The organism is Arthrobacter sp. AK01 (genome assembly GCF_021109375.1).
Lineage (GTDB): Bacteria > Actinomycetota > Actinomycetes > Actinomycetales > Micrococcaceae > Arthrobacter.
Genome location: NZ_JAJOHP010000020.1, coordinates 1 through 56,894 on the forward strand (window position 1 = coordinate 1; position 56,894 = coordinate 56,894).

At 62.5% G+C, this 56,894-nt stretch carries 55 protein-coding genes (1 of these 55 running past the window's edge); 22 read left to right on the top strand and 33 right to left on the bottom strand.

Going from position 1 to position 56,894, the window contains the following annotated elements; translation table 11 throughout:
• Positions 1–157: 157 nt before the first annotated feature.
• The 8 genes from LN996_RS08965 to LN996_RS09000 form a co-directional block, all read right to left on the bottom strand.
• Positions 158–628, bottom strand: coding sequence for a hypothetical protein (locus LN996_RS08965; protein WP_231340049.1), 471 nt, complete (start codon positions 626–628; stop codon positions 158–160).
• Positions 629–669: 41 nt separating this feature from the next.
• A complete protein-coding gene (locus LN996_RS08970; protein ID WP_231340050.1) occupies positions 670–1,284 on the bottom strand; it encodes a hypothetical protein in 615 nt (204 codons plus the stop codon).
• Positions 1,285–1,338: 54 nt separating this feature from the next.
• Positions 1,339–1,725 carry a hypothetical protein gene (locus LN996_RS08975; protein ID WP_231340051.1) on the bottom strand — a complete coding sequence of 129 codons (387 nt, stop codon included), beginning with the start codon at positions 1,723–1,725 and terminating at the stop codon, positions 1,339–1,341.
• A 435-nt stretch (positions 1,726–2,160) separates the two neighbouring features.
• The gene (locus tag LN996_RS08980; protein ID WP_231340052.1) at positions 2,161–3,627 is read right to left on the bottom strand and encodes an FAD-dependent oxidoreductase; all 1,467 of its coding nucleotides are present in this window, start codon (positions 3,625–3,627) and stop codon (positions 2,161–2,163) included.
• 20 nt (positions 3,628–3,647) lie between these two features.
• Positions 3,648–4,925 (bottom strand): uroporphyrinogen-III C-methyltransferase, encoded by a 1,278-nt coding sequence (gene cobA, locus LN996_RS08985; RefSeq protein WP_231340053.1) that lies wholly within the window; start codon positions 4,923–4,925, stop codon positions 3,648–3,650.
• A gap of 89 nt (positions 4,926–5,014) precedes the next feature.
• The gene (locus LN996_RS08990) at positions 5,015–5,833 is read right to left on the bottom strand and encodes a DNA alkylation repair protein (RefSeq protein ID WP_231340054.1); all 819 of its coding nucleotides are present in this window, start codon (positions 5,831–5,833) and stop codon (positions 5,015–5,017) included.
• A 15-nt stretch (positions 5,834–5,848) separates the two neighbouring features.
• The gene (locus LN996_RS08995; protein WP_231340055.1) at positions 5,849–6,760 is read right to left on the bottom strand and encodes a glutaminase; all 912 of its coding nucleotides are present in this window, start codon (positions 6,758–6,760) and stop codon (positions 5,849–5,851) included.
• A 4-nt stretch (positions 6,761–6,764) separates the two neighbouring features.
• Positions 6,765–8,381 carry a CdaR family transcriptional regulator gene (locus LN996_RS09000; RefSeq protein ID WP_231340056.1) on the bottom strand — a complete coding sequence of 539 codons (1,617 nt, stop codon included), beginning with the start codon at positions 8,379–8,381 and terminating at the stop codon, positions 6,765–6,767.
• Positions 8,382–8,720: 339 nt separating this feature from the next.
• Here LN996_RS09000 and LN996_RS09005 point away from each other — a divergent pair, with 339 nt between their 5' ends.
• On the top strand, positions 8,721–10,199 hold the full coding sequence (locus tag LN996_RS09005; protein ID WP_374110819.1) for an amino acid permease: 1,479 nt from the start codon (positions 8,721–8,723) through the stop codon (positions 10,197–10,199).
• 28 nt (positions 10,200–10,227) lie between these two features.
• The gene (locus LN996_RS09010) at positions 10,228–12,945 is read left to right on the top strand and encodes an aminotransferase class I/II-fold pyridoxal phosphate-dependent enzyme (protein ID WP_231340057.1); all 2,718 of its coding nucleotides are present in this window, start codon (positions 10,228–10,230) and stop codon (positions 12,943–12,945) included.
• On the opposite strand, the gene LN996_RS09015 is transcribed toward LN996_RS09010, so the two are convergent.
• Entirely contained in the window at positions 12,942–13,979 is a 1,038-nt protein-coding gene (locus tag LN996_RS09015; RefSeq protein WP_231340058.1) for an LLM class flavin-dependent oxidoreductase, read from the bottom strand. The two genes, LN996_RS09010 and LN996_RS09015, sit on opposite strands and share 4 nt — an antisense overlap.
• 143 nt (positions 13,980–14,122) lie before the next feature.
• Here LN996_RS09015 and LN996_RS09020 point away from each other — a divergent pair, with 143 nt between their 5' ends.
• The 5 genes from LN996_RS09020 to LN996_RS09040 all read left to right on the top strand — a co-directional run bounded on the left by LN996_RS09020 (position 14,123) and on the right by LN996_RS09040 (position 18,511).
• A complete protein-coding gene (locus LN996_RS09020; protein ID WP_231340059.1) occupies positions 14,123–16,042 on the top strand; it encodes a hypothetical protein in 1,920 nt (639 codons plus the stop codon).
• 17 nt (positions 16,043–16,059) lie between these two features.
• Positions 16,060–16,590: a hypothetical protein gene (locus tag LN996_RS09025; protein WP_155854051.1), complete on the top strand. Its 531-nt coding sequence runs from the start codon at positions 16,060–16,062 to the stop codon at positions 16,588–16,590.
• A 107-nt stretch (positions 16,591–16,697) separates the two neighbouring features.
• On the top strand, positions 16,698–17,234 hold the full coding sequence (locus LN996_RS09030; RefSeq protein ID WP_231340060.1) for a hypothetical protein: 537 nt from the start codon (positions 16,698–16,700) through the stop codon (positions 17,232–17,234).
• 6 nt (positions 17,235–17,240) lie between these two features.
• Entirely contained in the window at positions 17,241–17,870 is a 630-nt protein-coding gene (locus tag LN996_RS09035; RefSeq protein ID WP_231340061.1) for a hypothetical protein, read from the top strand.
• A gap of 86 nt (positions 17,871–17,956) precedes the next feature.
• Entirely contained in the window at positions 17,957–18,511 is a 555-nt protein-coding gene (locus LN996_RS09040) for a hypothetical protein (protein ID WP_231340062.1), read from the top strand.
• Positions 18,512–18,568: 57 nt separating this feature from the next.
• Here the strand turns inward: LN996_RS09040 and LN996_RS09045 are convergent, their stop codons facing one another.
• Positions 18,569–19,126, bottom strand: coding sequence for a dihydrofolate reductase family protein (locus LN996_RS09045; RefSeq protein WP_231340063.1), 558 nt, complete (start codon positions 19,124–19,126; stop codon positions 18,569–18,571).
• Between the two features lie 689 nt (positions 19,127–19,815).
• On the opposite strand from LN996_RS09045, the gene LN996_RS09050 reads away from it, so the two are divergent.
• The gene (locus tag LN996_RS09050; RefSeq protein ID WP_231340064.1) at positions 19,816–20,433 is read left to right on the top strand and encodes a DUF305 domain-containing protein; all 618 of its coding nucleotides are present in this window, start codon (positions 19,816–19,818) and stop codon (positions 20,431–20,433) included.
• A gap of 110 nt (positions 20,434–20,543) precedes the next feature.
• Here LN996_RS09050 and LN996_RS09055 read toward each other — a convergent pair whose 3' ends face one another.
• The 10 genes from LN996_RS09055 to LN996_RS09100 form a co-directional block, all read right to left on the bottom strand.
• Positions 20,544–21,077 (bottom strand): hypothetical protein, encoded by a 534-nt coding sequence (locus LN996_RS09055; RefSeq protein WP_231340065.1) that lies wholly within the window; start codon positions 21,075–21,077, stop codon positions 20,544–20,546.
• Between the two features lie 182 nt (positions 21,078–21,259).
• On the bottom strand, positions 21,260–22,204 hold the full coding sequence (locus LN996_RS09060; protein WP_089595921.1) for an ABC transporter permease: 945 nt from the start codon (positions 22,202–22,204) through the stop codon (positions 21,260–21,262).
• Complete coding sequence (locus LN996_RS09065) at positions 22,194–22,925, bottom strand: ABC transporter ATP-binding protein (RefSeq protein WP_231340066.1); 732 nt, start codon at positions 22,923–22,925, stop codon at positions 22,194–22,196. Before LN996_RS09065 ends, LN996_RS09060 begins: the two co-directional genes overlap by 11 nt.
• A 96-nt stretch (positions 22,926–23,021) precedes the next feature.
• A complete protein-coding gene (locus tag LN996_RS09070) occupies positions 23,022–24,173 on the bottom strand; it encodes an ABC transporter substrate-binding protein (protein WP_231340067.1) in 1,152 nt (383 codons plus the stop codon).
• Between the two features lie 155 nt (positions 24,174–24,328).
• On the bottom strand, positions 24,329–25,282 hold the full coding sequence (mmuM, locus tag LN996_RS09075; RefSeq protein ID WP_231340068.1) for a homocysteine S-methyltransferase: 954 nt from the start codon (positions 25,280–25,282) through the stop codon (positions 24,329–24,331).
• Positions 25,283–25,383: 101 nt separating this feature from the next.
• Positions 25,384–26,796 (bottom strand): sulfate adenylyltransferase subunit 1, encoded by a 1,413-nt coding sequence (locus tag LN996_RS09080; protein WP_231340069.1) that lies wholly within the window; start codon positions 26,794–26,796, stop codon positions 25,384–25,386.
• On the bottom strand, positions 26,797–27,756 hold the full coding sequence (gene cysD / locus LN996_RS09085; RefSeq protein ID WP_231340070.1) for a sulfate adenylyltransferase subunit CysD: 960 nt from the start codon (positions 27,754–27,756) through the stop codon (positions 26,797–26,799). It abuts the gene before it with no gap.
• Positions 27,753–28,505: a phosphoadenylyl-sulfate reductase gene (locus LN996_RS09090; RefSeq protein WP_231340071.1), complete on the bottom strand. Its 753-nt coding sequence runs from the start codon at positions 28,503–28,505 to the stop codon at positions 27,753–27,755. The genes cysD and LN996_RS09090 overlap by 4 nt, the downstream gene beginning before the upstream one ends.
• Positions 28,502–30,244, bottom strand: coding sequence for a nitrite/sulfite reductase (locus LN996_RS09095; protein WP_231340072.1), 1,743 nt, complete (start codon positions 30,242–30,244; stop codon positions 28,502–28,504). Before LN996_RS09095 ends, LN996_RS09090 begins: the two co-directional genes overlap by 4 nt.
• A gap of 154 nt (positions 30,245–30,398) precedes the next feature.
• Positions 30,399–31,166 carry a sirohydrochlorin chelatase gene (locus LN996_RS09100; RefSeq protein ID WP_231340073.1) on the bottom strand — a complete coding sequence of 256 codons (768 nt, stop codon included), beginning with the start codon at positions 31,164–31,166 and terminating at the stop codon, positions 30,399–30,401.
• Here LN996_RS09100 and LN996_RS09105 point away from each other — a divergent pair, their 5' ends adjacent.
• Both LN996_RS09105 and LN996_RS09110 read left to right on the top strand, forming a co-directional pair.
• Positions 31,167–31,838, top strand: a complete 672-nt coding sequence (locus LN996_RS09105; RefSeq protein WP_159700895.1) for a trimeric intracellular cation channel family protein — start codon at positions 31,167–31,169, stop codon at positions 31,836–31,838.
• 13 nt (positions 31,839–31,851) lie between these two features.
• A complete protein-coding gene (locus tag LN996_RS09110) occupies positions 31,852–32,274 on the top strand; it encodes a hypothetical protein (protein WP_159700898.1) in 423 nt (140 codons plus the stop codon).
• Between the two features lie 181 nt (positions 32,275–32,455).
• Here LN996_RS09110 and LN996_RS09115 read toward each other — a convergent pair whose 3' ends face one another.
• The 4 genes from LN996_RS09115 to LN996_RS09130 all read right to left on the bottom strand — a co-directional run bounded on the left by LN996_RS09115 (position 32,456) and on the right by LN996_RS09130 (position 37,162).
• Positions 32,456–33,328, bottom strand: a complete 873-nt coding sequence (locus LN996_RS09115; protein WP_231340074.1) for a type IV toxin-antitoxin system AbiEi family antitoxin domain-containing protein — start codon at positions 33,326–33,328, stop codon at positions 32,456–32,458.
• A 586-nt stretch (positions 33,329–33,914) separates the two neighbouring features.
• Positions 33,915–35,018 carry a polyprenyl synthetase family protein gene (locus LN996_RS09120; RefSeq protein WP_231340075.1) on the bottom strand — a complete coding sequence of 368 codons (1,104 nt, stop codon included), beginning with the start codon at positions 35,016–35,018 and terminating at the stop codon, positions 33,915–33,917.
• A 9-nt stretch (positions 35,019–35,027) separates the two neighbouring features.
• Positions 35,028–36,371 carry a geranylgeranyl reductase family protein gene (locus LN996_RS09125; protein ID WP_231340076.1) on the bottom strand — a complete coding sequence of 448 codons (1,344 nt, stop codon included), beginning with the start codon at positions 36,369–36,371 and terminating at the stop codon, positions 35,028–35,030.
• A gap of 29 nt (positions 36,372–36,400) precedes the next feature.
• Positions 36,401–37,162, bottom strand: a complete 762-nt coding sequence (locus LN996_RS09130) for a demethylmenaquinone methyltransferase (protein ID WP_090817170.1) — start codon at positions 37,160–37,162, stop codon at positions 36,401–36,403.
• Positions 37,163–37,253: 91 nt separating this feature from the next.
• Here LN996_RS09130 and LN996_RS09135 point away from each other — a divergent pair, with 91 nt between their 5' ends.
• The 4 genes from LN996_RS09135 (at position 37,254) to LN996_RS09150 (ending at position 41,256) form a co-directional block, all read left to right on the top strand.
• Positions 37,254–38,609 carry an isochorismate synthase MenF gene (locus tag LN996_RS09135; RefSeq protein WP_231340077.1) on the top strand — a complete coding sequence of 452 codons (1,356 nt, stop codon included), beginning with the start codon at positions 37,254–37,256 and terminating at the stop codon, positions 38,607–38,609.
• Between the two features lie 158 nt (positions 38,610–38,767).
• Positions 38,768–39,565: an ABC transporter substrate-binding protein gene (locus LN996_RS09140; RefSeq protein ID WP_231340078.1), complete on the top strand. Its 798-nt coding sequence runs from the start codon at positions 38,768–38,770 to the stop codon at positions 39,563–39,565.
• A gap of 93 nt (positions 39,566–39,658) precedes the next feature.
• Positions 39,659–40,450: an amino acid ABC transporter permease gene (locus LN996_RS09145; protein ID WP_231340079.1), complete on the top strand. Its 792-nt coding sequence runs from the start codon at positions 39,659–39,661 to the stop codon at positions 40,448–40,450.
• An 11-nt stretch (positions 40,451–40,461) separates the two neighbouring features.
• Positions 40,462–41,256 (top strand): amino acid ABC transporter ATP-binding protein, encoded by a 795-nt coding sequence (locus LN996_RS09150; RefSeq protein ID WP_231340080.1) that lies wholly within the window; start codon positions 40,462–40,464, stop codon positions 41,254–41,256.
• A 94-nt stretch (positions 41,257–41,350) separates the two neighbouring features.
• Here the strand turns inward: LN996_RS09150 and menD are convergent, their stop codons facing one another.
• Positions 41,351–43,060 (bottom strand): 2-succinyl-5-enolpyruvyl-6-hydroxy-3-cyclohexene-1-carboxylic-acid synthase, encoded by a 1,710-nt coding sequence (menD, locus tag LN996_RS09155; RefSeq protein WP_231340081.1) that lies wholly within the window; start codon positions 43,058–43,060, stop codon positions 41,351–41,353.
• A gap of 43 nt (positions 43,061–43,103) precedes the next feature.
• Complete coding sequence (locus LN996_RS09160; RefSeq protein ID WP_231340082.1) at positions 43,104–43,361, bottom strand: metal-sensitive transcriptional regulator; 258 nt, start codon at positions 43,359–43,361, stop codon at positions 43,104–43,106.
• A 122-nt stretch (positions 43,362–43,483) separates the two neighbouring features.
• Here LN996_RS09160 and LN996_RS09165 point away from each other — a divergent pair, with 122 nt between their 5' ends.
• The 5 genes from LN996_RS09165 to LN996_RS09185 all read left to right on the top strand — a co-directional run bounded on the left by LN996_RS09165 (position 43,484) and on the right by LN996_RS09185 (position 47,095).
• A complete protein-coding gene (locus LN996_RS09165) occupies positions 43,484–44,095 on the top strand; it encodes a rhodanese-like domain-containing protein (RefSeq protein WP_231340083.1) in 612 nt (203 codons plus the stop codon).
• Complete coding sequence (locus LN996_RS09170; protein WP_231340084.1) at positions 44,092–44,850, top strand: sulfite exporter TauE/SafE family protein; 759 nt, start codon at positions 44,092–44,094, stop codon at positions 44,848–44,850. The genes LN996_RS09165 and LN996_RS09170 overlap by 4 nt, the downstream gene beginning before the upstream one ends.
• Before the next feature lie 21 nt (positions 44,851–44,871).
• Positions 44,872–45,213, top strand: coding sequence for a rhodanese-like domain-containing protein (locus tag LN996_RS09175; protein WP_231340085.1), 342 nt, complete (start codon positions 44,872–44,874; stop codon positions 45,211–45,213).
• A 31-nt stretch (positions 45,214–45,244) separates the two neighbouring features.
• Positions 45,245–45,541 (top strand): rhodanese-like domain-containing protein, encoded by a 297-nt coding sequence (locus LN996_RS09180; protein WP_231340086.1) that lies wholly within the window; start codon positions 45,245–45,247, stop codon positions 45,539–45,541.
• Between the two features lie 153 nt (positions 45,542–45,694).
• Complete coding sequence (locus LN996_RS09185; protein ID WP_231340087.1) at positions 45,695–47,095, top strand: rhodanese-like domain-containing protein; 1,401 nt, start codon at positions 45,695–45,697, stop codon at positions 47,093–47,095.
• Positions 47,096–47,165: 70 nt separating this feature from the next.
• Here the strand turns inward: LN996_RS09185 and LN996_RS09190 are convergent, their stop codons facing one another.
• The 3 genes from LN996_RS09190 to LN996_RS09200 all read right to left on the bottom strand — a co-directional run bounded on the left by LN996_RS09190 (position 47,166) and on the right by LN996_RS09200 (position 51,005).
• On the bottom strand, positions 47,166–49,256 hold the full coding sequence (locus tag LN996_RS09190) for a PhoX family phosphatase (RefSeq protein ID WP_231340088.1): 2,091 nt from the start codon (positions 49,254–49,256) through the stop codon (positions 47,166–47,168).
• Between the two features lie 78 nt (positions 49,257–49,334).
• Positions 49,335–50,351, bottom strand: a complete 1,017-nt coding sequence (locus LN996_RS09195) for an o-succinylbenzoate synthase (protein ID WP_231340089.1) — start codon at positions 50,349–50,351, stop codon at positions 49,335–49,337.
• 60 nt (positions 50,352–50,411) lie between these two features.
• Positions 50,412–51,005 (bottom strand): hypothetical protein, encoded by a 594-nt coding sequence (locus LN996_RS09200; RefSeq protein WP_231340090.1) that lies wholly within the window; start codon positions 51,003–51,005, stop codon positions 50,412–50,414.
• 102 nt (positions 51,006–51,107) lie between these two features.
• Here LN996_RS09200 and LN996_RS09205 point away from each other — a divergent pair, with 102 nt between their 5' ends.
• From LN996_RS09205 to LN996_RS09215, 3 genes are all read left to right on the top strand, one after another.
• A complete protein-coding gene (locus LN996_RS09205; RefSeq protein WP_231340091.1) occupies positions 51,108–51,749 on the top strand; it encodes a DUF2510 domain-containing protein in 642 nt (213 codons plus the stop codon).
• Positions 51,746–52,255 (top strand): DUF2510 domain-containing protein, encoded by a 510-nt coding sequence (locus LN996_RS09210; protein ID WP_231340092.1) that lies wholly within the window; start codon positions 51,746–51,748, stop codon positions 52,253–52,255. The genes LN996_RS09205 and LN996_RS09210 overlap by 4 nt, the downstream gene beginning before the upstream one ends.
• 61 nt (positions 52,256–52,316) lie before the next feature.
• Positions 52,317–53,369 (top strand): LacI family DNA-binding transcriptional regulator, encoded by a 1,053-nt coding sequence (locus LN996_RS09215; protein ID WP_231340093.1) that lies wholly within the window; start codon positions 52,317–52,319, stop codon positions 53,367–53,369.
• Positions 53,370–53,418: 49 nt separating this feature from the next.
• On the opposite strand, the gene LN996_RS09220 is transcribed toward LN996_RS09215, so the two are convergent.
• The 4 genes in view from LN996_RS09220 to LN996_RS09235 are tightly spaced (at most 31 nt apart) and all read right to left on the bottom strand, a layout consistent with a single transcriptional unit that may run on beyond the window.
• On the bottom strand, positions 53,419–54,825 hold the full coding sequence (locus LN996_RS09220; RefSeq protein WP_231340094.1) for a glycoside hydrolase family 32 protein: 1,407 nt from the start codon (positions 54,823–54,825) through the stop codon (positions 53,419–53,421).
• Positions 54,826–54,856: 31 nt separating this feature from the next.
• Positions 54,857–55,729 carry a carbohydrate ABC transporter permease gene (locus tag LN996_RS09225; protein WP_231340095.1) on the bottom strand — a complete coding sequence of 291 codons (873 nt, stop codon included), beginning with the start codon at positions 55,727–55,729 and terminating at the stop codon, positions 54,857–54,859.
• Positions 55,730–55,737: 8 nt separating this feature from the next.
• Positions 55,738–56,703, bottom strand: a complete 966-nt coding sequence (locus tag LN996_RS09230; RefSeq protein WP_231340096.1) for a carbohydrate ABC transporter permease — start codon at positions 56,701–56,703, stop codon at positions 55,738–55,740.
• Positions 56,700–56,894 carry the 3' portion of an extracellular solute-binding protein gene (locus tag LN996_RS09235; RefSeq protein WP_231340097.1) on the bottom strand. It continues 1,224 nt past the right edge of the window, so 195 of the gene's 1,419 nt are visible here — the last part of the coding sequence; its start codon lies off the right edge, out of view; the stop codon is at positions 56,700–56,702. Before LN996_RS09235 ends, LN996_RS09230 begins: the two co-directional genes overlap by 4 nt.

Here is a 56,894-nt window from a genome sequence, read left to right on the forward strand (position 1 = left end):
CCCCCGGCCCCCCCCGGGGGGGGGTTCCGCGCCCCCCACCGCCCGGGGTGCGGGCCCCGGGGGGGCCCGCACCGGCCCCCGGGGCCCCTATGGGGGGGCACCCCCCCCCCTCAACCCCCAACTTAACCCTCCTCTTGAGTCAGCCCACCCCTTTGTCTCAGGTTATGGAATCATGATTCTCTTCATCGCTCGGGTCTCCTGAGGCCAGAAACCGGTTCCTCGAAATTGCGATGCTCCAAAAAATGAGAATACCGAGAACTGTTGCAGATGCAAGTGAAAACGCCCCCTCTACCAGCCACTGCAAGAAAATTGAATTAGTGCGCTGGCCCAGCTCCGTTTCTGGTTGACCAATAATGATGGCGATAATCATCGTCATGCCCAATGTGATGGTTGCTCCCCAAAGTGGGGCCACCGAGCCATTCGATTTCTGAGGCGAGAAACGGTTGCGGAAAACCCCCATTGTGACTGCACTGAGAATCACTGTTGCGAGATGGTATTCCCACGCGACCCTCGGAACGATGGCTTGAATAGGGTTGCCTGGAAAATCTGTAATAATCCCGTCATGGGCGTTTCGAGTTTGGATCAAAAGGAAACCAAGGGCAAGTATCCAAGCAACTGTAACCATCATCGACCCGAGCGTTCGAACAACACTGGTGCTGGGCACGTTGCCTAGTCCAACCGGTTAAGAACGAACGCACGCTTCGATGTGCTTCGCGGCAGTTCGACCGTGTGAGGCAAGTCTTCGAGGCCTTCAACCAGGAGCAGTCCGCTTGCCCGATTACTCTTAACCGAATCTGCCCGCAGGGACTTCGATGTCGGGTTGGCTTCCAGTTCGACATCAGCGGGCACCAGATAGGCGGTAACTCCCTTCGCGTTAGCGGCTGACTGATCGCCCCAGAGATGGAGTGAAAGACCACTCTCATTGAAGTGGGCCCGTGTCATGCAAGCCGTTCCGATGTTTCCTGCCGGCGCCTCGAGGGATACGACCATGCAGACTTCTGACCGATCAGAGCTCACAGCCGCATAGTAGGACGCGCTATCTGTCTTCTTTAGCAGGCGCATGGAATCTCTCGCCAGGTCAGACAAGGCATGGCTTGCGGTTACAGCTGAAGGGGGCAGGTCCATTGCCCGCTGCTCTTGGCCTAACGCAGGGACCAAAACGTCCGGATCCAGCGAACCCTCTTTAGTGGCGAGGGCCGGGGACGCGAAGATGGCCAACGCTACGCTGGAGATCGCGAGTGTGGCAGCGGCGGTCGAGCGTAAGTGCTTTGATGAAAAAGTCATTTGCTACTCCTGAAGGAAGAGGGAAGGAAAGCCAGGTCTCAAATGCAATACGGCTTATTGTCGTGACCTGGCACAATCAACCCCTGTTGTCCCTTGAATTTGAAGCCCGTAGTCCCACCAGCAGTCGCCGTGCGTCAAAGCGGCAGGCAAGTGCGTAAAACGGGTACGGGCATGATTGGGTACGTCAATACCTCCATAGACATAACCGCTGTTATCCCCGCGAGTTCGGACGTACAACTTGCCGCCAAAAGTGGAATTCATGAATCCCTCACCGCCGACATTCGTTCCACCGTATCCGCTCTCTGCGTGCTGCCCTTGCGCCATTGGTTTCTGCAATGCGTAGTAGATGTCCGAGGCACCATGTGCCGCGGCGGGAATTCCTAGCGGAATCACAACCATCATTGCCATGACAGCAACGGATTTTAGATTTCCAACCTTCATTGCTCCCCCTGAGAAAGCGGCGACTACAATGTCGCCGTCGTGAGGGAATGTTTACATCTTTCTGATCATTGCACCAGTTAATCATTTCTGGAGTGTCAATAATCCCGAATTCGAAGAAATATCTGGATTTCCGCGTCACGAAAGAGCAAAAGCCGTTTCGCGCATTGCGATCTGCGTGCTGCATGATGTGGCAGCTCTGGTCCTGGCAACCGACACTGATCCATGCAAAAAAGACCCACCCTAGTTGGTCCAAGCTGGGTCGTCGATTGATGCTGAACGGTTTGGTAGGCGTAGGGAACACATACTTGGGCGGCCTCTACGAACAACTCTTCGGATAACGAACTAGCTCCAGATATAGCTACTCCCCGAAAGGCAGAACTGATTTCTCAGCTCAACTTCCGGGGAGCAGCTAGATGGGGTGACCCCCTCGTAGTTTTAGACCTGTGCGGCTACGCCATCACGGGAGATGGTGACCATGTCCTCGCGCGGCACCACCTTGATGCGCTCACGCTTGACCTCAACACCGTGGGAAGTACCGGCCTCGGTGGCTGCTGCGCCGAGTGCGAGCTCGTGGGCATCCAGGGCCAGCCACCCTTCCCAGCTGGTGAACTTCACGCCGCGGGCGTCAAGGAGTTCCACCACTGCGTCAGCTGCGGGAACCTCGGCCAGCGGCAGGTTTTCGCGGTCTTCAAGGAGGTAGGTGACGGTTTCCAGGGCATCGCCCTTGGTGTGACCGATGAGGCCAACCGGACCACGCTTGATCCAGCCCGTTGCGTAGAGGCCCGGCACGTGCTGGCCGTCGGCGTCCAGGACGCGACCGCCGTCGTTGGTGACGACGCCCTTCTTGTGGTCGAACTCGACGTCCGGCAGGGCCGAACCGAAGTAGCCGATGGCGCGGTACACGGCCTGGACCGGGTAGTCGATGAACTCGCCGGTACCGCGGGCGTTGCCCGTGCCGTCCAGTTCGGTGCGCTCGAACTTGATGCCCGCAACCTTGCCCGGGGTTTCGGCGGAGTCCACGATCTCCACCGGGCTGTGCAGGAAGTGCAGGTGCAGGCGACGGGAAGCCTTGAGCTCGGAGAGGTCCTCAGGCTGCTCGGCGATCCAGTTGGTGAGCGTGCCAACCATGGTCTTGATCTGGTTGTTCGTCTGGACCTGGCGGTCGGACTCTTCGTCGAATTCGAAGTCCTCGGCGTAGAGGATGATGTCCACGTCCTTGGAGTGCGAGAGTTCGCGGAGTTCCAACGGGGTGAACTTCACCTGTGCCGGGCCGCGGCGGCCGAAGACGTGCACGTCCGTGACCGGCGAGCTCTTGAGGCCGGCGTAAACGTTGTCCGGGATTTCGGTGACCAGCAGGTCATCAGCGTGCTTGGAGAGTACGCGGGCCACGTCCAGGGCCACGTTGCCGTTGCCGAGAACAGCGATCTCGGTGGCTTCCAGCGGCCATTCACGGGAGACGTCCGGGTGTCCGTCGAACCAGGAGACGAAGTCGGCGCCGCCGAAGGAGCCTTCGAGTTCGATGCCCGGGATGTTCAGGTCCGCGTCCTTGATGGCGCCGGTGGCGAAGATGATGGCGTCGTAGTGCTTACGGAGGTCCTCGATGGAGATGTCCGTGCCGTAGTCCACGTTGCCGAAGAAGCGGATGTCGCCGCGGTCCAGCACCTTGTGCAGCGCGTTCACGATGCCCTTGATGCGGGGGTGGTCCGGAGCAACACCGTAACGGATGAGGCCGTAGGGAGCCGGGTAACGATCGAAGAGGTCGATGCTGACGGTGAGCTCGCCGCTCTTGACGGCCTCGCTCTTTGTCAGGATGTCCGCTGCGTACACGCCTGCCGGGCCGGAGCCGATGACGGCGACGCGAAGCGGACGGTCCGCAGAACCTACGGGGGTGCTAATTGACACGGCTGTGTTCCTTCTTCTTCTCAGTTACTGCGGACGCGGGGACGATTGGGGGTGATAGTGCTGTAGTCAGCGGTCTTGAAATGCTGCGGTGCAAACGGGCTGACACGGACCACATCGCCGATCACAATGACCGCCGGGTTGGCCACGCCGACGGCTTCCGCCTGGTCCGCGATGGTACCCAGAGTGCCGATGGTGACGCGCTGGTCCGGCAAATACCCGTTCTCTACGATACCTACTGGTGTGTCCAAAGGCAGACCCGAGCCTGCCAGCTCAGCCGCGGAATCACGCAACTGCGCCACTCCCATGAGCAACACCACAGTGTGATCGGGGCGTGCGGGGACTTCGGACAACTCTTCGTGTCCGGTCACCACGCTGAAGCCCTTGGCCAGGCCACGGTGCGTCACCGGGATACCGGCAGCGGCCGGAACCGAGATTGCCGACGTCACGCCGGACACCACTTCAACCTCGACGCCGTTCTGGCGGCAGAACTCTGCTTCCTCGCCGCCGCGGCCCAGGACGTAGGGGTCGCCGCCTTTGAGGCGGACCACGCGGTTGCCCTTCAGTGCTTCGTCCACCAGGATGCGGTTGATCTCCAGCTGCGGAACCGGGTGGTGGCCGGGCGTCTTGCCGACCTCGATCACGCGGACATCCGGGGCAAGCTCTTTGAGCAGCTCCCGCGGGCCAAGTCGGTCGGCAACCACGACGTCGGCCTGGCCCAGCAGGCGCCTGCCGCGGACCGTGATAAGTCCCGAGTCGCCAGGACCACCACCGACGAGGGCGACGGAGCCGGCGGGCGTCTTACCGGCGGCGTCCGGCTTGCGGTGACGGCGGAGCGGAAGGTCACCGGTTTCCAGGGCGGTGGCAACGGCGTTGCGGAGGGCCATGGCTCGGCGCGGGTCTCCCCCGGCATTGATGGCGATCTTGACGTCGTCCACCACGGCCACGGCGGGTGTCCACGCGGCCGATGCTTCATGGTCCGAGGCGTTGACGCACCAGATGCGCTGCGCTTCGGCGTCGGCCGCTACCTGGGTGTCCACGGCGGATGCGCCAGTGGCGGTCTGAACGAACCAGACGCCGTCGAGGTCTGACGTTCGGTACTCCCGCGGCTCCCAGGTGAGGAGTCCGGATGCGGCGAGTTCGCGAAGGTTCGCGGTGGCAACGGGAGCGACGACGGTGACTTTAGCCCCGGCGTCGAGCAGCCCCTTGGCGCGGCGCTCCGCGACGGGTCCGCCGCCCACAACCAGCACCGGTCGGCCGAGCAGCCGCAGCGCGGTGGGGTAAATGTCCTGTATTGCCATGAAAAAACTGTAGGGCGGCTCCGTAACATGCTTCAAAGGCTTGGAAACACCCGGTAACGCTGGGTAATCCAACGTCACATACTGCCCCGCTAGTTCGGGGAAACCCTGTCTTTAAGCGTCAGGTAGTGGGCCCGCTGCTCCTTGCCAAGATGCTCGATGGCGTAACGAAGCGTGGTGCGCGGCATGGTGGCTGCGTGTTCGTCGAGGAACGCCAGGAGTCGTTCGCGGCTGCTCCGGCCAGCGTCGCGTACCCAGCCGCCCACGGCCTTGTGGATCAGATCCTCTTGGTCTGCGAGCAGGATCTGGGCGATGGCGAAAGTGTCATCCAATTGGCCCTCGCGGATAAACGCCGACGTGGCGACGATGGCTGTCCGGCGCTCCCACATGTCCTCCGAGCGCGCCAGTTCATACAGCGGGTCCCGTGGCTTGTCCATAAGCCACCCACCCACCACGCGCCCCGCCCCCAGGTCCACCAGGTCCCAGTTGTTGATGCGGTCGTGCCGTCGCAGGTACAGCTCGTAGAGGCTTTGGCGTACCGCTTCCGTGGTCTTCTTCTTCTGCGCTTGGAGCGACATGATCTTCACGGCTCCAGCCCGCGCCTCGTGGATGTCTTCCTCCAGCAGCTGCTCGATCTCGTCCAGCGGCATGACCGCGAACTCTTTGGCAAGCGTGAATACCTCACCCATGCGCACGCCCATGAAGAAGTCACCCTCGGCATAGTCACCTTGGCCGGTCTTGAAGTACCGCTGGTATTTGGCTTGCTCGACGTCGGACTGCCGCATCTTCAGGCGCTCCAGGAACCCGACGGCGGTGGGCTGGGTTCCCGGCGCCAGCGCGGCAGGCTTTCCGGAGTTTCCCGCCTTGGGCGCCTTCCCGGTTATAGGTGTCTTTCCAACCTTGGGGGTCATCCCTCAATAATGCGCCTAAAAGACGGACCAGCCAGTACGGGTAGTGAATTCGTCCAGCGCGGCCACGCCAGCCACGGAATTCCCGGAGCGCCCCAGGCCAGGACTCCACACGCTGATGGAGCACTTGTTGGGGACCACTGCGACGATGCCGCCGCCGACGCCGCTCTTGCCGGGAAGGCCCACCCTGTAGGCGAATTCACCCGCGGCGTCATACGTTCCACAGGTGAGCATCACGGCGTTGATCCTCTTGGTCTGCGCCGGAGACAACAGCAGGCTTCCTGCGGCTCCGAGGCCGTTGGACGCGAGGAACCGGGTTGCGAGCGCGAGGTCTTCGCAGGTCATGGCCAGGGCGCATTGCTTGGCATACGAGTCCAGGACCTCATCCACGGGGTTCTCCAAGTTGCCGCAGCTTGCCAGGAAGTGGGCCAACGACGCGTTGCGGTGGCCGTTCCCCAGTTCGGAGGACGCCACAACGTGGTCCGTGTCGACGTCTGCATTGCCGGTCTCTCGCCGCATCAGGTCCCTCACGGCGTGGGCAGCGTTGCCCGTCAGGCTCAGGAGCCGGTCGGTCACCACGATGGCACCGGCGTTGATGAACGGATTTCGGGGTATGCCTTCCTCACTCTCCAACTGGACCAGCGAGTTGAAGGGGTTGCCCGAGGGTTCCCGGAAAACGCGCTTCCAGATGCGGTCCCCGTCAGAAGCCAGCACCAAGGCGAGGGCGAAGACTTTGGAAATGCTCTGAATGGAGAACTCCACGTGAGCATCTCCGGCCGAGAAGACTTCGCCGTCCCGCGTGACTACGGAGATCCCGAACTGGTGCGGGTCCACTGCTCCGAGTTGCGGGATGTAGTCGGCCACTTTTCCTTGACCGACGTGCGGTTGAACTGCTCCCACGATGTCATCGAGGAGATTCTGGATATCCATATTTCTAGCCCCTGGTCCCTGTGTAGGTCCAAAGCCTGATCTGGAGGTGTGCCAGCAGGCGTTCATCCGCGGATTGCAGGTCCAGGCCAGCCACCTCGCAGGCGCGGCGGAGCCTGTAGTGAACGGTGTTGCGGTGGACAGCCAATTCCTCGGCGCATCTGTTCACGTCGCCAAAGAACTCCAGATAAGTCAGGAGTGTCAGCGCGAATTCCGGATAACGGCTGCACAGCCGAGTGATTCCTGCATGGCGCAGGGTGGTCCGCGATTCCATCAAATCCAACAATTCCCTGGTCAGGACTGTTGTTTCCACGTCGCTGTACGAGGCCACGCGCACGTCCGGTGTTGCTTCCATGACTTTGAGGACGCTGCGCACGTGGTCAAGGGTGGCGTGCAGGGCGTCAAGGCGCGGAACGATGGGACCAACTGCTGCCTGCACCTGGAAATGAAGGTGGGTGGTGGCATCACGAACAATGGTGTTGACCAGGCGATTGATGGCGGGGAGGGATTTCAGCGGGTCCACATCGGGCAGGATGATGGCCGTTTCCATCCCCAACGCCCCCACGACGGCGCCTGGTCGATAGGCTGCCGCGTGGATTGATGCCACTTTGGAGAGCTCTCCCCTGCGGAGCTGAAGCCCCGCCGCGCTCTGGCTAAGCCCGCCCGCCGAGATCAGTATCAAAGCCGCTGGCTTCGACGGGTCGATGCCTGCCGATTGGGCCTGCGAATGGACTTGTGCCGTTCCACTGAGCAGGCCGGACACACGGTCCTCGCGCATCGACTGGGACTGCTCATTGCGGTGGCGTACCAATTCGATGGCCGCATGCCGGGCTGCACCCACCATGATGCGGTCCGTGTTGGCCGCCAAGGGTTCAGCACCTTCCTGCAACCAGATGTATCCCATGACACGGCTGCCCGCGTGAATGCCGATTGCCACACGTTCACGAAGACCCGCATCAAGGTTGGCTTCCACATGGACAGGCGCTTCAGTGGCCTGCAGGTGCTTGTAGACTCCTGATTCCTTCAGGAGTTTTTGGTACTTTTCAGGGCCACGCCTCGCCAGGATGGATAGCCGGCGGAGCTCGTCAACGTCATTGGATGCCGGGGAGTAGGCAAGAACCCGGTTGCCCGGATCTTCGATCACCACGTGCCCGTTGGTCAGTGTGGCCGTGGTTTGGGCGATTGCGAACAAGTCCCGGTGAACTGACATGGGGGTTTCCCCTGGCACATCGTTCTCACGGACCCGGTCCAGCGCGATGCTCTCGAACTTATCCCAACGGAGTCCCGGGGCAACCGCCACCAGCCCAATGCCGGTCGGTTGGAGCAACTCGGCCGCGGATTCCAACTCGGGCTCGCTGCCCTTGACCGCAACTGCCGTGGGACGGCCCCCCATGATGCGGCGGAGTGCAGGGAGCGCCGCACGCCCGCGAACGCCGATCAACATGACCAGGGCGCCTGGGCGGATCTCGTCGTCGTCTTCAGCATCAACAATGACAGTTTCGCGGACGGTTCTGTTGTCCTCTGCCGGGGCCAGCAGCAACCGGGCGTTGCCGACACCCAGGTCTTCCAGGACATCGCTCAATAAGGTGACGACTCCGTCGTCGTCAATTTCCAGGGCTTTCAACGAAGCTATCGCTTCCTCTCCACATCAGTTTCTTCAGCAGTACGCTTCCTCGCCATTGAGGGCGCCGCCGGTACATGTGCGCAGGCACGCACAGCGAGAAACATTACCGGCCCTTCAGAACAGCAGTGTTGTCCTCCCGGCACAAGAGCCGGGCCCTGAATTTGGTTCGCCAGCCAATTTGTTGTCGACGGCAGCGACCTAGAGTTGGTGACTGTCCCACACACCACAAAGACTGCCTGCAGTGCGGCCAATTTCAGGCGCAATTGCCAAGCAGTCAGCCCCACGTTGTGGAGTATTGAGCCACCTGAGGTGGCAACGGAGTCAAAGGAGACCCCCGAAGTGATACCCACCCCTGCGTCCACACAAACCCTTCCCTCCCCAACAGACCTGGCCGCCAGTCCGCCGTCGAACGCTTTCGCCCAAGAGGAAACCGGCTACCGCAAGACCCTCAAGCCCCGGCAAATCCAGATGATCGCCATCGGCGGCGCAATCGGTACCGGGCTGTTCATGGGCGCCGGAGGACGTCTCAACGGATCCGGACCTGCGCTGGTCCTGGTCTATGCCGTCTGCGGATTCTTCGCGTTCCTGATCCTCCGGGCACTGGGCGAGTTGGTGCTGTACCGCCCCACGTCGGGCTCTTTTGTTTCTTATGCCCGCGAGTTTTACGGCGAGAAAATGGCCTACACCGCCGGCTGGCTGTACTTCCTGAACTGGGCCATGACCTCGATTGTGGACGTCACCGCCGTTGCCCTCTACGTGAAGTTCTGGGGCCAGTATTGGGCGCCCATCAATGACGTCCCGCAGTGGTTGATCGCGTTGATCGCTTTGGTAGTGGTGCTCTCCCTGAACCTGGTGTCCGTGAAGATCTTTGGCGAGATGGAGTTCTGGTTCGCCATGATCAAGGTGGGCGCCCTGGTGACGTTCCTCGTGGTGGGAATCTGCTTCATTGTTTTCGGCGGCCGGACGGACGTGGGCATTCCGGGCTTCAACGTCATCGCCGAGAACGGCGGCATGTTCCCCATGGGCTCCGTGGCGCCGCTCCTGGCGATCAGCGGTGTGGTGTTTGCCTACGCTGCGGTGGAACTCGTGGGCACCGCGGCCGGCGAAACGGCCGAACCCCACAAGGTAATGCCAAAAGCGGTAAATACCGTAGTGATCCGCATCGGAGTCTTCTACGTCGGCTCCGTCCTGCTGCTCTCGCTGCTGCTTCCCTTCACGTCCTACAAGGCCGGCGAATCCCCCTTTGTCACCTTCTTCTCGCACCTCGGCGATCCGCAGGCCGGTGCCATCTCCGCATCCGTGATGAACTTCGTGGTCCTCACGGCGGCGCTCTCCAGCCTCAACGCCGGGCTGTACTCCACCGGCCGCATCCTCCGCTCCATGGCAGTGAACGGCTCGGCTCCGCAGTTCACCGGACGGATCAGCGCGTCCGGAGTGCCTTACGGCGGCATCCTGCTCACGGCCGTCATCACCTTGGTGGGCGTTGCATTGAACGCCGTTGTCCCTTCGCAGGTCTTTGAGATCGTGCTGGAAATCTCAGCGGTGGGCATCATCGGCGGCTGGGCCACCATCATGCTCTGCCACATCAAGCTCCAGAGCTGGGTTCGCAGCGGCAAGGTTGCCCGGCCAGCGTTCCGGCTGTTCGGCGCCCCCTTCACCTCTTACCTCACGCTCGGTTTCCTGGCCTTTGTCCTGGTCACCATGGGGTTCTCGGAAACAGGTCGCTGGGTGCTGGCCTCGCTGCTGGTCCTGGTGCCGCTGCTGATCGCCGGCTGGTACGCGTATCGCGGCCGCATCCGCACCGCCCTGACGTCCTAGACCCCTTTTCAGTTTGAAAGTGAAACACATGAGCACCCCTTCCCCGTCCCCCAAAATCGGCACCCCCAGCAGGGCCTGGCGGTCCCGTGCCGACGCTTGGGAGTTTTTGGGATACGCCCTCAGGCAGCTCGCCTCGGCCCGGCACCAGGAGTCCGGTTTGCTGTCCCAGATCGATAGGACCTTTGCCCTCCTGGCAGCGGTGGAACCGTATTGGGCAGAGCCTGGAGTCAACGCTGTGGCCCAGTTGCGCCAGTTAATCGACGACGGCGAACCCCAGGCCGCGCTCCAGCTTCTGGGCGGTTTGTCCCACCTCCCGCTCGCCTCTGCCGGGGAAACAGCTGCGGTGCCGCGCGCTGAGCTCCCGGACGAGGAAGTTGTTGACCAGTCCGAGCCGGCTGACCGGCCACGCTTCGAGGTCCTGGTGGTGGATACCATTGAGCCCGAAGAATCCGAAGCGCTCAAGAACACCATGGCTGCGCAGCGCCGCCCTTCGGATGCGTTCACCTACACTGTCACCGTGGTTCCCAGCTATGAGGATGCCTTGGTGGCCATCATGCTGAACCCTGATATCCAGTCTGTTGTCCTTCGCCCGGGCTTCTCCCTCCGCAGCTCCCATCTCTTGGGCAGCGACCTCCAACGGTTCCTGGTCCGGCACACCTCCGCAGACTTGCAGGACTCACGGCCTATCGAGCGAATCCTTGCCCTGGCCGAGGCTGTCTCCGGGCTTCGGCCGGAGCTTGATGTCTACCTGGTGGCAGGGGTTTCCATCGAGTCGCTGGCTGGATCCCTGACGCGAAAGTTCCGGCGGATTTTCCGGCGACAGGACCATTTGGACCTGCATCTGTCACTGCTGTCCGGGGTGGCCGAACGCTACGAAACGCCGTTCTTCACGGCGTTGCAGGACTACAGCCGCCGCCCGGCCAGTGTCTTCCATGCCCTGCCAATTTCCCGGGGCGCGTCGGTAGGGACGTCACCGTGGATCCGGGACATGGCCGATTTTTACGGGACAAACCTGCTGTTGGCCGAAACGTCCGCCACCTCGGGCGGTCTGGACTCTTTGCTGGATCCCCACGGCTCCATCAAACGCGCGCAGGAACTCGCCGCCCGCGCCTTTGGGGCGCAACGAACCTACTTTGTCACCAACGGCACATCCACGGCCAACAAAATCGTGCACCAGTCACTGCTTGCCCCGGGCGATGTTGTGCTGGTGGACCGCAACTGCCACAAATCCCACCACTACGCCTTTGTGCTTGCCGGTGCCCGTGTGTCCTACTTGGATGCCTATCCCCTGGACAAGTACGCGTTTTATGGTGCTGTCCCTCTGGCCAGCCTGAAGCGCAGGCTCCTGGAGTACCGGCGGGCAGGCCGGCTCCACGAGGTGAAGATGGTGACCCTCACCAACTGCACGTTTGATGGAGTCGTCTACGACGTCGAAAGGGTCATGGAGGAATGCCTGGCCATCAAACCGGATCTGGTTTTCCTGTGGGACGAGGCGTGGTTTGCCTTCGCCCGCTCCCATCCGGTGTACCGCCGTCGAACCGGCATGGCGGCAGCAGCCGCTCTGGAAGCTTCCTTCAGCGATCCTGCCTACGCCGCCCGGTACGCGGAACAGGCCGCTGCCCTTCATGACCCGGCCACCGGCGAACCCCTTGATGACGACGCCTGGCTCACCACCAGGCTGATTCCGGATCCTGCCAAGGCACGCCTGCGGGTCTACGCAACGCAGTCAACCCACAAAACGTTGACCTCGCTGCGGCAGGGTTCCATGATCCACGTGTATGACCAGGACTTCGCCGGCTCCAACCGGGAGTCCTTCCGCGAGGCGTACATGACCCACACGTCCACCTCCCCCAACTACCAAATTCTGGCTTCCCTGGACATTGGCAGACGACAGGTGGAACTGGAAGGTTTCGGCCTGGTGCAACGGCAATCGGACCTTGCCGTGTCCGTGGCCCAAGCCGTGGCCCGGCATCCCCTGCTGAAGAAGTACTTCCGTGTGCTGACCTCGCGGGACCTCATCGGTCCGCGCTATAGGGAAACCGGCTCCAGCATGCCGCTGCGGGATGGGCTGGCCGAGCTGGAGGATGCCTGGCAGCGGGACGAGTTCGTCATCGATCCCAGCCGCCTGACGCTGGACATCAGCAAGACAGGGATCGACGGCGACACTTTCCGCCACAGCTACCTCATGGACGATCACGGCATCCAGGTGAACAAGACGTCACGGAACACGGTGCTGTTCATGACCAACATCGGCACGTCCCGAAGCTCCGTGGCGTACCTGATCGAGGTCCTGGTGAAACTCGCTGAGGGCTTTGAGAATCCACATCCATCGTCGCGGGCTCGGACGCTACCTGCCTCATCCGATGCTCCGCGTCCCACTCCCCCGCTCCCGGACTTCAGCACCTTTGCCGCGCGCTTCCGTACGGATGATTCCTGCGAGGACGGTGATATCCGGGCCGCCTACTTTGAGAGTTACAAGCCCGATTCCACGGTGTACCTGTCCGCGGCTGAGGTGGCTGCGGCGGTGGCCGCGGGACAGGAAGTGGTCTCGGCAGGGTTCGTTACGCCGTATCCGCCCGGGTTCCCCATCCTGGTCCCGGGGCAGGTGATTACCCGGCAAACCCTCGAATTCATGGCCGCCTTGGATACGCGTGAAATCCATGGGTTCGATCACGAACGGGGGTACCGGGTGTTCGTGGAGCCTGCTTCTTCTTCTGTTCTCGAGCTGGTGGCTGTGGCGTCCTAGGCTTTCGCGCTCCAACCGAAGGCAGGGGCGACGTGCTTGGCGGCGTTGCCCAGCAGCTTGGCGTTGTAGTCGACGCCAAGCTGGTTGGGCACCGTGAGAAGGACCGTGTCGGCTGCTTGCACGGCTGCGTCCTTCGCAAGTTCGTCCGCCACTTGATCCGGCTCGCCGATGTAGCTTTTCCCGAAGCGGGACAAGGCGCCGTCGAGAATTCCCACTTGGTCTTGGCTGTCCGCTTGGGCTCGGAGACCGAAGTAGTGGTTGTCGACGTCGTCCACGATGGGGATCACGCTGCGGCTGACGGAAATCCTTGGTTCAAAGTCGTGCCCTGCGGCGGCCCAGGCTTCGCGGAACATTCGGATCTGCTCGGCTTGCAGTTCATCGAAAGGCACTCCCGTGTCCTCAGTGAGGAGGGTTGAGCTCATGAGGTTCATGCCTTGCTCTGCTGCCCAGACTGCAGTCTTCCGGGTTCCGGCGCCCCACCAGATTCTCTGCGGGAGGCCGGGTGACTGGGGTTGGATGGGCAGCAGACCTGTGGCCCCGCCGGAGTAATGTGGGTCCGCTTCGGCCACCCCGTGCCCGGCGATGGCTTTGCGGAACAATGCAGTGTGGCGGCGGGCCATGTCGCCACCGTCCTCACCGTCCTCGGGGACGTAGCCGAAGTTGGATGCTCCGTTCCGTGCGGGTTCGGGTGAACCACGGCTCACTCCGAGCTGCAGCCGCCCATCACTGATGAGGTCCGTGGCTGCTGCTTCCTCGGCCATGTAGAGGCTGTTTTCGTACCTCATGTCGATGACGCCGGTCCCCATTTCGATCCGGCTGGTCCGTGCCGCAATAGCGCTCAGCAGTGGAAAGGGCGATGCTTGCTGCCGGGCGAAGTGGTGCACCCGGAAGAAGGCTCCGTCGATGCCCAGTTCCTCAGCAGCCACAGCGAGTTCGATCCCCTGTTTCAGGGCCTCCCCAGCCGTTGGCACGAGGGAACCGGGGACGCGGGCCCAGTGACCGAAGGAGAGGAAACCGATCCGTTTGTTGTGCATGTTCGGGACAACTCCGCGAGGGCCCGGAGAATTCCACGGAGCCCCTCGTCCGCCTCTCAGCGTCTTCCGAAAGTGATTCAGAATCCGTCGAGTGCATTAGGTATAGTGGAGCCGTCGGCGGTTTATCTATTTGATGGAGTAAAGTGAATTTCGACACGGGGGTTGCCGATCGTCTGATCGGTGCATGTCGAGACGCAGCCCGTACGCTGCAGGATCAACGCGGCGGACGGGAGTCGATCTCAACGGCTGCCCTTACGGAATTCCGGGGCGTGTTCGCTGACTGTTTCCGGGAGAACGTTGCCGCTGAACGGGCGGCCCGTTCGGAGCTGGTCCATATGTTGGAAGATGTTGCCCGTCAGGTCCAGGATGCGAAGAGCGCCGCGGAGGTTGAGCAGCGTCGCTTGGATGACGTGACGGAGTGGGTGCTTGCCTCCGGCTGGGTGCGTGCTGGCGGGGGTGTTGGAGTGAATGTGGGGCCGCGCCCGTCGATGGAGGAGACTGACCGTCCGGTGGTGAGCGTGAACACTGTGCGGCAGGGGTTGCGTGTCTGGGCGAGTGGAAGCACTGCTGGGGCGAGTTCCGCTGATCCGGACACCTTGGAATCCGCAGTGTCAACCTTCAGGATCCAGGACGGCTCAGACCGAGGCGCGGCCAACAGAGTCAGTGCAGCTATGTCCGAGTTCGAGGACAGGTGCTCCTGGGCGCACTCTGATCTCGACGCTGTCCGTGGCGGGCTGCGACGGTTCCTGGAAGACAACCATCAGGACGCGACCCGGCTTTCCGACATCGCGTCCACGTTCCGCGCTGCCGGTGGGAGCGGTGACCTCGGGCAGATAACGGTATCGAACGGCGTTCTTGTGCTTGCAACGGCGCCGATGACCTTATCGGGCTCGGCGCTGCTGGGCTACTTGTCCACTGCATCCGAGGCTGACGTGAAGGCATTGGCCACAATACCCGGATGGCAGCAGACCCTGCGAGGCTTGGACCCATCGAAGATCGGGACTTGGTGGGCGGGCATGAACGCGGGAGCCCACCCTGCAGCGAACGAGTCCGGGCTCACGCAGGTGCAGGAGCTCCTGCTGGCTGCGGCTCCGGCCATGTTCGGCGCTTTGGACGGGATGCCCGCACTGGCTAGGGTCCGGGCTAACCAGTTGAACGCGCCAAGCCTGCTCCGCGCGGCGGAGAAAGACCTGGAAACAGCCCGGAAGTTGTCGGGGATCGGGCAAGCACACCACGACCCGAACCGAACAAAGATGCTGGAAAATGAGGTGGCCTACCTGAAGCAGGTGGAAGCCGGGGACGTACGGCTTTACCTCTATGACCGGGACCAGTCCCGGATTGTGCAAATGATCGGCACCCCAGACCCCAACACACGGCATGTGATCACCTACGTCCCGGGAACGTTCACCGGACTGAACATCTTCTACGAAGGCGGCGTACAGCAGGTCTCGAAATACCTCAATAACAACGTGCCGGGGACGGTGGCTTTCGTCTATAAGGATGGGCGGTTCCCCGGAGAGGCGGACACCGCAGGAGGTCCCAACCTGGCGAGAATTGGTGAGGCGAACGACGAGAACCTTGCACGCACCTCGGGGCAGCAACTGGCAGGTTTCGAGACCGGGATGCGCACTGACCCCTACCTGAACGGTGCCGAGCAAACTGGCATCGGGCACAGCTGGGGCCTGGCGAACCTCACCAGTTCCGAGGTCGCCGGAGCCCGATATGACAAGGTGATTTCCCTCGCCGGGGCCGGAATGCTCCCGGACTGGAAACCACAGCCAACCACGGAATACTCGAACCTGTACTACTATGATCTGCTCGTCCATGGTCAGGGAGTTCCCAACCTCATCACGAAGAGAGGGGTGGTGTGGGATGGAAATAACCCCATTCATCGGGATGAGTTCGAACAGCACTATTACCGCGGCCCCCACGACGACCAACTTAGGGCGATTAACACCGTCGAAGAAGGGAACATCCTCATGGAAAACCACAACCTCATCGCCTCCGACAGCAAAGACAACAAGAAAGCGCTCAAAGACATGCTTGGAATTGTGACTCGATGATAGGGCGACGCGGCACCATGGCGTTGTTGCTGGCGGGCCTCATGGGGCTTACGGGTTGCGCCGGAACCCCAAATACGAGTTCGACAGAGTCAACTGTGCCAAGCGCCACCAAAACACAGGAGGAACCGGTGAAAGTTGAACTGACATGGCAGGATGCCAAAGCTCATACCCAAGCTCTGGAACTGGAGATCGCCGCCCAAGTCCCTGAAGACGCCGTTATCTCGATCGATCAGAAGACGAAGGGCATGCTTCTGTCCTGCAACCGAACCAAACACAGCTGGAATGGTTCAACGACAATCACGGTCACCGAAGGAACCAAAATCGAGCCGATCCTGAAAGAAATCAAAACCCACTATCAGAGTGGACAATACGTCGTCGAGGACAGGCTTGATATCAGAGGATCATACGAAGTCCAGATAAGCCCTCACAATACGAGCGATGAAAACTACATTGTCGCCGAAGGGTTAGCCCCAAACCAGATCCGCATTGATTCGGGCTCTGAGTGTTTCACGTTGCCAGAAGGTATTTACCCGGGCGGGAATTTTTAGATCCTCATGAAAAACCAGAACCTCCTCGCCTCGTACAGCGAGGACAACGTGCACGTGCCCAAGTGCATGCTGGGAAGTGCAATTCGGTGAGGATTCGGAGCGGCGCCGTGGCGTTGATGCTGGTCGTTTCAATCGGGCTTGCCGGCTGCGCCGGAAACCCAAGCGCGAGTTCGACGGAGTCAACCGTGCCAACTGCCAGTGATACACAGGAGGAACCGTTGATAGCCGAACTGACCTGGCAGGAAGCTAAAGCAAGCACGGCAAAGGAAGCGCTGGAGATCGCGGCCTTGATCCCAAAGGACAAGATTACTTCCATAGTCCAGAAAGAGACGGGCGTTCTCCTATCCTGCAGCAATACCGAACACAACTGGAACGGTTCGACTTCGATCACGCTGACTGAGGGAAGCGAAGCTGAATCTGTCGTGAAAGAACTTGAGACGGCTGCTCGGGCACACTACACGGATCATCGTTTTGAGGTCTCAAGCGACCGGACCATACAAGGCACCTTTCGTGTTGAGATAAGCGATCCGGCCACCTCGGAAATGTATCTCATCAGGGAGGACGATCCCGGCGTCATTCGCATTGCATCAGGTTCGCCTTGCTTCACTTTGCCCGAGGGCATCTACCCGGGTGGGGATTTCTAGATCCTCATGAGCAACCAGAACCTCATCGCCTCCACAAGCGAAGACAAGCAAGCAAGTACTCAAAGACAGGCTTGGCATTGTGGCTCGATGAGGGCGCGTCGCGGTGCCATGGCGTTGTTGCTCGCGGCAGGTTCGATCGGGCTTGCCGGTTGCGCCGGGCCACCCACCGGGAGTTCGACGGAGTCGACTGTGCCAACTGCGGCCAAAACACAGGAGGCAACGATGAATGCTGAGCTGACATGGCAGCAAGCGAAAGCTCATACACAAGCAATGGAACTGGAGATTGCCGCCCTGATCCCAAAAAATGCTGATTACTCCATTGATCAGAAAAAGAAGGGCATGCTTCTGTCCTGCAACAGCACCCAACACAAATGGAAAGGTTCCACTACCATCACGGTCGTTGGAGGAACCAACATCGAGCCGATCGTGAAGGACATCGAAGCCCACTACCGGGCGAAAGGAACGAAAGTATCCGCCGACAGGAATGTCGACGAAGACTATCGAATCCAAATCGATCTGGGAGGCGGGGAGAACTACATCGTCGCAGAAGGCTTGGCCCCAAATGAAATCCGTATCGCCTCGGGATCTGAGTGTTTCATTTTGCCCGAGGGCATCTACCCGGGCGGGGATTTTTAGGTCCTCATGAACAACCACAACCTCATCGACTCAAACAACGAAAACAACGAGCAAGTACTCAAAGACATGCTTGGAATTGTGGCTAGATGAGGGCGCGTCGCCGTGCCATGGCGTTGTGGCTGGTGGCAGGTTCGATCGGGCTCGCCGCTTGTGCTGGAAACCCCAACACGGGTTCAATCCAGTCGACCGTGCCAACGCCTGTTAAAACACAAGAGGAACCGATGAAAGCTGAACTGACCTGGCAGGAAGCAAAGACCCAGGCCCAAGCCATGGAAGTGAAGCTCGCCGCCCTAATCCCAAAAGACGCTGTTATCTCGATCGATCAGAAGAAGAAGGGCATGCTTCTGTCTTGCAACAAAACCCAACACAAATGGAAGAGTTCAACCACCATCACGATTGCCGCAGGAACGAACATTGAGCCGGTGGTGAAGGACATCGAAGCCCACTATCAGAGCAGCCTCTTTGGAGTCAGGAACAGGCTTGACATCAGGGGTTCCTATGAAGTTCAAATGATCGCTCTCAGCGGAAGCGGGGAGAGCTATATTGTTGCCGAAGGCCTGGCCCCAAATCAGATAGACATCGATTCAGGTTCGCCTTGCTTCACACTGCCCGAGGGCATCTACCCGGGTGGGGACTTCTGAAGCGCAGTTCCGCGTGGAGTGGTACAAACTTCACGTCGTCCGGTGCCTGCTCCTTCCTCATTCAGCCCGGCGATAATGCATCGCCACCGCTCCGTTACTGAGCGGCTCGGCCGAGATCAGTTCAAGGCGCCGGGTGCTGGGCAGTCCGCCTTGGTAAAGGGTGGGTCCGTGGCCTGTGATCATGGGGTGGATGAGGAATTTGTACTCGTCGATCAGGCCCAATCGGTCCAGCTCTGTTGCTAGTTTCCCGCTGCCGACAAGCACCCCCTTGGGAGTCCTGTCCTTGAGTTCCTGAACGGCCGTACCCAGTTCGCCGACCAGCCGGTGGCTGTTCGTCCAGGGGAAGTCGCTCCGCGTTGTGGAAACGACGTACTTGGGTTTTCCCTCCAAGGTGATCGCCCACTCGCGTAGGGCTGGCGGCGCTTCTACTTCGCCGCGAGCAACCAGGGGCCAGTAGACCTCCATCATTTCGTAGGTAGTCCGGCCCCAGAGCATTGCGCCGCTCTGATCCAGGAGACGCGTGAAGTGGGCGTGCGTCTCGTCGTCGGCGATGCCCTCCTGATGGTCCACGCAACCATCAAGCGTGACGTTGATGCTGAACGTTAGAAGGCCCATTCGACGATTCTAGGCCGCGAATCGCAACAGCGCACCGGACAACGGAGGAATGCATAGGGCCAGGAGTGCCAACAATAACGCATCCCTCTCAGATACCCTATGGGGGTATACTGTCACCACTGGAAGTGGACGAAGGTGGTGAAGCATCATGAGCAAGCAGCTGTCCCCTCAACCTCGTGCCGCCCTCCTCGGGCGGGCGTTGCTTCTACTTCTGGTAACGGCCGTCATTGCAGGCATATTCGGAATGCACATCATCAGCGGTTCCCATGGGGCAGGTGGATCGCATGGGACTCATGCGGCATCGCCTGTAGTGGGCACCCCATCGTCCCACCATGCGCACGGCTCTTCTCTTGAGGTGAGCGGTGCCCCGGCTGGCGACGATCACGGCACGGAATTTGGAACCTGCTCCTGCACTCAGGCTGCCAGTTGCATCCCATCCCTCACAACAGCTTCCCTGAGCGCTCCCCCACCCACGACAGGCGAAGTCACCCCTGCATCGTGGGAACTGCCCACCATTTTTCCGTCCTGGTCCTACCAACCCCACGGTCCTACACCCGGGCAACTCTGCATCAGCCGTACGTAAGCACTGGATGGCCCGATAACAACCGGGACCGCACATCCATTCACCATCTGCTGACTACCGGCCGGCTGACTATCCACGCCGCCCGAAATGCAAAGGACTTTTACTCATGAACAGAACTCACTTCACTGTGACCGGAGCGGCTCTCGCAGGTCTGCTTGCCCTGGCTGGTTGCGCTTCGAACCCTGGCTCCGGTTCCATGCCAGGCATGGACCATGGAAGTTCCGGCACCTCCATCAGCCCCTCTGCGAACAGCGGCGACGCCGGGCACAACGCAGCGGACACCATGTTCGCCCAGATGATGATCCCCCATCACTCCCAAGCGGTGGAGATGTCCGATGCCATGCTGGCGAAGGCTGACATCCCGGCCTCGATTACCAACTTGGCCGTGAAGATCAAAGACGCGCAGGCACCCGAAATAGAGAAGATGACGGGGTGGCTGAACAGCTGGAACGTGCCTGTCATGGGATCCTCGGGTCATGGCGGCCACGGCATGGACGGCATGCTGAGCGAGGCGGACCTGCAGAAGCTTAGAGATGCCCAGGGTGTGGACGCGACCAAGCTCTTCCTCACGCAGATGATCGCGCATCACGAAGGTGCTGTGACCATGGCCAAAACCGAGATAGCCCAGGGCAAGAACCCGGAGGCTGTCCAGCTAGGCAAGGACATCGTCACCGCGCAGGAAGCAGAGATTCGGGAAATGCGGGATCTGCTGACCGGACTCTAACCTCACCGTCTGGTGACGCAAGGGCTCGACGGCGGGAGGTCGCCGTCGAGCCTTTGCGCGCCGTCCGGAAGTCGACTGTTATGCAGCGGCCGACGCGAAGTGCCGAGCGCCTAAAGCGTGTCTGGATCAACAATTGTCGTCGGGTAAGGCTTGCCCGGATTTTCAGGGGCGATACTGCTGATCTTCCACGCGTCGCCGGTCCTCTCAAGCTCAACGGTTTGGTCGTATACGTACCCCTCGCCGGGGCCTTGCACGCCGTTCACCGGACCGTGTTCCAGCTGTGTCTGCTCCGAGATCTCAACCTTGGCGCCGGTGTTGGTGATGGTGAATTTCTTGATGGTGATCTCCGAGCCGGTGTCCGTCAAAAGGACGCCATAGGGAGCAAACGCGTCCCTGCGTTGGTGGAGTTTTCGGTACTCAAGCTCTACACGCTCAACTGCCGCCGGGACGAAATCCATACTGATCTCCTCCTTGGTGGAGGAGAACCCTGTGACAACTTGATGATTCCTACGGTCGATGGCCCGCTCGATAAGAGACTGAACAGTGGCCTTCGCTTCCGCGTCGGGCTGTGGGGCCGGCGCTGCACACGACGTCACGGAAAGCAGTGCAGCTACAGCAACCGACACCAGTGTTCTTTGCTGCATGATCATGAGCTGTCACCGTCCACACGATTCCCGGAATCGCCTCCCCCATATGCAAAGGCTCGTGGCAACGTAGCATGTGGTCCGGGTCGAAACCAGATCCGGCCGGTAAGGGCGAGTTTTTGTACACGTAATGCCCCTAAGAAGCGCTCTTAAGGGCATTAAGTGTACAAAAACTCCAATGGTTAGCGGCTGCTGCCCGCCAGCAAACCCCGGCGCTGCAGCAGTCGCTTTTCGATCGGCCCGAACACCAGGAGCTCGATCAGGATGCCCACGAACAGGATCAGCAGGATCGCGGACATCACGATGGTCATATCGGAGAGCAAACGGCCCTGATCCAGCAAGGAGCCCAGCCCGAAGCCGATCGTGCCGCCCACTGCGATGATTTCCGCCGCCATGAGGGAACGCCAGGAGAAAGCCCAGCCCTGCTTCAAACCACCGATGTAGCCGGGAAGCGCGGCCGGGAGGACGATCTGCAACGCCATCTGGAGCCGGTTCGCGCCAAGCACGGTGCCCACACTGCGGTACTGCGGCGGGATCTGGTCCACACCCGAGATCAGCCCGTTGATGATGGACGGAATAGCGCCCATGAACACCACGAAGTAGACGGTGGCATCGGTCAGTCCGAACCAGATGATCGCGGCAGGAACCCACGCCACGGAAGGGAGCACCTGCAGCCCGGAAATCAGCGGCCCGAACGCACGACGCAAGGGAGCCACCTGAGCCAGAATCAACCCCACGGGGGTGGCGATGACTACGGAGATCAGGAAGCCGATCACGCCACGCTGCAGCGAGGTCCACACAGCTTCCTGGACTTTGCCCTCGCCCCACATCGTCACGAACTGGGTGAGCACGTCCAACGGTCCCGGTACCAGGTCGCGGCGCTTGAACCCCAGCGAAACATAGAACTGCCACGCGAGGATAAGCACCACAAGCGCAGCGACGGGCAGCAGCACCCGCTTCCATTCGATACCGCGCTTGCGGCCCGTGTCCGACTGGAGGTTATCCAGGCCCGCTTCGAGGTCCCGGAGTTCCGAGGCATTGCCCTTCAACGACGGCGAGGTGATGTGCTCTTTGGATTCAGTCACGGGAAGGGTCCGCTCTTCGGTGGTGATGGGGTTACTTGGCATGGCGGCGGATCTCCTCGCGAAGACGGCGGGTAATGACACCGGTCAGCTCCCCGGCACGGCCGGCATCGGTACGGTGTTCCTCGGTGACATCCCACTCGGCCACCACCCGACCAGGACGCGAGGACAACAGCAGCACGCGCTGACCCAGACGAACAGCCTCGCGCACGTTATGCGTCACGAACACGATGGTCCGGCCCGTTTCCTTCCAGATCCGCTCCAGCTCGTCATGCAGAAGATCGCGGGTGATCGCATCGAGGGCAGCAAACGGCTCATCCATCAGCAGCAACTGCCGATCCTGGGCCAAGGAACGGGCCAACGCGACGCGCTGCCTCATGCCGCCGGACAGTTCGTGGGGACGCTTATCCCCCGCGCCGCCCAGGTGCACCAGTTCCAACAGCTCGGCGGCACGGGCACGCCGGCTCGCCTTCGTGCTGGACTTGTCTGCCAGCTGCAACGCCAACTCAATGTTGCCGCGTGCCGTCAGCCACGGGAACAAGGCCGCGTCCTGGAACATGAAGGCCGCGCCGTCGCTGGGTACTTCAAGAGCGCCCGACGTCGGCGGTTCCAGTCCCGCCATGATGTTCAGCAAGGTGGACTTACCGCAGCCGGACGCACCGAGGAGGGCGACGAACTCGCCTTGAGCGATGGTGGCGTTGACGTCGTCCAGCACCGGGGCGCCGTCGCCGAAGCGTTTGCCCAGGTTCTCGAGTACGACTGGCATGGTCCCGTCCTTCATGTTGATTGGTAGAGCTGATGCGGCCAAAAGCCGGCCCGCTCCCCCATGATTCGGAGGGGAAGCGGACCAGCCCGTTACTGCTTAGTCCTGGCCAAGACCTGCGGCTGAGGTCTTCTTGCCTTCAACCTCGTTCAAGGTGCGGAGATCGAAGATGCCGTTGATGTCGGCCTGCTGGGTGGTCCCGGCCTTGACACCGTCCTCCAACAGCTTGTTGTACGTCCCGGCCAGCGGGTCGGTAGTGAACTTGATGTTCTGGAGCGCACGCTCAATCACGTTGGCCGGCAGCGGCTTGCCTGCCGTGTCCTTGAGGACCGCGTTGATGGTGGTCGCCTTCTCCGAAGCGGAAGCCGAATTGAGCCAGTTCACGGATTCCACGTGGCCCTTCAGGAGGGCCTTCACGGTTTCCGGGTGTTCGGCAGCGAACTTCTTGTTCACGATCAGGATGGTGGTGGTGAAGTCACCGTTTTCCCACAGGTCCTTCTCGTCAACCAGGACCTTCGCTCCTGCTTCGAGCACCAGGCGGGAGGCCCACGGCTCAGGCAACCACGCGCCGTCGAGCTTTCCATCCTGGAAGAGCTTCAGCGACTGGGCGTTTTCGGTCGGGTTGATGTTGACGTCGCCGCTGCCATCAGTGTTGGTCTTGAAACCCTGGCCACCAAGCCAGGCGCGGAGAGCCACGTCCTGGGTTCCTCCGAGCTGCGGGGAGCTGAGGATCTTACCCTTGAGATCGGCCGCGGAGTTGATCTCCGGCTTGACCACCAACTGCGCACCGCCGGACGCTGCACCGGCGATGATGCTGATGGACTCGCCCTTGCTCTTGACGAAGGAGTTGATGGCCGGGTTCGGGCCGATGTAGGTGGCGTCGATGGCGCCGGCGTTCAAGGCTTCGATCGCGGCCGGGCCGGCGTTGAAGACCTGGGTGCTGAGTTTGGTGTCGCCGAGTTCCTTGGCGATCAGGCCCTTGCTGGTACCTACCAGCGCCGGGCCGTGGGTGACGTTGCTGAAGTAACCGAGCTTCAGCTCAGCAGCCGGCGACGTGGTGGGGGCCGGGGCGGCCTGGTTGTTCTGCGAAACAGCGGAAGCAACGGCGGCGCCTGCACCGATCAGCAGCACCAGGCCGACGGCCAGGCCGATTTCCAGGGTGCGGCGGCGCTTGGGCTTGGATGCGGTCTCACCGGCGACGATGCGGGTGGTACCGGAATCGGGTTTCTGTGACTCGGGAGTGTTCGACATGAGGGTGGGTCCTTAGGAGATGTGGGATGCGAGCGGGGCGAAGATCAGGCCCCGTGACATCGCCCGTCGAGGGCAAGCAAGGACCATTCCGGAGAGGTCATGCCTTCACAGTAGGGACTGTCATATTTCGGCTTCAATCCCGTAGAAATCAAGGTTCACGCGGGTTCACGTGGCGTCATATTCGCCGCGAGGGCTTCAATGTCGCGCGGAGTTGTGCGGCAGCAGCCACCCATGAGATGGGCGCCCCGGTCCTGCCAAACAGCTGCGTTGCCGGCCAAGGTTCCGGTGCCTTGAACGCCCTTCGACGGACCCCACTTCTTGGTCACGGCATCGTACGTCTCCCCCGAATTCGGGTAGGCCACCAGCGGCTTGTCGGAGGACTGCTGCAGGGTGCCCAGCGCGTCCGTCACCAGTTCCAGCGGCACACAATTGACCCCGACGGCGGCCACCCGCGGTTCCGCGCGCAGCAGCGCAGCGACGTCCGCAAGGGGCGTTCCATCACTGATGTGGCTGCTGTCCCGCAGCGTAAACGTAAACCAGGATTCGACGTCGAACTCCGCCACGAGCGCCAACAGCGCCTCCGCTTCGGCGTACGACGGCAGGGTCTCGCACGCCAGGAAATCGGCCCCGGCCTCCACCAGCGCCGCAATACGGGGGCGGTGAAAATCCTGGAATTCTGCGGCGGAAAGCGTGTAGTCCCCACGGTATTCGGAGCCATCGGCGAGGTAAGCGCCGTAGGGTCCAACGGATCCGGCCACCAACAAAGGGCCGCTCGCAGACCCCTCCGCCAAGGCTTCCTGGCGGGCTTCGTCGGCCAGCCGGACGCTCAATGCCACCAACTCCAACGACTCGTCAACGGACAACCCGCGCCGCGCAAAGCCCTGCGGAGTGGCCTGGTAGCTGGCCGTGATGGCTACGGAGGCACCGGCGTCGAAGTAGTCGCGGTGGACTTGCTTGATCAGGTGCGGCTGCTCCAGCAGGACCTTGGCAGACCACAACGCGTCTTCCAGGTCGCAGCCGTGGGCCTCCAATTCCGTGGCTAACGCACCGTCCAGGACCAGGTCCTTGCCGGCGTTGAGGAGAGTGCTGAGCGAGGTGTTCTGTGGCATGGGTCCTTCCCCAAAAAAAGAAAACCGCAGCCTGTTCGAAATTCCCGCCGTACAACGTGAGGAGTCGCGAACAAGCTGCGGTTTTGTGACTACGTGTGACCCTAGATGACGTAACGTTCGTCTTCGTGGTCGCCTGGGTGGTCCTTGACCAAGCCGGCGGCAAGGGTGTTGCCGTCGATGGGGTCGATCACCAGGAAAGCGCCCGTGCGCCGGTGGTGCAGGTAGTTCTCCAACGGCAACGGAGCAGACAGTCGCAGCTGCGCATGGCCGATGTCGTTGAGCTCCAGGTTGGACGCAGGCTCCACGTTGAAGGTGGCCAGGTCCAGCTTGCCAGTGACGTTGCGGACCAAGGCCTGCACAGTGCGCGTACCGTGCTTGACCAGGACCTTCTGGCCTTCGCGGAGCGGCTTCGGCGAGAGCCAAGCCAACGACGCATACAGGTCAGCAGTGCTCTCGCGGACCGTGCCGGCGGCGGCGATGGTGTCGCCACGGGCGATGTCGATCTCGTCAGCCAAACGGACAGCCACCGACTGCGGAGCGGCAGCCTCGTCCAGCGACTGGCCAGCGAAATCGATGCCCACAACGGTGGTGGTGCGCGGCTCGTGACCCGGGCTGATAACGGAAACTTCGTCGCCAACCTTCACCGAGCCCTCAGTGATCTGGCCTGCATAGGCACGGTAATCGCGGTACGCCTCCACATCAAGCCCGGCAGCAACAGCATCCGGAGCCAAGGCACCCTGAGGACGGATCACCAGCTGGACCGGGAAACGGAAGCTCTCCAGGTCTGCCTCAAGCTCGTCAGCCGCCGGGAGGGTTTCGAGGACCTCCAACAGCGCTGGACCGGTGTACCAAGGGCTGCGCTCGGAGCGGTCCACCACGTTGTCGCCGTCCAGCGCCGAAACGGGAACCACCAGCAAGTCGGCCACACCATCAGACCCAAGGCCAAGCTCGCGGGCAACCTTCTGCACGTCCGCTTCGATGTCGCGGAACACCTGCTCGCTGAAGTCCACCAGGTCGATCTTGTTCACGGCCACAATCACGTGGGCAACGCGCAGCAGTTGCAGCACGGACAGGTGCCGGCGGGTCTGCTCCAGGACACCCTTACGGGCGTCGATGAGTACGACGACGGCATCCGCAGTGGACGCGCCGGTCACCGTGTTCTTGGTGTACTGAACGTGGCCGGGGCAGTCCGCCAGGATGAAGCTGCGGCGGTCCGTTGCGAAGTAGCGGTAGGCCACATCGATGGTGATTCCCTGCTCGCGCTCGGCACGCAGGCCGTCGGTCAGGAGGGCGAGGTCGATCCCGCCCTTTTCCCCGCCGAAGCCGCGGTCCGCAGAGGTGCGGGCAACGGCGTCGAGCGTGTCAGCAAGAATCGCCTTCGAATCGTGAAGGAGGCGGCCCACCAAAGTGGACTTGCCGTCGTCCACCGAGCCGGCAGTCGCGAAACGGAAGAGCGTGGACGGAAGCGCCTCGGAGTTGAGTCCGGCGTCCAGGAGTGCGGTTTCGGTGCTCATTTAGAAGTAGCCGTCCTTCTTGCGGTCTTCCATGGCGGCCTCGGAGATGCGGTCATCTGCTCGGGTGGCGCCACGTTCGGTCAGGGTGGAGGCAGCGACTTCAACAACGACGTCGGCCACGGTGCGTGCATCGGACTCAACAGCACCGGTGCAGGACATGTCGCCTACCGTGCGGTACCGGACCAGCTTGGTGATGACGTCCTCGTGCGGCAGCGGCTGGGAAACCTCGCCCACTGCCCGCCACATGCCGTCGCGGGCGAAAACTTCGCGCTCGTGGGCGTAGTAGAGGCCCGGGAGCTCGATGTTCTCTCGCTCGATGTAGCGCCAAATGTCCAGCTCGGTCCAGTTGCTGATGGGGAACGCACGGACATGCTGGCCCACCGTGTGGCGGCCGTTGTACAGGTTCCACAGCTCGGGGCGCTGGTTGCGCGGATCCCACTGGCCGAATTCGTCACGGAGGCTCAAGATGCGCTCCTTGGCGCGGGCCTTGTCCTCATCACGGCGGCCGCCGCCAAAGACGGCGTCGAACTTGTTTTTCTGGATCGCATCAAGCAAGGGAACAGTCTGCAGCGGATTGCGGGTGCCATCGGCACGCTCGGCCAGCTCGCCGCGGTCAATGAACTCCTGGACCGAGCCGACAACCAGCTTCAGGCCCAGGCGCTCCACCGTACGGTCCCGGAAGTCAATGACCTCGGGGAAGTTATGCCCCGTGTCCACGTGCAGGACGGGGAACGGAACCTTGCCCGGCCAGAACGCCTTCGTGGCAAGGTGCAGCATGACCACGGAGTCCTTGCCACCGGAGAACAGCAGCGCGGGCTTCTCGAACTCGGCGACAACCTCGCGGATGATATGAATCGCTTCGGACTCGAGGGTGTCCAGGCTGGAGAGACGCTCCGCTGAAGGGGCGTCGACTGCCGCTGCAACTTCCACCGTGGACTCCTCTGTTGTGTACGTGCTCATGTGTGTAGTCCGCATTCTGTCTTGTCGGATCCTGCCCAGCGGCCGGCTCGGGGGTCTTCGCCCGGGGCCACTTTGCGGGTGCAGGGCTGGCAGCCGATGGACGGGTAGCCCTGGCTCAAGAGGGGGTTGACCGGAAGGATGTTGTCCTCGGAGTACTCGATCAGCTGATCGAAGGTCCAATCGACCATCGGGTTCACCTTGACCAGGCCGAAACCCTCATCCCAGGTGACCACCGGCGTGTTGGTTCGTGTAGGTCCCTCGTCACGTCGGACCCCGGTGAACCACACTTCATAACCGGCCAGCGAACGGCGCAGGGGCTGGACTTTGCGCAGCGCGCAGCACTGGGCGGGGTCGCGGGCGAACAGGTCCTTGCCAAGCAGGCGGTCCTGCTGCTCCACGGTGCTTTCCGGAAGAACGTCCACCACGTTGACGCGGAGGTTTGCTGCGACTTCGTCGCGGGTCTCGTACGTTTCCTTGAAGTGGTAGCCGGTCTCCAGGAACAAGACGTCGACGCCGGGAAGCTGGTCAGCGACCAAGGCCGGCAGGACGGCGTCGGCCATGGAGCAGGCCACCGTCACTGTGGGCAGTTCGAAGTTGCGGGCCACCCAGGCGATGACGTCCCGGGCAGGGGCGTTCCAGCCGAGTTCAGCGGCTCCGGCTTCAGCCAGGGCCTTGAGCTCTTCGTGGGAACGCAGCGCCGGCCGGGCTGCTGCACTGGCGAGGTTGGTAATAGTGACGGGATCTGTCATTGGAGATCTCCTTCGTCTGCGGAGTGTGCCCACTCTGCGAAGGTCTGGCCCTCGGCGCCAACGGCGACGAACTTACGGACCACGCGCTCCACGTAATCGGGCAGGTCTTCCACCGTGACCTTCAGGCCACGGACGGTACGTCCCAAACCGGCTTCCTCGCGCTCGTCGTTCGCCAGCCCGCCACCCAAGTGGACCTGGAAACCCGGGGTGGGGTCGCCGTCGGGCGTTGGCAGCATCATGCCCTTCAGGCCGATATCGGCCGTCTGGATACGAGCGCAGGAGTTCGGGCAGCCGTTGATGTGGAGGGACAGTGCCGAGGGCAGCTGCTTGGTCTCCACGAGGTCGGCCAGGCGGCGTTCGAGTTCAGCGATGGCCGTTGCGGCTGTGACCTTGGTTTCCACGATGGCCAGCTTGCAGAACTCGATGCCCGTGCAGGCAATGGTGCCGCGGCGGAACACGGACGGACGGGCGGAGAGGCCCAACGTGTCCAGTTCAGCGATCAGGGGCTCAACCTGTTCCTTCGCAACGTCAAGGATGACCAGCTTCTGGTGCGGCGTAGTGCGCAGGCGGTAGCTGCCATGCTTCTCCAAGGTGTCCGCCAGCGTGACAAGTGCCTCGCCGGAGGTCCGGCCCACAGTCGGGGTCACACCGATGAAGAACTTGCCGTCCTTCTGCTCGTGGACGCCGATGTGGTCTCCGGGAGCCGTGGGCTTCGGAGCGGCAGGGCCGTCCGGAAGCTTGAAGCCGAGGTATTCGTCTTCAAGGATCTGGCGGAACTTCGCCGGACCCCAGTCGTTCATGAGGAACTTCAGGCGGGCCTTGGTGCGCATGCGGCGGTAACCGTAATCGCGGAAGATGCTGGTGACGCCAAGCCATACTTCAGCTGCAACATCGGCGGAGACGAACACACCGAGGCGTTCGGCCAGGCGCGGGTTGGTGGACAGGCCGCCGCCAACCCAGAGGTCGTAACCGGCACCGTGCTCGGGGTGGACCACGCCTACCAGGGCGAAGTCGTTGATCTCGTGCACCACGTCCTGGGACGGGTGGCCCGTGATGGCGGTCTTGTATTTGCGCGGCAGGTTAGCCAGCTCGGGGTCACCGATGAAACGCTCGGCGAGCTCGTGGATCAGTGGCGTGGGATCGATGATCTCGTCCTTGGCGATGCCCGCAACCGGGGAGCCAAGAATAACGCGGGGAACGTCGCCGCAGGCCTCTGTGGTGGACAGACCGATGCCTTCAAGGCGGCGCCAGATCTCCGGCACATCCTCAACGCGGATCCAGTGCAACTGAATGTTCTGGCGGTCCGTGAGGTCGGCCGAGCCGCGGGCGAAGTCCACGGAGATCTGGCCAATGACGCGCAACTGCTCAGTGGTGAGCGCACCGCCGTCGATACGCACGCGCAGCATGAAGTACTTGTCCTCGAGCTCGTGCGGTTCAAGGGTTGCCGTCTTGCCGCCGTCGATCCCGGGCTTGCGCTGGGTGTAGAGGCCCCACCAGCGGAAGCGGCCGTGAAGGTCCGTGCCGTCGATCGAGTCGAAGCCTTCTTTGGAGTAGACAGACTCAATCCGCTCACGGACGTTGAGTCCGCTGTCTTCCTGCTTCCAGGTTTCGTTGGCGTTCAGGGGCGCGGTGCCGTCAACCTTCCACTGGCCGTGTGGCTTGGCGGCAGGGCGGGTGCGTGCTGGGCGCGAGGGAACTGCGGTGTCCGCGGACGCACCGGCTACAGCTGTATCTGTCATATCTCGACTGTAGGTCTGGCCAGTTTTCGCCAGCAAAGGTCCGGAAACGCTAAGTCACCTAGGGAAACATTTCGTCACGAAGGGGTTCCGGACCTTGTTCAAGGACGCTACTTATGCAGGTTCCCGCCGGGTTTAGCCACCCCTTGCTTGCGCGTCAGGAAGGGTTGCCAACTACGGCGTCGTAGCGTTCCAAGGCGATCTCAGCGAGCACCTGCGACGGCAGCAGGGGTGCCGTAACAATGTCTGCTCCGGCCTTGGCCAGCTGGTCGTGGAAGTAACCGGTAGCCAGCAGGTAGGAGGAGATGAAGACCCTTCCTGTCCCACCATCAGAGGCGAGTTCCGCACGCAAGGAGGCGACGCCGTCGGGCACTGTTGGCTGGGCGCTGGCGCCATAGGCCACCCGCACCTTGTTCGGCAGCAGCTCGGCGAGCAATCGCGCTTGCTCTTCCGAGTCCACGGAGCCGTCAGGGAGGGACGATCCCGCGGCAGCCAGCAGCACGCCGTCGTCGTCATTCAGTCCAGCGGCGCGCAGATGGGTGGCGAGCAGCTCGGCAAGCCGCGCATCGGGGCCGAGCGGCCGGGCAGCCACAACTTCGGGCCGGCTCTTGATCGCCTTGGGCACGTCCACCTTGACGTGGAAGCCAGTGGACAGCAAAAGCGGTACGACGACGGCGGCAGTCCCCCCGGGCATGTTTTCCACCACACCGGACAACTCGGGTTCCTGCACGTCAACGTATGCCTCCAGAACCTGCAATCCGGGACGGAGGGCTTCGATTTCAGCCATGACCCGGCGGATGGCTGCCTGGCCTTCGGCGTTGCGGGTTCCGTGGGCGCACGCGATCAAAACGGGGCTGTTCATGGGAGCTAGCGTAACGTTGAGCCAGCATCTGTTGAGAGCCGTACCCAGAAAGAACCCGTCCACTTGATTTCCATCGACATCGTCCTTCTCTGGCTTGACCTGGTAGGCGTGTTCTTCTTCGCGGTCTCCGGGTCCCTGTTGGCCGCCCGCAAACAATTCGACATCGTAGGCTCAGTGCTCCTCGGCTCCATCGTCGCCCTGGGTGGCGGCGTGATCCGTGACATCGTCATCAACGCCGGTCCCCCGATCGCCTTCACAAACCCTGCGTATCTTGCTCCCCCGCTGCTGGCTGCGATGCTGGTCTACTTCCTGTTTTCTTCGGTCCAGCGCTTCACATCCCTGCTCACGCTGTTCGACGCCGGCGGGCTGGCTCTGTTCTGCATCACGGGGACGTTGAAGGCGCTGGGTGCCGGAATGAACCCGGTGGCCGCAATCCTGCTGGGTGTCACGACCGCTGTGGGCGGCGGGCTCCTCCGCGACATCACAGCCAATGAAATCCCTACCCTGTTCAATGCCCGCGACCTCTATGCCTTGCCGGCCTTTGTGGGGGCTGGACTCACCACGTTGTTGTGGCATCTGGGCATCTTCAGCGGTCTCTCTGCCTGCATCGTGGCAGCTGTTGTTTTCGCTTTCCGCGTCATCGCGTGGCGACGCAGCTGGCACGTGCCGTTGGCCGTCCGTGGATGGCACCGCCCCGGCAGTGGAACAGGCGCAATTTCAGGCGTCCGGGATTAGCTAGGATAAGAGCATGACTGACATGTTCCTCGAGAAGTTCCGTGCGCTGGTCCCAAAGTATCTCGAGGATGAATGGCAGGAAGAAGACGGCCTCACGCCTGACGAACTGGATGACGCCCTCGCCGATCACTCCTTCACCATCCCGCTGGTTCTGCGCGAGTTCTACCTGGCAATCGGCGGTTGTGAGGACCTCATGGAGGCATACCACTACTTCTGGGACCCCGAGGAACTCGAGGTCGATGACGAAGGTTTCCTCATGTTCCTCGAAGACGAAGAGGAACAGTTCACCTGGGGCTTCCGCACTGCCGATCTCGGCATCCCGGACCCCATCGTCTGGCGCCGCAACAACGCCCGCGGCCAGTGGAAGAGCGAAGAGGGCACCTTCTCCGAATTCGCGTTCGACATGTTCGAATGGGCATTCAACGACGAAGACTAAGTTTCCGCAAAAAACAGCCCCTTTCCTGACTTCCTGGTCGGGAAAGGGGCTATTTTGTTGTGACCCGTGTGCCTCCAGCACCCACTTTGATGTCGAAAACGCCCTGACACGCCGTTCAGGTGGTGTGTCGCTGGAGAATTGCCGTCAAAGTGGGTGATGGCGGTACATGGGAGACGCAAACTCACGACGACGGCGGAACCCACCCAGGTGCGTACCGTGCCGGTGCGTAGCGGCCAACTTCCCTGTTGCGCAGGACTGCCTTGACCTCGGCAACCATCCTCTCCGGGTGATGAACGACATCCGCGTAGTAGTAGCGAAGGCTCAATAGCCCCATCCGCATGGCTGCGTTGTTCCTGTATTGGTCCTTCTTGACCTGTTTTCCCTCAAGGTGTGTGCCGCCGTCGAGTTCAACGATCAGGCATTCGTTGACCAGACAGTCCACTTCACCTACTTCCGGGACGTCCGCGTGCATCTGGACCCCAAGTCCAGCCCTGGTGAAGTGGGTGTGCGCCAACACCTCCAACAGGGAGTCGGACCGGGGCAGAACCGCATCCAAGGTTGCGCGAACCCGGCCGTTCCTGTTGCCCGGAAGCCTTGACTTCAGGAAGTCCGTCGAGAGGAGCGCCAGGCTGACCGCACTCTGCACCAAGACGAGTGCATCCAATTCAGGCAAACATCGGAGCGCGTGGATCAGGACATCGGCCACCCCGGCAACCGGCAGGTACGGATGGTCGGGGTGCTGGCGGGCCCCGTGGTGCGCAACACGGCGCCTCGCCAGGCCGGTGCTGCAGCTCAAATGGAGTTCCTCTGCACTCTCAAGAGTCCACAGACCATAGAACCGGGCGGCCGAGATACAGGTAAGTACGCCATCGGCCCGGAAGGCGGCAACGACGTCGGGATCGGCGTCGCCCGAGGTATAGACGCCACGGTGTAAGCGAGCAGCTGTCCCGTCACTGACAGCCTTCGCCAGTGCCCGCTGAGTAAAGCCGGCCTTCCTGAGGGTTTCCGTTCTGGCTGCTCCGTGCCGGCTGCGGAGGAATTCGTTGATATCCATGCAGCCATGCTGGGTTCGGCGAGGACCCCGCGGCTGCCGGGAAGTTCCCTATGTGGACAACTACGGGTACCTCCACCACCTAGTTTGCGGGCCTGCAATGTAGCGACACACCCCCTGTACGGCGAGTCCCCCCGCTCCGTGATCCAAAGTAGGTGATGGAGGTTCGGCGCTTCGCTGTAAATCGCACGGCATAGAGGAAAAAATCGTTGACCCAAAAAGTTGCATATATGACAGAGTTGTCATAAACTTTTCACGGATCCACTAAATGCCTCCGGTGGTTCTGATGCGAACGGAGATTGTGGTCCCGGTTCGGTGCAGCGTATGACTCGTAACGTTGCAACGAGCCGGGGCCATTCCGTTTTTCCGGAACCTCAAGTTTGGCCGCGTACGTCCACCACCCACTTTGATTCCACCAGCAGCCCAACACGCCGTAACCACAGGCGAGTCGCCACGCTCGAACACTCAAAGTAGGTGGTGACGGTACAGGTTTCACGACGACGACGGGCCTGCATCCGAAATCCGGACAACAAAAAACAGGCGTCCGGCCTACATGAGACCGGACGCCTGCGAAAGCAAAGGAAAAAAATTAGCTGCTGCGGTCCACCACTGCATGCGCGAAGTTGGTCAGCGATGCCTTCACAACGCCCTCGGGCAGCGGGGCCAGGGCAGCGACGGCCTCGGCGGACCACTGGCGGGCGATCTTCCACGACTCGTTGGTGACGGGATGCTCGCGCAGGCCGGCTACGGCCTCGGCCAGGGCCGAGTCGGAGGACAGGTCACCGTCGATCAATTCCAGGAGCGCAGCAGCAGAGGCATCCCCGGCGGCAGCATCGCGGCGCAGCAGCAACACGGGCAGCGTGGGCACGCCTTCGCGAAGGTCGGTGCCCGGGGATTTGCCGGACTTGACCTTCACACCAGTGACATCGATGACGTCGTCGGCAAGCTGGAAGGCAACGCCCACCTTCTCGCCGTACTCAACCAGCAGGTCCTCGTAGGCTTCGTCTGCGCCTGCGAAGATCGCGCCGAGTTGCCCGGACGCCGCAACCAGGGAGCCGGTCTTGTCAGCGATGACGGACAGGTAGTGCTCCACGGGATCTTCGTCTTCGCGCGGTCCCACGGTTTCGTGGAGCTGGCCAAGGCACAGGCGTTCGAAGGTCCGGGCCTGGATGCCCAAGGCTCGGGAGCCGAGCTCGGAGACCAAGATGGATGCTCGGGCGAAGATGAGGTCACCGGTGAGGATGGCCACGGAGTTGCCCCATACTTCATGTGCCGTGGGTGCACCGCGGCGGAAGGGAGCAGAGTCCATCACGTCGTCGTGGTACAGCGTGGCGAGGTGCGTGAGTTCAACAACCACGGCCGCCTGGACAACCTCGGGGCGTGAAGCATCACCGAGGTGCGCACACAGCAGAGTGAGGAGCGGACGGATGCGCTTGCCACCGGCTTCCACCAGGTGACGCGACGTCGCGTCAGCCAGGGGGTCCGAGTTGGAGATGGCTTCGCGGAGCTTCTTCTCAACCCGGGCAAGGTTGGTGGTGATGGCGGGGCCGAGCTCGGCGTCGCCGGCGATGGCGGCAAAACCGGCGGGCAACTGGAGTCCCGTGGCAATCGCGGTGGTGTTGGGAGCAGGCTCAACGGTGTCCGGCAGGCCGTGCCCGGCATGCGTCCAGCTGTGTTCGGCAGAGTTCGTCACGGAATAACCCTAACTAGTTGTTGCGGAAACCGCGGTGTCGGTGCCTGCCGGCGTAAGGGCGCGGGCAGCGGAAGTGTTGGACGTGGCCGGAACCAGCATCTCGAGGACGCGGATCACGCGGTCTTCGAAGCCCTTCGCGGCAGGGTCGGTGAGGTTGGCGAGCATGCGGACCACAAAACGCATCAGCACTGGAATGGGCATGCCCGTGCGCAACGCCAGTTTCATCACGGCAGGCTTGCCAATCAACGCAGCAAACGCACGTCCCAGCGTGAAATGCGATCCCCACTGGTCCCGCACGTAGTCCGCGTACCGCGAAAGGTGGGCATCGGCGTCGTCGGCGGTCCAGCCTGCTGAGCGCGAACGCGCGGCGCCGTCAATCAAGAACTCTGCGGCGAACCGGGCTGATTCCATCGCGTAGGAGATGCCCTCGCCGTTGAACGGAGACACCATTCCACCGGCGTCGCCCAGCAGGAGCAGGCCGGGTGAGTAGTGCGGCGTGCGGTTGAAGCCCATGGGCAGTGCGGCGCCACGGATCTCCCCCACCTGGTTCTCAGGGGTAAAGCCCCACTCAGGAGGCATGCCGGCCGTCCATTCGCGAAGGACCTGCTTGTAGTCGAGCTTGCCGAATTCCTTGGACGAATTCAGGATGCCGAGGCCAACGTTGGAGGTGCCATCGCCGACACCGAATACCCAGCCGTAGCCGGGAAGCGGTTTGCCTGACTTGCCGGGAAGTTCCAGCCAGCCTTCCATCCAGTCGTCTTCGTGCCGCGGCGAGGTGAAATAAGTGCGCACAGCGACACCCAGCGGACGGTCGTCGCGCTTGTGCATGCCCAGCGACACGGCGGTTCGCGTCGAGTTTCCATCGGCGGCTAGTACGACGTCGGCATGGAAGTCGCGCGTTTCGCCCGTCTTGCGTCCGGAGTCGTCGAGAATTGACGCCCGCGCGCCGATGACGCGACCGTCGTCGGCGGTCAAAGCCGAGGTGACGCTGTGGCGTTCCAGCACGACGGCGCCGGCGGCTTGGGCGTGCCTGGCCAAGTCTTCGTCGAACCCGAGACGGGTGCGGATCAGGCCGTAGGTGGGAAAGTCGGAGACCTCGGGCCAGGGCAGCTCGATGGTGCGCCCACCGGCAATCAGGCGCAGCCCCTTGTTCCGGCGCCATCCTTCCTCAACAGCGTGCGGCAGTCCGAGCTTCTGGATTTCGCGGACAGCGCGGGGAGTCAGGCCGTCGCCGCACACCTTTTCACGCGGAAAGGAGGTCTTTTCCAGCACCGTGACGTCGATGCCCGCCTGGGCGAGGTAATACGCGGCGGTGGACCCGGCAGGGCCCGCGCCAACTATCAGTACTTTCACGTCGTCCTAAATCAGCAGGCAGTACGAAGTCAGCCGGCCTGGTGGCGCGGCTTGATCTGGCGGCGAAGCTTGGCTACGGGGACACTTTCGCGGTGCTCGGCGGGCTTCTGTGCACGGTGGACGGCGACGATGCCGCCGCTGAGGTTGCGGTAAGTGATGTCCGTCCAGCCAGCGTCACTGAGCCACTGGGCCAAGTGGTCCTGGTCCGGCCAGGCGCGGATGGACTCGGCGAGGTACACGTAGGCATCCGGGTTGGAGGACACCTTGGTGGCGATGGCCGGCAGTGCACGCATCAAGTACTCGGTGTAGAGGTTGCGCCACAGCGGAACCACGGGGTGGGAGAACTCGGCGATGACCAGGCGGCCGCCGGGCTTGGTGACGCGCAGCATCTCCTCGAGGGCCTTGCGGGGCTCCACTACGTTGCGGAGTCCGAAGGAGATGGTGGATGCGTCGAAGCTGTTGTCAGCAAACGGCAGGTTGGTGGCGTCACCGGCAATGAAATCAATGTCCGGGCGGCGTCGCTTGCCAACTTTGAGCATGCCCAATGAGAAGTCGCAGGCCACGACGTCCACGCCAGCGTCTGCATAGGGTTCGCTGGAGGTTCCCGTTCCGGCTGCCAGGTCCAGGACCTTCTGGCCCACCTTCACGTCCATGGCATCAACCACGATCCGGCGCCAACGCCGGGTCTGCCCCATGGACAGGACATCATTGACGACGTCGTATTTTGGGGCGACATCATCAAACATCGTCGCAACTTCGTCCGGACGCTTTTCCAAGGATGCTCGGTTCACCCTGTAATTGTCTCAGACATTCAACCGACTTTGCTGCGCTGTAGAAGTCGGCTCAGATTCTGGTTACGCGCGGGAGTACTGTTGTTCCATCATGACGAGCACGCTCCGCACCTTGACAGTCCCCCTCGATGTTGACTCATCCTCCGGGGGGCTGCCGTCGTTTCTGGTGCGGGACGACGTCCTGTGCTGGTCCCGCCGCGAGGCCGGCCTGGTTGGCTACGGCGAACTGACCCGCTTCAATGCCACCGGCCCGGAGCGTTTCCTTGAGGCCGATATCTGGTGGCGGCACCTCATTCTTGAGGCCGAAATCACGGACCACGTAGACCTTCCGGGCACCGGTCCCGTCGCTTTTGGCTCGTTCGCTTTCTCCAAAACGTCCCCGCATGTCTCACGTTTGATCCTCCCCGAACTGGTGGTTGGCATCCGCGATGGCCGTGCCTGGGCTACCCAGCTAACGTTCGACGACGGTCCCCTCACCGAGGCCGGCGTCCTCGCCTCCGTGACTCGCTGGCTGACTGAGCCGGAACCGAACGGCGAGGATTCAGCGGCGGGAGGATCCGACGTCGCCCCCTCACCTGAGGCTGTTGCCGCGGACGGTTCGAGCGGTCACCTCAGCCACGGTTCCCTTAGCGAGTCCGCGTGGATGCAGGCCGTTTCCAATGGTGTCGACGAGATCCGCGCCGGGAAACTGGAGAAACTCGTGTTGGCGCGCGACGTCGTCGCGACCCTTCCGGACGGCGTCAACGCTGCGGAGGTACTTCGCCAGCTGGCCGCAAGGTACCGCGAATGCTGGACGTACGGCGTGGACGGACTGGTCGGTGCGACGCCCGAGATGCTGATCCAGGTGGAGGGCCGCACTGCACAAGCCCGCGTGCTGGCCGGTACCTTGGACCGCCGCGACGCCGATGGCTTGGACGGCTCCCCCATGGCGTACGCCGAACGCGTCCTGGCTGGATCCGAGAAGCAGCGGCACGAGCACGAGATCGCCATAGATTCGTTGACACGGCAGCTGGCGCCCTTCTCCGAGGCGATGAATTCCCACAGCGAGCCGTTCATTCTTGAGCTGCCCAACGTGTGGCATCTGGCCTCGGACGTGAAGGCGGAGTTGGCGGACATTGAGGGACACGTGCCCACCTGCCTGGCTCTTATTAACGCTCTGCACCCCACGGCTGCAGTGTGCGGAACCCCGACGCTGGTGGCCGGAGCGTTGATCCGGAAACTCGAGCATTTGGACCGCGGACCGTACGCCGGACCCGTCGGTTGGCTCGACGCCGCCGGCAACGGCGAATGGGGTATCGCGCTCCGTGGCGCGGTCATCGAAGACGCCAACACGGTGCGCCTTTTCGCGGGCTGCGGCATTGTGGAGGGCTCGCAGCCGGAGGCCGAACTGGCCGAGACGTGGGCCAAGTTCAGGCCGATGCTTGAGGCGCTGGGCATCCGCCGCTGAATCCGGGATCCCAGACAGACCTTCTGCTGGGGTGGTTGATAAGTGGGTAAACTTGTTATCCAATAGTGAAACTTCGTTTCCTGTGATGCACATCTCACGTTCGGCGCTACACTAAAACCGACTCAGTTCAGCATCCACCGCAACAAAAGGTAAACAACATGCAGATCTCCCGTTCGGTTCTGTCCGGCACCAAGATTGCCGCCGTGCTCGCAGCCGGCGCACTGGCCCTCACCGCTTGTGGCGGCTCGTCCACCCCTGCGGCTACGGATGCCTCGGGCCTCAAGCTCATCAATGCCGGCAAGCTCACGGTGTGCTCGGACGTTCCCTACGAGCCCTTCGAATTCCAGAAGGACGGCAAGATTGTCGGCTTCGACATGGACATCGCCGCTGAGATCGCCAAGGACGCCAAGGCAGAACTCAACGTGGTGGACAGCTCCTTCGAAGCCATCGAGACCGGCACCGCCCTGACCGGCTGCGACGTTTCCATCTCCTCGATCTCCATCACGGACGTCCGCAAGAGCGTCATGGACTTCTCCACCCCTTACCTGGATGACGACCTGACCCTCGTGGCCACCTCGTCCTCCGGCATCAGCAACCTTGATGGTGCCAAGGGCAAGAAGGTGGGCGTCCAGCAGGCCACCACCGGCGCCCAGTACGCCAAGGACAAGGGAATCGACGCCCAGCAGTTCGAGGACTCCGGCCTCCTGGTCCAGGCCCTCAAGGCCGGCACCATCGACGCCGCAGTCGGCAACCAGTCCGTCCTGGGCTACGCCATCAAGGACGACTCCAACCTGAAGCGTGTCGAAGACTACGCAACGGGCGAGAAGCTGGGCATCTCCATCAAGAAGGGCAACACCGCCATGGCGGATGCCGTGAACGCCACACTGAAGCGCATCACCGACGACGGTTCACTGAAGAAGTTCGAGACCACCTGGTTCGGCGAAGCCACCAAGTAGTCCGAGCCCCGGCTCCCGAGATCCACGCAGGCGGGCCCCGAAACGATACGTTGTTTCGGGGCCCCACCTGCGCAACATGAATGTGAGAACACCATGGCAATGACTGCACGTCAACGAGCCAAAGTCAGTTTGTACGTCCAGGCCGGAATCTTTGTTGTGGCCGTGGCCGCAGTGATCCTTGCCGTGGACTGGAAGACGGTTGGCAACAGCGTCTTCAACTTCGCCAAGATCGGCCCGATGTTCCCGGACATCTTCCTTGTGGGCCTCAAGAACACACTCATCTACACGGCGCTGGCCTTCGTGGTGGGCTTGTCCGGCGGCCTCCTGCTTGCCCTGATGAAGCTCTCCACCTTCCCTCTGTACCGGTGGCTGGCCACGGGCTACATCGAGTTCTTCCGCGGCGTTCCTGCACTGTTGGTCTTCATCGCCTTCGGCTACGGCGTTCCGCTCGCATTTGGTGTCCAGTGGGACGTCAACATCGTGGTCATGGTTTCGCTGGGCATGGTGGCCTCGGCCTACATCGCTGAAACCCTCCGCGCAGGCCTCCAGGCTGTGCCCAAGGGCCAGATGGAAGCCGCCCGTTCACTGGGCATGCCGCAGTGGCGGGCCATGGTTTCCATCGTCATCCCCCAGGCTTTCAAGATCGTCCTTCCGCCGCTGACCAACGAGATCATCCTGCTCACCAAGGACTCCTCACTGATCTACGTCTTGGGCCTCACCGCGTCCCAGTACGAGCTCACCAAGTTCGGCCGTGACGGCATCTCCAGCCTCGGAGCCGGCCTGACGCCGCTTCTCGTGGCCGGCGCTTTCTACCTGGTCATCACCATCCCCTTGAGCCTCCTGGCACGGAAGTTCGAAAGCCGCTCCGCGCGGACGAAGCGATAGGCAGGACAGTCATGAATAACTCCACTGGGAGCACGTCCAGCGTTCGCGCTGCGGGCGTCGACATCAAGGATTTGCGCAAGTCCTACGGCAGCAACGAGGTCCTCAAAGGTATCTCGCTGACCGTTGAACCGGGCCAGGTAGTTTGCCTGATCGGGCCCTCGGGCTCCGGCAAGTCCACCCTCCTGCGCTGCGTCAATCTGCTGGAGCAGCCCAATGCGGGCACCATCAACGTGGGCAAGTTCGAGGCCACAGACCCTGACGTGGACCTCAACAAAATGCGCCAGAGCGTTGGAATGGTGTTCCAGCACTTCAACCTGTTCCCGCACCTGAGCGTGTTGGATAACTGCACCATTTCGCAGATGAAGGTCCTCAAGCGCTCCAAGTCCGAGGCAGCCGGCGTGGCCCGCCACAACCTGGAGCGCGTTGGCTTGGGACACCTCGCCGACCGATTCCCGGACCAGCTCTCCGGTGGCCAGCAGCAGCGCGTGGCTATTGCCCGTGCCCTGTCCATGGACCCGCAGCTCATGCTTTTCGATGAGCCCACGTCAGCTTTGGACCCTGAGACCGTGGGCGACGTCCTTGCCGTCATGCGCAAGCTGGCCCAGGAAGGCATGACCATGCTGGTGGTCACGCACGAGATGGGCTTCGCCCGTGAAGTCGCCGACCGCGTGGTCTTCATGGACGCCGGTGTCGTGGTGGAAGAAGGGCCGGCGGAGAACGTCATCAGTGCACCCACCCAGCCACGAACCAAGGAATTCCTGCGCCGTGTCCTGGACCCGACGCACATTGGTGTCGAGGAAGCCTGACGCCACGCAGATTCGCTAGCGCCACGGAACCGGGAGGGCGACACCCATAGGTGGGTGTCGCCCTCCCGGTTCTGTGTCACCGGCGAGCCTGGGCTTAGCCCGCCGTGAGGACCTGGCCCACCGCAGCGTTGATGGCTTCCTTGATCCGAGCATGGAGCACCCGCAGGCCTGCCCGGTCGACGCGCACCTCCACGATAGTGCGCCCCTTGAGCGGCAGCTTGAGTGCGTCGGCGAGTTCCGCCGTCGTACTTACCGCTTGATGTCCGACGCCGTACGCGGCCGCGAGTGCCGCAATGTCCACTGAGTGCGGGGTACCGAAGAGGCGTTCGACGGCGGTGCCGTAGGCGCCTGAGTCCTCGACGGCGCCGTGCTCGAGCAGGCTGAAGATGGCACCGCCGGCGTCGTTGAGGACCACGATGCGCAGGTCCGGCACAGGTTCACCGTGGCCGAGAAGCAACCCCCCAGCGTCGTGGAGGAAGGTGACATCGCCCAGGAGAACCGTGGTTTCGCGTCCGCTGCCCAGGGCGATGCCGGTGGCTGTGGCGATGGTGCCGTCGATTCCGGCGAGGCCGCGGTTTGCGTGCACGGTAGCGATGGGTTCGGTGTGGGGTTGACCAGCGAGGTCGACGTCGCGGATGCCGTTGGAGGAGCCGAGGACCAGCTGACCGCGGGAGTGTTCCCAAACGGTTGCACCAACGGAGGGACCGTTGGCGAGGGTCTCCCCCGCGAGCACTCCGTCAAGGCTGTGTTGGGCTGCTGCGCCTGCGAGGAGCCAGGAATCCAGCCATTCCGCAGATCCCCGGCCAGCGAAATCGGCCAATTCGGGGAGGGTTTCGATGGGTGTTTCGCGGCGTCGGCCCGCCTCATACCAAGCGACTGGAACAGGCTGGTAGATGGCTGTGCTTACGGACTCGCGGGCCAGCAAGGATGCCACGGGACGGGACAGGGTTGCCCGGCCAAAAAGGACCACCCTTTCGATCGGAGCGGGCGACTCGGGGCCGAAGTGCTCCAACAACACCCGGTACGGCCCAACTGCGTTAGGCCCGAAACGTGCGTTGGAGGACGGTTCCGCGAGCAACGGAAGGCCGTGGGCCCGCGCGAATGCTTCAGCCACAGGGCCTGCGTCGTGGCCTGCGAGGACCACGGTGCGTCGCTCGGCGAGTTCGCTGGATGCTGCCGGGAGATCCAAAACCTGGGGGCCGGCGTCGTAATGGAACACTCCGTGTCCGGTGGTTTCGGGCAGGGCGTCGCCGGCCGCGGGAACCAGCGGATCGCGGAACGCGAGGTTCACTTGGACAGGGCCGGGCGGGGTGTCTTCAAGTGCGCCGGTGGCGGCATACAACGCGGTGGCAACAGCCTTCTGCGGATGGTCACCGGCAGGGATGTCGACGGCGAATCGTACGTGGTCGCCGAAGAGGTCCAGCTGGATGGTTGTCTGGTTGGCCCCGGTTCCGTGGAGTTCCTCCGGCCGGTCCGCGGAAATGACCACCAAAGGCACTGCTGAGTGGTTGGCCTCCATGACGGACGGAAGAAGGTTGCCAACCGCCGTGCCTGAAGTGGTTACCACAGCCACCGGCGCCTCGGTGGAAAGTGCCAGGCCCAGGGCTGTGAACCCGGCATCGCGTTCGTCAATGCGGACGTGCAGCCGGACGCGGCCGGCAGCTTCTGCTTCCGCGAGGGCGTAGGCCAGGGGCGCCGACCGTGAACCAGGGGCCACCACCACGTGCCGCACCCCGCCGTCCAGCAGTGCCGTCACGGCGATCCGGGCGGCGGCGATGGATGTCAGAGAGTCCTGGGAAGTCACCCGTCCAGTCTATTGGCGCGTGTGGACGCTCATCACACCCCAATCAGGCGAGCGAGAGGAAGAGCTTTTCCAGTTCTTTTCGATCCATCGTTTCGTCTTTTTGGGTGATGCACTGCTCAAGGCCAGTGGCGATGATGGCGAACCCGGCGCGATCGAGAGCTTTCGACACCGCTGCAAGCTGGGTGACCACATCCTTGCAGTCCCGCCCTTCTTCAAGCATTCGCGTGACGGCCGCGAGCTGGCCTTGGGCGCGCTTGAGCCGGTTGATAACGGGTGTGAGTTCTGCCGGGTTGAGTTCCATGAGCTTCTCCAAGGTGTCGGGAATCTCCCACTACTATATACCCCCTGGGGTGTTTGACTACCCCCCGGGGTATCTGGAATACTCGGCGGGGTATCCGCTACCGCCTATTCGAGAGGCTCTCCATGACGTCGCCCACCAAGGCATCCGCCATCACCACGCTCGCCCCGGAAACACTGCACAACTGGATTGCCGAACACCGCGATCTGATGGTGATCGATGTGCGCTCAGCTGCCGAGTTCGAATCCATGCACATCCGCGGGTCCTATAACGTGCCCCTGCCTTTGCTTTCGGAACATACCGATGAACTGGCTGCCAGACTGGGCTCCCGCGTGGTTCTGGTGTGCCAGTCAGGCGCACGCGCCGAGCAGGCCCGTCAGCGGCTCGGCGCGTCTGGCATTGAAGGTGCGTACGTTCTGACCGGAGGGGTCCCCGGGTTCGTCGCCGCCGGTGGCGACGTTGTGAGGGGCAAGGACCGCTGGGACCTGGAGCGCCAGGTCCGCCTCGCTGCCGGCTCCTTGGTGGTGCTGGGCATGGTGGGCGGCAAGTTCATCTCACCCAAAATCCGCGTGCTAGCCGGGGCCATCGGCACAGGGCTGACCTTCTCGGCCGCCACCAACACCTGCGCAATGGGGAAAGTCCTCTCAGCCATGCCGTGGAACAAGGCCGCCAAGGAGCCCACCCGCGAAAGCGCCATCCTCCAGCTTCCGGCACCAGAAGCGGGCATTGCGGCATGATCCCGGCCCTGGCCCTGGGACTCATTGTCGGGATCGTCCTGGGAGTGGTGGGTGGCGGTGGGTCAATCATCGCCGTCCCCGCCCTTGTCTACGGCGTGGGCATGAGTCCTACCCAGGCCATCCCGACGTCCCTGTTGGTGGTAGGAGTATCGTCTTTGGCGGCACTACTTCCGAGGGTCCGGGACGGCCTGAACTGGCCGGTCGTCGCGTTGATCGGTCTTGCAGGCATCCCGGCAGCCTGGGGTGGTGCAGCCGTAGGCCGACTGCTGGATCCAAACATCCTGATGCTGGCATTTGCGGTGATCATGGTGGCCGCAGGGATCCGAATGCTCGCCAAGCCCCGCGAGTCCGATGGATCCTGCAGCACGGGCCCCAACAGGGCCTTCCGATCCTGCGCTCCAAAGGCAGTGGGGGTAGGGCTGCTGGTGGGATTTCTGACCGGACTGCTGGGGGTTGGCGGCGGCTTCCTCATCACCCCCGCCTTGACCATCCTTCTGGGCCTGCGCCTGAAGCAGGCTGTCGGAACGTCCTTGGCCATCATCGTGATCAACTCCGCCGCAGGGTTCAGCGCGCACGCTGCCGGGTACACCATCGACTGGGCAACCACACTGGCATTCGCCGTCCCGGCCATCCTGGGCTCGCTGGTCGCCGCCCGGGTGGCCCGCCGCCTGAAGGACAAATACGTCCGCATCTCGTTCGCAGTACTCATCTTCGCCGTCGCGGCGTGGGTGACCACCGGGGCCGTAACTGCCTAACCAAGGAAGAAGGAGAACACTATGGGACTCATGGATACCGTCAGAAAGGCCTTCGGTAAGCCCTATAAAACGATCGACGTCGCCAGGGCCAAGGAACTCCTGGACTCCGGCGCCACGCTGATCGATGTCCGATCAGCGCAGGAGTGGCGAACCGGCCGCGCCACGCAGGCCAAGCATATTCCTTTGGACCGACTGCAGACCAGCACCTCCGGCATCCAGAAATCCCGGCCCGTCATCGCCGTGTGCGCTTCAGGGGTACGGTCCGCTTCGGCGGCCCGGCTGCTAGCCACAAAAGGGTATGACGCCTACTCGCTACGCGGCGGCATGGCAGCCTGGCGTCGCGCCGGCGAACCTGTCCGTTAGCGACTGTCACTATCTTTCGAAGGAGAATCCAATGGCCGAAATCACTGTCACCGAAGCAGAGCAGCGGCGCTCCACCGTCTGCATCCTCGACGTCCGCGAGGACTTTGAGGTCGCCGAAGGCATGATTCCCGGAGCCCTCCACATTCCCATGGGTCAGTTGCAGGCACGCCTGTCCGAACTGGACCACAAAGTCCCGGTCATTGCCGTATGTCGAAGCGGCAACCGTTCAGCCCGCGTCGCTGACGCCCTCAATGGCGCCGGCTTTTCTGCGGACACGATGGCCGGGGGCATGATCGCCTGGATCCGGGCCGGTCTTGCCACCACCTGAACGAAAACGCGGCAGAGCGGCACCCTGACATCACTTTCACCAAAGTGGACACCGCACGTACGCACCAAAACTGCTGGCCGAACTCCCCTTGGAATATACCCCCATGGGTATTCGTTTCAATTACGTCATCTACTCCACGAAGGAGAGCACACCATGCTTATCGAGCGCATTTACGATGAAGACCTCGCCCATGCCAGCTACCTGATCGGCTGCCAAGCCAAGGGAGAAGCCATTGTTGTCGATGGCCGGCGTGACATCGCCGTCTATCAGGATCTCGCCGCGAAGAACGGCATGAAGATCGTGGCCGTAACCGAGACACATATCCATGCCGACTACCTTTCCGGCACTCGTGAACTTGCCGCCGTCACCGGAGCAAAAATATATGTTTCCGGCGAGGGCGGCCCCGAATGGCAGTACGAATTCGACGGCGAGCGGTTGCATGACGGTGACAGGATCGCCTTGGGCAACATCAGCATCCAAGCAGTGCATACCCCGGGCCACACTCCTGAACACCTTTCCTTCCTGGTCACCGACGGCGCGTTCAGCGACCAGCCAGGCTACTTACTCTCCGGGGACTTCGTTTTCTCCGGCGACTTGGGTCGACCGGACTTGCTCGATGAGGCCGCGGGCGGAATCGACACCCGTTTCGAGGGCGCCAAGCAACTCTTTGCCAGCCTCCGGGACAAATTCCTGACCCTTCCCGACTACGTCCAGGTCCACCCGGCCCACGGTGCCGGCAGCGCCTGCGGCAAGGCCCTCGGGGCCATACCCTCGTCAACCGTGGGCTATGAGCGCCTGTACGCCTGGTGGGGACCCTACCTGGCAGCGAACGACGAGCAAGGATTCGTTGACGAACTCCTGGACGGGCAACCCGACGCCCATGCTTACTTCGGACGGATGAAGCGGGAAAACCGTGAAGGGCCCGCCGTCTTGGGCGCACGCCTGCCTCTTCAGGAGCTGGACGCCGCGGAGGTGTCCCAGGACCTGGCATTGGACAAGGTCACGTTCATCGACACCCGCCCGCACACTGAGGTCCACCACAGCACAGTAATCCGGTCGCTCAACGTTCCCGCGGGCAAGTCGGTAGCCAGTTACGGAGCCTGGGTGATCAACCCGGAAACGGACAAAAACCCGCTGGTTCTCTTGGCACCGGACCAGGGCGCAGCCCAGGACATGTGGGATCACTTGGTACGTGTCGGCATCGACAACATCGCCGGATTCCTCACCAGCATCGACGGCCTGCCAATGTTCACGCCTAAGCTCATCCAGCCGGAGGAACTCGACGGCTTCAACGCTGCCATGGTCCTGGATGTCCGTAACAAGACAGAGCACAATTCCGGCCATATCCCGGGTTCCCACCAGCTCAGCGGTGGCCGCGTCATGTGGCATCTTGACGAACTACCCGCCGAAGGCACCATCGTGAGCTATTGCCAGTCCGGCGTTCGGAACTCAGTTGCGGCCAGCGCCCTTCGCCGGGCCGGATACGACGTCGTCGAACTCGACGGCAGCTACGCAGCATGGTCCGCCCAGCAGAATTCACTGGCCACCGCCTAAAGCCTAGGGCCCTCCCGCCCGTCAGTTACCGCGGGTGAGAGGGCCTTCGTTCAACGATCAGGGGCAGGCGTTACTTGCGGAAGACCTGCACGATCGACGGACGCGGGGCGCGAACGGCACCGGCGGCAGGAGTGGCCCCGGCCGGCACGTAATCCGGGAAGAAGGAGTTCTGCGCTGCGAACGAGCCCTCTTCACCCGGGTGCTGGACGGCGACGAACACTGTGCGCTCTTCGTCGTGGATGATCGGACCACAGGTTTCAGCGTCGCGGGGTACAGCAAGGAACTGCTCCACCTTGCCGCGCTCACGACCCTCAAGGGTGACCTTGAAGAGGCCATCGGCGTACCCGATGCTGGACGGTGCACCATCGGTGGAGATCCAAAGATTGCCCACGGAGTCGAACGCCACGTTGTCCGGGCAGGAGATCGGCGAAACCTTGTCCGTGGGGAATCCGGAGAAGTAGGTGGAGGTGTTCTTGGCAGGGTCGCCGGCAACCAGCAGGAGGTTCCAGTTGAACTTGGTCCCCGTCTGCTCGCGCCCTTCGGTGATTTCCACAATGTGTCCATCGCGGTTCAACGTGCGCGGGTTGACCTCCGTGGCGCCTTCCTTGCCGGCCTTGCCGCGGTCGGAGTTGTTGGTGCAGGCGACGTAGACCTTGCCGGTGAGCGGGTTCGGCTGGACGTCTTCGCAGCGGTCCATCTTGGTGGGGCCAACTTTGTCGGCGGCGAGGCGGGTGTAGACCAGTACTTCGGGGACAGACATGCCCGGAACGGCGGACTTTCCGTCGACAACCAGCGGCAGCCACTCGCCGCTGCCATCGAAGGCACCATCGGCAGGGAGCTTTCCTGAGCCATCGATCTCGGCAACCGGCGAATCACCCGTGAACTTGGCAACGTAGAGGTCGCCCTCGGAGAGCAGACCCATGTTGTTCCTGCGGGCTTCCTTGGAGACGCCGGCCTTGTACTTGCCCTTGGAGACGAACTTGTAGAGGTAGTCGAAGCGCTCGTCGTCGCCCATGTAAGCCACGACCTTGCCGGATGGGGCAACAATGACGTTGGCGCCTTCGTGCTTGAAGCGGCCCATGGCGGAGTGCTTCTTGGGCGTGGAGGTGGGGTCGAACGGGTCAACTTCCACGATCCAGCCGAAGCGGTTGGTCTCGTTGGCGTAGCCGGAGTTGCGGGTATCGAAGCGCGGCTCGTCGAGTTCCCACTTACGCGAGGTGGGGTTGGCCGTGATGCCGTACCGTTTGTCGCCATCGCTCGTGCCCGGTGCGGCGAAGTAGCCGTTGAAGTTCTCTTCGCCGGAGAGGATGGTGCCCCACGGGGTGGTGCCGCCGGAGCAGTTACCCAGCGTGCCCTTGATCCAGCGGCCTGCGGGGTCATCGACGGTCTTGACCAGGTTGGTACCTGCTGCGGCGCCGGTCAGTTCGTAGACGGTGTCCGTGAGGAAGCGTCGGTTCAGGGGTGCGCCCTGGACATAGTTCCACGGCTTGTTCTTGTTCTTGCGTTCGAGCTCAACCACTGCCAGGCCGTGCCCGGCCCGACCAATGGCACGTGCCTCGGCGGGGTCAAAGCCCACGGGCAACATGATGTTCTCGTTGGTGTACTCGTGGTTGGTGAACAGTACCGCACGGCGATCCTTGGAACCTGGGATGGGCAGGATGTCCGTGTAGTCGTTGTTGTAGCCGAACTGTCGGGCCTGGGCTGCGGCGGTCTGCGCGTTGAGGTCGAAGGCCGGCGAATCGGCGAACAGGGGGTCGCCCCAGCGGATGATCGGCTTCCAGTCGAAGCCTTCGGGCACGGTGAAGGCGTCCACAGCGGCATCGACCGGCTTGATCGCGGAGAACTTGAGCTTGGACTTCTCGAAGCCCTTCTTCGCAGCCTCGGAGAGTCCGTTGCCGGAGTCGGCCACCGCGGTATCGGCACCGCTTACAGCACCACCGAGTACGACGGCGAGCGCACCGGCGGCGCCGAGGCCAAGAGCGGCGCGGCGGGACATTGCCGTTGAGGCGATGTCGCGGAAGTAGCCGTTGGCGCTGGTGTTGCAGACATCGCCCGAGCAGGCGTTATCGCACTTCAGGGCACACGTCACGGGGCTGCGCTTGCCCTTGGTGTGGCCGAGCATGGGGAGCAGCGCAAACGTGCGTCCGGTGGTTTCAGACATGGGGGAAGACCTTCCAGAGGATGTATCAGGTTCCCGTTGAGCCTTTCAGCGGAATCCGAATCTGAGAGGTCTCTCTGGTTAAGGATCGGTGAACAAACCGTGCTGGTTTCCCTCCAGCACTGAGTGCACCCGCCGTAGACGGTCCAGCCACCAGTCCCGACGCTCCCCAGATGCTGCGTACTGCTCAAGCAGCCCCGGATCGGCGACGCTTTCGCGCAACGTGATGGCGCCGTCGTCGGACACCAGTGGGTCCAGGGTGATATCAGAGGCGAACAGCGAAACGGTTCCCAACCCACAGGCGTACGGAAGGGACGGTAGGGCCGCTGCCAGTGCGAGCCCGGCGCTGATGCCCACGGAGGTATCCAGCGCAGAACTGACGACGGCGGGCAGCCCGGCTTGGTGCACGATGTCCAAGGCCCGCCGGACTCCCCCGAGTGGGGCGACCTTGACCACAATGAGGTCCGCGGCACCGGCTCTGGCTACCCGAAGGGGATCGTCTTCCTTGCGAACGCTCTCGTCGGCGGCGATGAGGACAGGTGTCCCCGCAGCAGCGAGGCGACGGCGCACCTCGGCCAGACCCTCAATGGTGGGGACGGGCTGCTCGGCATACTCAAGGCCAACAGCGGACAGCTTGCCCAGGGCCTCCACTGCTTGCTCTACGTCCCAGCCTCCATTCGCATCCACCCGCAGGGCAGCGTCTGGAAGTGCCCTACGTACTGCATTCACCCGGGCGACGTCGTCTGCCAGGGCCTGACCACGTTCGGCAACCTTGATCTTGACCGCATCCACACGGCCGAAGCGAGCCAACACGTCAGGTACACGTTCGGCAGGGACAGCAGGAACTGTGGCGTTGACCGGGATGGTGTCCCTCAGCGCCGGGGGAAACCCAAGCCAGCCCGCTTCCAGGGCCGCGGCCAGCCAACGGGAGGCTTCGTCGTCGTCGTATTCAGGGAAAGGGCAGAACTCGCCCCAGCCCAGCGGCCCCCGTAGGAGGAGCGTCTCGCGCTCCATGATGCCGCGGAATTTCACGCGCATGGGCAGCGATACTACGTGGGCGGAGTCGCGGAGTTCTTCAAGGGAGGGCAGAGCAGGCATGGTGCCACTGTACCGGCGGCCCTCCGCCTCAATGGAAGGCGAATTGGGCTATGTGGAAATCTACGGCGACCAGTAGTTCCGCACCCGTCCCAGGGCGTCGTCGAACTGGTCACCGGCCAGGACAAGCGAACTTTCAGGCATTCCCAGCTCATCCCAGCGTGCCACCAGCTGCGCATCCCCTTCTACGGGCAGCGGCCACAACCAGTACCGCGCGGAGCCATCCACTTGCTCGTCACTTCCGCCGGTACCACCGCCGCCTTGATGAGTGAGCACGGGGCCCACCATGTCTTCGGAACCTTCAAACATGGACGGGGTGGGATGCGCGGCGACGGCCTTCCTGCCGTCGGGGAACGCCACGCCCATCATGATGCCGGGCAGGCCCGGCCGGCTGAAGCTCTGCTCCATGACGTCGCGCCATTCCTGGTCTGATTCGTTTTCGCGCCGGACACACCACACCGTGTCCAGCAGGCACCCTGTGGAGTAAACCTCCACCGACTTCAATGCCACCACCATCCTGGGGCTGCTGTAGAGAAACTCACCAACAGGCACGATGCCCGGCAGCTCGTCCGTCGGCGGACCGAACCATCCTGGCCGCACCGGCTGCGGTTGTCGTGGCCGCGCAGGGGGTTCGGGGAGGTCGTCGAAGAAGCTCATAATCCACTCATACACCACCACACAGACACTGGGGAGGGGTACCTGACAACCGAGAGACCTCAATCGCGATATTCTCGGAATACGACTCAATGTGGGGGAGATATGACGCAATCAATGCCCGGTTCCACGACGCCTCCCGGCTGGTACCCGGACCCTTCGGACCCGCGGTTCGTCCGCTGGTGGGACGGACATGCCTGGACTGCAAACCAGGCGCCAGCCCAATTCCAGGCACCGGCCCAGTTCCAGGCGCCCGTCCAGCTGCCACGTCCTGAGCTCAGCCCGGACACGCCGGTGTACAACCCGTTCATCTGGGCAATAACCTTGCTGCCGCTGCTCTCCGTCCTGCTCCTGCTCACTTGGCAGCCGGAGTTCAGGATGATCACCACGCGGCAGGGCGTTACCACCATGGACCCCTTCTCCATATACACCCCCGGCTATTTCCTGCTGATGGGCGCAAGCTTCCTGTCCTACGGGCTTTCAGTGCTTTTCGCTTTCCTGGACCGTCAACGCCTGCTCAAGTCCGGCGTCGTCCGTCCCTTCCACTGGGCTTGGGCGTTCCTCAGCGCGCTCGTGTACGTGATCGGCCGCTCTGTGATCGTCAACAAAGTGGCGCCCAAACGGGGGCTGTGGCCGGTGTGGGCCAGCATCGCCGTGATTGTTATCAGCCTGGTGATTGCCGGCATTTGGATGTCCAACTTCATGCAGTCGATGTACTCCCAGTTGGGGTACTCGGTCAACGCATGACAGCAGCGCCCGGCTGGTATCCCCCGCCGGAAACACCACGTCCTTTGTTGCCCACAGATCAGGCAGTTGGCAACCCGTTCGTCTGGCTACTCGCATGCCTGCCCTTTGGCGTGGGTACCCTGATGCTGTCCTGGAACCCAGAGGTTCACGCCTACATCGCAAGCAGCGGATACCTTTCCATCGATCCCACTTACATCTTCACAGCAGCCTATTTCGCGATCATGATCGGCTTGATTCTCACGTACGGCGCAACAGTGGTCCTCGCTGTGTTCGACTACAGGTGGCTAGTCCACCGCGGCGTCGTGCGGCCTTTCAATTGGGCATGGTCGTTTCTTGGCGGTGTGCCCTACGTGATTGGACGAGCCGTGGTGATTCATAAGGTGGCACCACGAAGAGGGCTCTGGCCAATTGCAGTCATCGTTGCAGCGTGGGGCCTCTACATCGTCGCAGGGTTCGCCAAAGCGCTGCCCTTCATGCAGTCGGTGTTCTACGAACTAGGGTACTGAAAGCCCGGTCCCCTCACACGCGTTAGGTAGACTGCTGACAGAAGACGGAAGGACTCTCCCGATGAACCGCAAGGCCACTGCACTGGACGTCGCCAAGAGGGCGGGTGTCTCCAGGAGCGCGGTCTCCTTGGTTCTGAACGGCCGCGGCGACGGGAATGTGGCCAAGGAGAGCCAGGACCGGATCCGCGCGGCGGCGTTGGAGCTGAACTACTCCCCCAATGCGATCGCGCTGAGCCTGCGCAACCAGCGTTCCAGGGTTATCGGGATCCTGTCGGACGAAGTGGTGGTCAGCCCGTTCGACGGCAACATCATCGGCGGCGCGGATGACATTGCGCGCAGCCGCGGCTTTGTCACGGTTGTCATGGACACCGAGCGGGATAGCGCCCGGGATGCCGGCGCCATTGAGACCCTCCTGGACCGGCAAGTCGATGGGCTCATGTACGTCACAGTGGGCTTGAAACCGATCGACGTTCCGCAGGGCATGCTCCGCGTTCCGTCCGTGTTGGCCAACTGCTACGACGCCCTCCCCGAACCGCAACTGCACCACGTGATTCCTGATGAGGTCACCGGCGGACGCGAAGCCACCGAGCACCTTTTGCAGCTGGGGCACCGGGACATCGCGCTGCTGGCAGGATATGAAGACTCGCCGGCCGCGCCACTCCGCGTTCAGGGGTACCGGGATGCGCATGCAGCGGCCAACGTTCCGCTACGGAGCGACCGGATTGTCATGGCCGGATGGGACATTGATGCCGGCTATCGCGGCGCCATGAAACTGCTCGACGACGTGTCCCCGGCTGATCGGCCCACCGCCATCATGTGCGCGAACGACCGCCTCGCCGTCGGAGTGACACTTGCGGCCGCCCGGCTTGGGCTCAGCGTCCCCGGGGACCTGTCCGTGATGGGCTACGACGATGAGACCCGGATCGCGGACACCATGGTCCCGGCGCTCACCACCATGGCATTGCCGCTGCGGGAGATCGGCCGCGCCGCGATGACCACGCTGCTGGACACCATCGAGGGAACCAACACCACAGGAAAGGGGACCACCGTGGAAACGATGGTCCCCTGCCGCCTTGTCATCCGGGAATCGACCGGCCCCGCACCCACGCGCTAGGCCGCTGACGTCGCAAACACCAGAACAGCGCACGACGCCGGCCTGCCCCCTATGCGGGAAGGCGCAACTCCCATACGTCGGCGGTCGCGCCGTGGGGCAAGGTGAGCTGCCATTCCTCTCCCGGAGCAGGGTAGGCCCGAAGGGTGGTGGCGACGGAACCGGAACGGTAGACCTCCACGAGGGATGCGTCGATGAAAATCCGCAACTCCTCCCCCTCGGCCACGGATCCCGAGTAAACCACCTGAGCGTCGGCCCCCGAACCAAGCACCAGCTCCACAGAGCCGGAACCAGAACCGGAAGAACCACCGCGAACCAGCACCTCGGCAAAGGCAGGCACAGCAACGGCACCGTAGCCGACAGCGCCCTCAGCCACAGCAGCACCCCGGTACGCGTCAATCTCAGGCGCAGGAGTGACAGCCAGCGCCCCGTCAACCACGGACAAAACGCGCGGATGCGTCAGGACACCCGACCACCCGGCGTCGTCGATTTCTTCCTGGGTACGGCCCCGGCGACCGTCGCGTCCGGGACCTTCGTTGGCCCACCCCCACAGCAACGCTGCAGGCGCGGAGTCAGCAGAGCCATAGGAGAGCTGCACAATCTGCGGCGCGTAGAAGTCGCGGCCAAGATCCGCCTTCCCACCCGAAACGGGAGCAAACACAGGCAACCCCGTGGCAGGATCCGCGAACAGGGAGCCGGTCAGGTACCCCACCCCATTGGCGTGCTCGTGATCGTCCCCGGAGAGCCATAGCGAGAACATCATGACCCAGGTGGAGCCACCAGAAACGAGGGGTACCTCCACCAGCTGCGGGCACTCCCAGATCTCGGCCGGAGTGTGGACAGCAGCCACCGGATCAGCAGTGGTCAGCCAGATGCCTTGGTACTCCCAGACGTCAAGGGAGTCCACTGTGTACAGCAGCAAAGCGGCGCGCCCGTCGGAAAGCCCTGCACCCTGCATGGCGTAGCGGGCACCGTTGAAGTGGAAGATGAAGGGATCCCGCACAGCGGTTACCAGTGGATCTTCGGGCATAGACGCAGCAACGTGCCCATCCTGCTCCCAGGAAACAAGATCGGCGGAGCCACGGGCTATGACTACCTGTGAGTGCCCGCCGTGGTCCTGGATACCCGAATAACAAGCGGTTGGGACTCCATCATCCAACGTCACTACGCCGGTCCAGCATCCGGCGGAGTCGGGTCCGCCCGCCTGGGGCGAAAGCGCTACGGGGTGTTCTTCCCAACGCACTAAATCACCAGAGCTCACATGCCCCCAGTTGATCTGAGAGTGCCGCGCGGACGTGGGGTTGTACTGGAAGAACACGTGGTACCGGCCATTGATGTAGCTGATGCCGTTGGGATCGTTGATCCAACCCTGCGCCGGGCGCGGGTGGAAGCGCGGGAAGGCGGGATCCGGGTGCGTTGCCGCCATGGAAAGCGAGGAAGAGAGTGCAAGGTCCGTCAACGGAACCCCTTTCAGAAAGACGACGAGAGAATTACTTGCCCGTACCTGCGGTGAGCCCGTCCTGCAGCGCGCGCTGGCCGAACATGAACACCACCAGCGCGGGAATCATGGAGAGGACAACACCGGCCAGGACCACCGAGATGCTTCCGGTGCCGAGGTTGCCTTGAAGGGAGACCAAGCCCAGCGGGAGGGTGAAGTTCTGCTCGGAGATGGTCATGATGAGTGGCCTGAAGAACTCGTTCCAGTGGAAGTTGAACGCCAGGATGCCCACGATCGCCAGGCCCGGCATGGCCAACGGCGCATACACGGAGCGGAACGTCCGCCACGGCGAGGCGCCGTCGATCGCGGCCGCTTCAGCGAGCTCACCCGGCAACCCCATGAAGTACTGGCGCATCAGGAAGGTGCCGAACGCCGTCGGGATGGCCGGAATGATCAGCGCCAGAAGCGTGTCCGAGAGGCCAACACCGCGGATCAGCATGAAGACAGGCACGATCGTGACCTGTGCGGGCACCATCATGGTGGCCAGCACGATCGAGAACAGCGCACCCCGCCCCCGGAACTTAAGGTGCGCAAATGCGTAGCCAGCCAGCGCGGCGGTGATCATCTGCCCCACCGCGATCAAACCGGTCACCAACGCACTGTTCACTACCAGGGCCACGATGTTGAGCTGCTTGAACACTTGCTCGTAGGAGGTCAGGTCCGGATTCAGGGGCAGGAAGGCGGGCGGCAGCTGGAAGGATTCCGACGGCGGCCGCAGCGAGGTGGACAGCGTCCACAACACGGGCCCCAGGACAAAGACGGACGCGATCAGCAAGACGATGACGCGGACGGCCACTGACCAGTCGCGCTTCCTCCGCGTAACTACAGGCGCCGTGGTGGTGACACGTTCTTGAATAGTGGTCATGACGGGCCTTACTGGTAGAAGACGAATCGTTTGCTGAGCCGGAATTGCGCGGCGGTGATGGCCATGATGATGAGCGTCAGGATCACGCCGATCGCCGAAGCCTGGCCGAATTCGAGGCGTTGGAACGCGGACTCGAAGATGACCATCACCGCCGTGCGTGTTGAGTCACCGGGCCCGCCGCGGGTCAGGACATAGGGCTGGTCGAACACTTGGAGGGCGTTGATGATCGCCATGACCGAGGCCACCAGCGTGGTGGGGCTCAGCAGCGGCAGGGTCACGAACCAGTGCTTGCGCCACCCGGTGGCGCCGTCGATGGACGCGGCCTCGTAGGTCTCCACCGGAATGGAGGCCAGCCCGCCGATGAAGAGCAGGAACGAGAACCCGAAGTTCTGCCACACATAGACAAGAATCACGACGGCGGCAGATCCACCTGGCGTCGTCAGCCACGGGACCGCTGGGATGCCGACGATGGACAGCATCCAGTTCACTACGCCGAACTGTTCGTTGAAGAGGTAGCGCATGAAGATGGACACCGAAGCCGCTGACAGGATCAACGGGAAGAAGAACGCGGAGCGGAAGAAGACCCTCAGCCACGCCGGAAGCTTCTCCTGCACCATGATCGCCAAGCCCAGTGCCAGTCCAAGCTGGAGTGCCACCGCCACCACCACAAACACGATGGTGTTCAGGAATGAGACCCGGACGGTGGGGTCCTGGACTACCTCGGCAAAGTTGTCGAAGCCCACGAACGTCGGCGCGGAGATAATGTCCCAGCGGAAGAACGCGAGCGCGATTGATGCCACGATCGGCAGCAGGGTGAAGATGCCCATGCCCGCGATGGTGGGCGCCAGGAAGGCCCACGGCAGCCAGCGTTGCTGCGCGCGGCCGCGTTTGGAGCCATGGCCGTTCTTGTGGGCGGCCTGGCGACGGCCCGGATCGCTCCCCGTGCCCGTAGGCGTACTGGTTGCGGTGCTCATGGTTGCCTCCTCAGGGCAAGTTCGAGGTCACGCTGCATGGAGTTCAGGGCGTCTTTGAGTTGACGCTCATCTCCGCTAACAGCCAGGCTCACGTTTTTCATGAGGGCAGTTTCGACGGCGGCCTGCTGGGGTGGCGCTGGAATGGGACCTGTGGTGGGGAACCTGTCCAGGGTGTCGTAGAAGACTTTCCA

Coding starts and splice junctions, on each gene's coding strand:
- LN996_RS08965 (WP_231340049.1), bottom strand. CDS start 628: ATGATGGTTACAGTTGCTTGGATACTTGCCCTTGGTTTCCTTTTGATC.
- LN996_RS08970 (WP_231340050.1), bottom strand. CDS start 1,284: ATGACTTTTTCATCAAAGCACTTACGCTCGACCGCCGCTGCCACACTC.
- LN996_RS08975 (WP_231340051.1), bottom strand. CDS start 1,725: ATGAAGGTTGGAAATCTAAAATCCGTTGCTGTCATGGCAATGATGGTT.
- cobA (WP_231340053.1), bottom strand. CDS start 4,925: ATGGCAATACAGGACATTTACCCCACCGCGCTGCGGCTGCTCGGCCGA.
- LN996_RS08990 (WP_231340054.1), bottom strand. CDS start 5,833: ATGACCCCCAAGGTTGGAAAGACACCTATAACCGGGAAGGCGCCCAAG.
- LN996_RS08995 (WP_231340055.1), bottom strand. CDS start 6,760: ATGGATATCCAGAATCTCCTCGATGACATCGTGGGAGCAGTTCAACCG.
- LN996_RS09010 (WP_231340057.1), top strand. CDS start 10,228: ATGAGCACCCCTTCCCCGTCCCCCAAAATCGGCACCCCCAGCAGGGCC.
- LN996_RS09015 (WP_231340058.1), bottom strand. CDS start 13,979: ATGCACAACAAACGGATCGGTTTCCTCTCCTTCGGTCACTGGGCCCGC.
- LN996_RS09025 (WP_155854051.1), top strand. CDS start 16,060: ATGGCGTTGTTGCTGGCGGGCCTCATGGGGCTTACGGGTTGCGCCGGA.
- LN996_RS09035 (WP_231340061.1), top strand. CDS start 17,241: ATGAGCAACCAGAACCTCATCGCCTCCACAAGCGAAGACAAGCAAGCA.
- LN996_RS09040 (WP_231340062.1), top strand. CDS start 17,957: ATGAGGGCGCGTCGCCGTGCCATGGCGTTGTGGCTGGTGGCAGGTTCG.
- LN996_RS09045 (WP_231340063.1), bottom strand. CDS start 19,126: ATGGGCCTTCTAACGTTCAGCATCAACGTCACGCTTGATGGTTGCGTG.
- LN996_RS09050 (WP_231340064.1), top strand. CDS start 19,816: ATGAACAGAACTCACTTCACTGTGACCGGAGCGGCTCTCGCAGGTCTG.
- LN996_RS09055 (WP_231340065.1), bottom strand. CDS start 21,077: ATGCAGCAAAGAACACTGGTGTCGGTTGCTGTAGCTGCACTGCTTTCC.
- LN996_RS09060 (WP_089595921.1), bottom strand. CDS start 22,204: ATGCCAAGTAACCCCATCACCACCGAAGAGCGGACCCTTCCCGTGACT.
- LN996_RS09065 (WP_231340066.1), bottom strand. CDS start 22,925: ATGCCAGTCGTACTCGAGAACCTGGGCAAACGCTTCGGCGACGGCGCC.
- LN996_RS09070 (WP_231340067.1), bottom strand. CDS start 24,173: ATGTCGAACACTCCCGAGTCACAGAAACCCGATTCCGGTACCACCCGC.
- mmuM (WP_231340068.1), bottom strand. CDS start 25,282: ATGCCACAGAACACCTCGCTCAGCACTCTCCTCAACGCCGGCAAGGAC.
- LN996_RS09080 (WP_231340069.1), bottom strand. CDS start 26,796: ATGAGCACCGAAACCGCACTCCTGGACGCCGGACTCAACTCCGAGGCG.
- cysD (WP_231340070.1), bottom strand. CDS start 27,756: ATGAGCACGTACACAACAGAGGAGTCCACGGTGGAAGTTGCAGCGGCA.
- LN996_RS09090 (WP_231340071.1), bottom strand. CDS start 28,505: ATGACAGATCCCGTCACTATTACCAACCTCGCCAGTGCAGCAGCCCGG.
- LN996_RS09095 (WP_231340072.1), bottom strand. CDS start 30,244: ATGACAGATACAGCTGTAGCCGGTGCGTCCGCGGACACCGCAGTTCCC.
- LN996_RS09110 (WP_159700898.1), top strand. CDS start 31,852: ATGACTGACATGTTCCTCGAGAAGTTCCGTGCGCTGGTCCCAAAGTAT.
- LN996_RS09115 (WP_231340074.1), bottom strand. CDS start 33,328: ATGGATATCAACGAATTCCTCCGCAGCCGGCACGGAGCAGCCAGAACG.
- LN996_RS09135 (WP_231340077.1), top strand. CDS start 37,254: ATGACGAGCACGCTCCGCACCTTGACAGTCCCCCTCGATGTTGACTCA.
- LN996_RS09140 (WP_231340078.1), top strand. CDS start 38,768: ATGCAGATCTCCCGTTCGGTTCTGTCCGGCACCAAGATTGCCGCCGTG.
- LN996_RS09145 (WP_231340079.1), top strand. CDS start 39,659: ATGGCAATGACTGCACGTCAACGAGCCAAAGTCAGTTTGTACGTCCAG.
- LN996_RS09150 (WP_231340080.1), top strand. CDS start 40,462: ATGAATAACTCCACTGGGAGCACGTCCAGCGTTCGCGCTGCGGGCGTC.
- LN996_RS09160 (WP_231340082.1), bottom strand. CDS start 43,361: ATGGAACTCAACCCGGCAGAACTCACACCCGTTATCAACCGGCTCAAG.
- LN996_RS09165 (WP_231340083.1), top strand. CDS start 43,484: ATGACGTCGCCCACCAAGGCATCCGCCATCACCACGCTCGCCCCGGAA.
- LN996_RS09170 (WP_231340084.1), top strand. CDS start 44,092: ATGATCCCGGCCCTGGCCCTGGGACTCATTGTCGGGATCGTCCTGGGA.
- LN996_RS09175 (WP_231340085.1), top strand. CDS start 44,872: ATGGGACTCATGGATACCGTCAGAAAGGCCTTCGGTAAGCCCTATAAA.
- LN996_RS09180 (WP_231340086.1), top strand. CDS start 45,245: ATGGCCGAAATCACTGTCACCGAAGCAGAGCAGCGGCGCTCCACCGTC.
- LN996_RS09185 (WP_231340087.1), top strand. CDS start 45,695: ATGCTTATCGAGCGCATTTACGATGAAGACCTCGCCCATGCCAGCTAC.
- LN996_RS09190 (WP_231340088.1), bottom strand. CDS start 49,256: ATGTCTGAAACCACCGGACGCACGTTTGCGCTGCTCCCCATGCTCGGC.
- LN996_RS09195 (WP_231340089.1), bottom strand. CDS start 50,351: ATGCCTGCTCTGCCCTCCCTTGAAGAACTCCGCGACTCCGCCCACGTA.
- LN996_RS09200 (WP_231340090.1), bottom strand. CDS start 51,005: ATGAGCTTCTTCGACGACCTCCCCGAACCCCCTGCGCGGCCACGACAA.
- LN996_RS09205 (WP_231340091.1), top strand. CDS start 51,108: ATGACGCAATCAATGCCCGGTTCCACGACGCCTCCCGGCTGGTACCCG.
- LN996_RS09210 (WP_231340092.1), top strand. CDS start 51,746: ATGACAGCAGCGCCCGGCTGGTATCCCCCGCCGGAAACACCACGTCCT.
- LN996_RS09215 (WP_231340093.1), top strand. CDS start 52,317: ATGAACCGCAAGGCCACTGCACTGGACGTCGCCAAGAGGGCGGGTGTC.
- LN996_RS09225 (WP_231340095.1), bottom strand. CDS start 55,729: ATGACCACTATTCAAGAACGTGTCACCACCACGGCGCCTGTAGTTACG.
- LN996_RS09230 (WP_231340096.1), bottom strand. CDS start 56,703: ATGAGCACCGCAACCAGTACGCCTACGGGCACGGGGAGCGATCCGGGC.